The 57,671-nt window shown below is 50.2% G+C and carries 42 protein-coding genes; 2 read left to right on the forward strand and 40 right to left on the reverse strand.

Going from position 1 to position 57,671, the window contains the following annotated elements:
* The 34 genes from P9H32_RS03760 to P9H32_RS03925 all read right to left on the reverse strand — a co-directional run.
* Positions 1-3,902, reverse strand: a 3,902-nt coding sequence (locus P9H32_RS03760; protein ID WP_322607534.1) for an SUMF1/EgtB/PvdO family nonheme iron enzyme, incomplete at its 3' end; no start/stop codon positions are given.
* A gap of 26 nt (positions 3,903-3,928) precedes the next feature.
* Entirely contained in the window at positions 3,929-5,098 is a 1,170-nt protein-coding gene (locus P9H32_RS03765; protein ID WP_322607535.1) for a class I SAM-dependent methyltransferase, read from the reverse strand.
* Positions 5,095-6,141 (reverse strand): NAD-dependent epimerase/dehydratase family protein, encoded by a 1,047-nt coding sequence (locus P9H32_RS03770; protein WP_322607536.1) that lies wholly within the window; start codon positions 6,139-6,141, stop codon positions 5,095-5,097. The genes P9H32_RS03765 and P9H32_RS03770 overlap by 4 nt, the downstream gene beginning before the upstream one ends.
* An 18-nt stretch (positions 6,142-6,159) precedes the next feature.
* A complete protein-coding gene (locus P9H32_RS03775) occupies positions 6,160-7,152 on the reverse strand; it encodes a VanZ family protein (RefSeq protein WP_322607537.1) in 993 nt (330 codons plus the stop codon).
* The gene (locus tag P9H32_RS03780; RefSeq protein ID WP_322607538.1) at positions 7,152-9,899 is read right to left on the reverse strand and encodes an amino acid adenylation domain-containing protein; all 2,748 of its coding nucleotides are present in this window, start codon (positions 9,897-9,899) and stop codon (positions 7,152-7,154) included. The genes P9H32_RS03775 and P9H32_RS03780 overlap by 1 nt, the downstream gene beginning before the upstream one ends.
* Before the next feature lie 30 nt (positions 9,900-9,929).
* Positions 9,930-10,703, reverse strand: coding sequence for a glycosyltransferase family 2 protein (locus tag P9H32_RS03785; protein WP_322607539.1), 774 nt, complete (start codon positions 10,701-10,703; stop codon positions 9,930-9,932).
* A complete protein-coding gene (locus P9H32_RS03790) occupies positions 10,703-11,662 on the reverse strand; it encodes an NAD-dependent epimerase/dehydratase family protein (RefSeq protein WP_322607540.1) in 960 nt (319 codons plus the stop codon). The genes P9H32_RS03785 and P9H32_RS03790 overlap by 1 nt, the downstream gene beginning before the upstream one ends.
* A complete protein-coding gene (locus P9H32_RS03795; RefSeq protein WP_322607541.1) occupies positions 11,659-12,498 on the reverse strand; it encodes a glycosyltransferase family 2 protein in 840 nt (279 codons plus the stop codon). The genes P9H32_RS03790 and P9H32_RS03795 overlap by 4 nt, the downstream gene beginning before the upstream one ends.
* A gap of 1 nt (position 12,499) precedes the next feature.
* Positions 12,500-13,066, reverse strand: a complete 567-nt coding sequence (locus P9H32_RS03800; protein WP_322607542.1) for an LbetaH domain-containing protein — start codon at positions 13,064-13,066, stop codon at positions 12,500-12,502.
* On the reverse strand, positions 13,054-14,070 hold the full coding sequence (locus P9H32_RS03805) for a hypothetical protein (RefSeq protein WP_322607543.1): 1,017 nt from the start codon (positions 14,068-14,070) through the stop codon (positions 13,054-13,056). Before P9H32_RS03805 ends, P9H32_RS03800 begins: the two co-directional genes overlap by 13 nt.
* The gene (locus P9H32_RS03810) at positions 14,045-15,382 is read right to left on the reverse strand and encodes an MBOAT family O-acyltransferase (protein WP_322607544.1); all 1,338 of its coding nucleotides are present in this window, start codon (positions 15,380-15,382) and stop codon (positions 14,045-14,047) included. The genes P9H32_RS03805 and P9H32_RS03810 overlap by 26 nt, the downstream gene beginning before the upstream one ends.
* An 85-nt stretch (positions 15,383-15,467) precedes the next feature.
* The gene (locus tag P9H32_RS03815) at positions 15,468-16,589 is read right to left on the reverse strand and encodes a glycosyltransferase (protein ID WP_322607545.1); all 1,122 of its coding nucleotides are present in this window, start codon (positions 16,587-16,589) and stop codon (positions 15,468-15,470) included.
* The gene (locus tag P9H32_RS03820) at positions 16,586-17,716 is read right to left on the reverse strand and encodes a glycosyltransferase family 4 protein (protein WP_322607546.1); all 1,131 of its coding nucleotides are present in this window, start codon (positions 17,714-17,716) and stop codon (positions 16,586-16,588) included. Before P9H32_RS03820 ends, P9H32_RS03815 begins: the two co-directional genes overlap by 4 nt.
* Positions 17,709-18,770 carry a glycosyltransferase family protein gene (locus tag P9H32_RS03825; RefSeq protein WP_322607547.1) on the reverse strand — a complete coding sequence of 354 codons (1,062 nt, stop codon included), beginning with the start codon at positions 18,768-18,770 and terminating at the stop codon, positions 17,709-17,711. Before P9H32_RS03825 ends, P9H32_RS03820 begins: the two co-directional genes overlap by 8 nt.
* Positions 18,770-19,756, reverse strand: coding sequence for a glycosyltransferase family 4 protein (locus tag P9H32_RS03830; RefSeq protein WP_322607548.1), 987 nt, complete (start codon positions 19,754-19,756; stop codon positions 18,770-18,772). Before P9H32_RS03830 ends, P9H32_RS03825 begins: the two co-directional genes overlap by 1 nt.
* A 152-nt stretch (positions 19,757-19,908) precedes the next feature.
* The gene (locus tag P9H32_RS03835) at positions 19,909-21,000 is read right to left on the reverse strand and encodes a glycosyltransferase family 4 protein (protein ID WP_322607549.1); all 1,092 of its coding nucleotides are present in this window, start codon (positions 20,998-21,000) and stop codon (positions 19,909-19,911) included.
* 12 nt (positions 21,001-21,012) lie between these two features.
* The gene (locus P9H32_RS03840; protein ID WP_322607550.1) at positions 21,013-21,960 is read right to left on the reverse strand and encodes a sulfotransferase domain-containing protein; all 948 of its coding nucleotides are present in this window, start codon (positions 21,958-21,960) and stop codon (positions 21,013-21,015) included.
* Positions 21,942-22,910, reverse strand: a complete 969-nt coding sequence (locus P9H32_RS03845) for a glycosyltransferase family 2 protein (RefSeq protein ID WP_322607551.1) — start codon at positions 22,908-22,910, stop codon at positions 21,942-21,944. Before P9H32_RS03845 ends, P9H32_RS03840 begins: the two co-directional genes overlap by 19 nt.
* Positions 22,911-22,932: 22 nt before the next feature.
* The gene (locus tag P9H32_RS03850; protein ID WP_322607552.1) at positions 22,933-24,060 is read right to left on the reverse strand and encodes a polysaccharide pyruvyl transferase family protein; all 1,128 of its coding nucleotides are present in this window, start codon (positions 24,058-24,060) and stop codon (positions 22,933-22,935) included.
* Between the two features lie 13 nt (positions 24,061-24,073).
* Positions 24,074-25,216, reverse strand: coding sequence for a glycosyltransferase family 4 protein (locus tag P9H32_RS03855; protein WP_322607553.1), 1,143 nt, complete (start codon positions 25,214-25,216; stop codon positions 24,074-24,076).
* Between the two features lie 164 nt (positions 25,217-25,380).
* Positions 25,381-26,664 (reverse strand): hypothetical protein, encoded by a 1,284-nt coding sequence (locus P9H32_RS03860; RefSeq protein ID WP_322607554.1) that lies wholly within the window; start codon positions 26,662-26,664, stop codon positions 25,381-25,383.
* Positions 26,661-27,743, reverse strand: coding sequence for a glycosyltransferase family 4 protein (locus P9H32_RS03865; protein ID WP_322607555.1), 1,083 nt, complete (start codon positions 27,741-27,743; stop codon positions 26,661-26,663). Before P9H32_RS03865 ends, P9H32_RS03860 begins: the two co-directional genes overlap by 4 nt.
* A gap of 7 nt (positions 27,744-27,750) precedes the next feature.
* Positions 27,751-28,641, reverse strand: coding sequence for a glycosyltransferase family 8 protein (locus P9H32_RS03870; protein WP_322607556.1), 891 nt, complete (start codon positions 28,639-28,641; stop codon positions 27,751-27,753).
* Positions 28,642-28,665: 24 nt separating this feature from the next.
* Complete coding sequence (locus tag P9H32_RS03875; RefSeq protein WP_322607557.1) at positions 28,666-29,631, reverse strand: hypothetical protein; 966 nt, start codon at positions 29,629-29,631, stop codon at positions 28,666-28,668.
* 32 nt (positions 29,632-29,663) lie between these two features.
* Positions 29,664-30,617: a DUF6625 family protein gene (locus P9H32_RS03880; protein ID WP_322607558.1), complete on the reverse strand. Its 954-nt coding sequence runs from the start codon at positions 30,615-30,617 to the stop codon at positions 29,664-29,666.
* Entirely contained in the window at positions 30,614-32,161 is a 1,548-nt protein-coding gene (locus tag P9H32_RS03885; protein ID WP_322607559.1) for a lipopolysaccharide biosynthesis protein, read from the reverse strand. Before P9H32_RS03885 ends, P9H32_RS03880 begins: the two co-directional genes overlap by 4 nt.
* Before the next feature lie 107 nt (positions 32,162-32,268).
* A complete protein-coding gene (locus P9H32_RS03890) occupies positions 32,269-35,427 on the reverse strand; it encodes a glycosyl hydrolase family 28-related protein (RefSeq protein ID WP_322607560.1) in 3,159 nt (1,052 codons plus the stop codon).
* Positions 35,428-36,009: 582 nt separating this feature from the next.
* Positions 36,010-37,173, reverse strand: a complete 1,164-nt coding sequence (locus P9H32_RS03895) for a hypothetical protein (RefSeq protein WP_322607561.1) — start codon at positions 37,171-37,173, stop codon at positions 36,010-36,012.
* Positions 37,173-37,829, reverse strand: coding sequence for a polysaccharide biosynthesis/export family protein (locus tag P9H32_RS03900; RefSeq protein WP_322607562.1), 657 nt, complete (start codon positions 37,827-37,829; stop codon positions 37,173-37,175). The genes P9H32_RS03895 and P9H32_RS03900 overlap by 1 nt, the downstream gene beginning before the upstream one ends.
* A 105-nt stretch (positions 37,830-37,934) precedes the next feature.
* Positions 37,935-38,231, reverse strand: coding sequence for a hypothetical protein (locus tag P9H32_RS03905; RefSeq protein ID WP_322607563.1), 297 nt, complete (start codon positions 38,229-38,231; stop codon positions 37,935-37,937).
* Positions 38,232-38,256: 25 nt separating this feature from the next.
* On the reverse strand, positions 38,257-40,176 hold the full coding sequence (locus P9H32_RS03910) for an autotransporter outer membrane beta-barrel domain-containing protein (protein WP_322607564.1): 1,920 nt from the start codon (positions 40,174-40,176) through the stop codon (positions 38,257-38,259).
* A 637-nt stretch (positions 40,177-40,813) separates the two neighbouring features.
* Positions 40,814-41,842, reverse strand: coding sequence for a glycosyltransferase (locus P9H32_RS03915; RefSeq protein ID WP_322607565.1), 1,029 nt, complete (start codon positions 41,840-41,842; stop codon positions 40,814-40,816).
* Positions 41,842-44,079, reverse strand: a complete 2,238-nt coding sequence (locus P9H32_RS03920) for a polysaccharide biosynthesis tyrosine autokinase (RefSeq protein ID WP_322607566.1) — start codon at positions 44,077-44,079, stop codon at positions 41,842-41,844. The genes P9H32_RS03915 and P9H32_RS03920 overlap by 1 nt, the downstream gene beginning before the upstream one ends.
* Before the next feature lie 120 nt (positions 44,080-44,199).
* Positions 44,200-44,721: a hypothetical protein gene (locus P9H32_RS03925; protein ID WP_322607567.1), complete on the reverse strand. Its 522-nt coding sequence runs from the start codon at positions 44,719-44,721 to the stop codon at positions 44,200-44,202.
* A gap of 72 nt (positions 44,722-44,793) precedes the next feature.
* On the opposite strand from P9H32_RS03925, the gene P9H32_RS03930 reads away from it, so the two are divergent.
* Positions 44,794-46,179: a DUF2851 family protein gene (locus tag P9H32_RS03930; protein WP_322607568.1), complete on the forward strand. Its 1,386-nt coding sequence runs from the start codon at positions 44,794-44,796 to the stop codon at positions 46,177-46,179.
* Between the two features lie 36 nt (positions 46,180-46,215).
* Here P9H32_RS03930 and P9H32_RS03935 read toward each other — a convergent pair whose 3' ends face one another.
* Positions 46,216-47,469 (reverse strand): peptidase U32 family protein, encoded by a 1,254-nt coding sequence (locus P9H32_RS03935; protein ID WP_322607569.1) that lies wholly within the window; start codon positions 47,467-47,469, stop codon positions 46,216-46,218.
* A 186-nt stretch (positions 47,470-47,655) separates the two neighbouring features.
* Here P9H32_RS03935 and fusA point away from each other — a divergent pair, with 186 nt between their 5' ends.
* On the forward strand, positions 47,656-49,689 hold the full coding sequence (gene fusA / locus P9H32_RS03940) for an elongation factor G (protein ID WP_322607570.1): 2,034 nt from the start codon (positions 47,656-47,658) through the stop codon (positions 49,687-49,689).
* 178 nt (positions 49,690-49,867) lie between these two features.
* Here the strand turns inward: fusA and P9H32_RS03945 are convergent, their stop codons facing one another.
* The 5 genes from P9H32_RS03945 to P9H32_RS03965 form a co-directional block, all read right to left on the reverse strand.
* Entirely contained in the window at positions 49,868-52,345 is a 2,478-nt protein-coding gene (locus tag P9H32_RS03945) for a sulfatase family protein (protein ID WP_322607571.1), read from the reverse strand.
* 232 nt (positions 52,346-52,577) lie between these two features.
* Positions 52,578-53,348, reverse strand: a complete 771-nt coding sequence (locus P9H32_RS03950) for a hypothetical protein (protein WP_322607572.1) — start codon at positions 53,346-53,348, stop codon at positions 52,578-52,580.
* 19 nt (positions 53,349-53,367) lie between these two features.
* On the reverse strand, positions 53,368-54,483 hold the full coding sequence (locus P9H32_RS03955; protein ID WP_322607573.1) for a hypothetical protein: 1,116 nt from the start codon (positions 54,481-54,483) through the stop codon (positions 53,368-53,370).
* A gap of 309 nt (positions 54,484-54,792) precedes the next feature.
* Entirely contained in the window at positions 54,793-55,575 is a 783-nt protein-coding gene (locus tag P9H32_RS03960; protein ID WP_322607574.1) for a PEP-CTERM sorting domain-containing protein, read from the reverse strand.
* 142 nt (positions 55,576-55,717) lie between these two features.
* Positions 55,718-57,553: a glycoside hydrolase family 16 protein gene (locus P9H32_RS03965; protein WP_322607575.1), complete on the reverse strand. Its 1,836-nt coding sequence runs from the start codon at positions 57,551-57,553 to the stop codon at positions 55,718-55,720.
* Between the last annotated feature and the right edge of the window lie 118 nt (positions 57,554-57,671).

The following is a 57,671-nucleotide window of genomic DNA, read 5'->3' on the forward strand; positions in this document are numbered from 1 at the left end:
ACTTCCCAGCCGTCCGGAAGTCCATCCGTATCCGTGTCCGCATCGAGCGGATCCGTACCCCGAATAAATTCATCGGAGTTTGAAAGCCCGTCACCATCCAGATCCGCAGCGGAAGGGATCTGCAACGGATCAAGTCCCGCATCCAGCTCCCAGTCATCCGGAAGACCATCTGTATCCGTATCCGCCAGCTCGGGGGAAGTTCCGGCGGAAAACTCCGCGGCATTATCCAGGCCATCGCCGTCGGGGTCCGCCGTCGGCTGTGCATCGACCCCATAGAGACCATATCCGCCGGCCCACATGTCCATCGGCGTAATTTCCAGCATGTCCGTATAGACCGTTGATCCTTCTGCCGATATGGCAAGCCGCACATAAATATTTGAAAGAAAAACATCACTGAACCAGTTCGTGACGGATTCGAATCCATTCTCCAAAACGCCATATTCCTCAACCGAACCGCCGCCCTGCGACCATTCCACGAAATAATCCAGCCCCGAAGTTCCGGTATCTGAACGACGAAGGTAAACATACCCCACCCGATTCGATCCCCCCTGATCGGCGACTACAAAGAACGGAACCCAACCCGCATCGGCCGGATTGACCGGATCTCCATTCACGGCAAATTCATAAAGGTCTGTCCGACCGTCAGCATCGGCATCGCCGAGCATATTGGTCGTCAGCGGATCGAGAGCAAACTGAATCTCCCAAACATCCGGTAATACATCCCCGTCGGAATCATCATTCCAGGGATCCGTGCCATAGAGCGATACCTCCTCACCGTCGGACAGGCCGTCATCGTCACCGTCCGGATCGAACGGATCCGTGCCTGCAGCGAACTCCTCAAGACAGGTCAGCCCATCCTCATCCATATCCAGCGAGGCCTCATCAACCCATGGATCAAGACCGGTCTCCACCTCCCAGAGATCCGGGAGCTGATCGTTATCGCTGTCAGCCGAAACCGGGCTGGTTCCATAAACTTCGATTTCATCTCCGTCTGTCAGACCGTCTTCATCTGTATCCTGAATATGCGGACTGGTTCCATGTACATTAACTTCGTCACCATCCAGCAGACCATCGCCGTCTCCGTCCGGATCAAGCGGATCTGTTTTTTTCACCAGCGCAACGCTGAACTGCCGGCCCGCATCAATCGAGCATGCAAATTTAGCTCTTTCCGGCACATCAGGCAGTCCATAGAACGGATTGCCCCAGGAAATCACCTGTCCGTCATCCTGAATGGCGAGGCTGTGGTATTTCCCTGCTGCAATAGCAGTTACGTTGGTCAGTCCGGCGGGCACGCTCGACTGTCCGAAATTATCCAGTCCCCAGGCCACCACACGACCATCCTGCAAGAGAGCAAGACTGTGTCCGCCGCCTGCAGCAACAGCAACCGCATTGGAAACCGACGCCGGCCCATCACATGCTCCGTCGGCATTGTCTCCCCAGGCCACCACACGACCATTCTGCAACAGAGCAAGATTATGATTATCTCCGGCAGAAATGGCGGATACATTCTGCGCAGAAAGCGGAATTTCCAACTGACCGCATGAATTATCCCCCCAGGCCATCACAGAAAGATTTGAGGTTAATGCAAGACTATGCGCAGCCCCCCCGGCCGTAAATGTGATATTTGTTGCAGACAACGGCACATTGCATTGGCTGGAATCATTATTCCCCCACGCGGCAACGGTACCGTCCGAACACACTGCCAGACTGTGCGCCTCCCCGGCAGCAATGGAAACAATATTGGAAATGCCCGTAGGAATGGAAGACTGTCCATGTAAATCATCTCCCCATCCAGCCAAACCAGCGCCGGACAATCCGATGCCGTGCATTCCACCGGCCGCAATATCAACAACACTCTGAAAATGAGCAGGAATAACGGTCTGTCGGTAATAGTTATCACCCCAGGCGACAACATTCACCACTTCTTCATAATCGGAAAGGCCATCGGAATCGGAATCAGGATTGTTCAGATCGGTTCCCAGATTAAATTCCTGAAGGGCAGACAGCCCGTCACCATCCGCATCGCCATCCGAGACCGAAGGATCCGTTCCAAGCTTCCATTCATTGGCATTGCTCAATCCGTCACCATCGGAATCCGCTTCAGAGGCCGCATCCGCTCCGTATAAACCAAACGAACCTGCCCACACCTCCAATGCGGAAATTTCAAGAACAGAGGAAAAAACCGTATTACTGCCGCCTTCAACTGACAGCCGCACAAACAGATTGGACGAAATGAGCCGAGAGATCCGGTTGCTCACCCGTTCAAAGCCATTCCCGAGATCCATGATCCCGGACACAGACACACCGGCATTGGTCCAGACATTCCCCTCCGACCATTCCACTCTATAGCTCAGCACCTGCGCTGCGCCCACACGCCGAACATGAAGATACTCCACCCGATTTGTGCCGCTTTCATAGATAACCTGATAGTAGGGCTCCATACCGGCATCCACAGCGTTGGTGGGATCGCCCCCCATGGCGAATTCATACAGGTCCGGTGCACCATCCGCATCCGCATCCGCCAGCGCATTGGTGCTTAACGGATTAAGCTGATACGCTATTTCCCAGCCGTCCGGCATCAAATCGCCGTCCGAATCGGCAGAAAAAGGATCCGTGCCGGCCTGGTATTCCTGCATATTGGAAAGTCCGTCCAGATCCGGATCATCTCCCGCATTATCCACCATCGGATCCGTCCCGTTTACCACCTCCCACAAATCAGGCAACCCGTCTGAATCACTGTCGGGGTCTCGCGGCGACGTTCCCAGCACAAGCTCATTACTGTTAAGCAAGCCGTCCCCGTCCGCATCTATCGAAAAATGAGCCTCGATGACTTTATCTTCATCCATCACGACATTTGTAACAGCGGATTCATACCCGCCCGTCACGCTGCCGGTCCATTCCGTAAAAAGCCAGCCGGCGTCGGGAACTGCTTCCAGCACCAGATTGGTCCCGGCATCATACCAGCCATTGGTCTGATTCACAGAACCGCCGCCAGACGCAGAAACCGTTAACTGGAACTGCCCTGATAAAACGGCCGCGACCCTAAATCCCACCAAAGAATGCTCTATCTCGGGGGCAAATGCATTGTGACGGTTACCGGCGGTCATGTGGGAACTGTTGTCTTCGTAAGAACCCGCACGGATCACCCGTCCTTCGTCCATAACATCAAGCGTGCCGTCATGAGCACTCTCCATCCACTCCCAGATATTGCCGTTCATATCATAGGTTCCGTTCTGCTCCGGCGCTCCGGTCCCCCCCGGCCACATATAGTCGGGGCCCTCTTTGACGAAAAACTTATCAAAATGATTTTCTTCGGTATTCCACTGCCAATCGGCATAGTTCCAGCCGTTTGTACCTCGCGGCGGAGCAGCATCTGTTCCGCTGCTGTACTGCGTGTAGTCCCCACTGTTATCCGGGTTATAATAAGCGGCCTTATACCATTCATCCTCCGTCGGCAGCACATAGACAACCGGATAAGCAACCGCTGAACGATTGACAGCAACCAGCACCCCGTTGGTATCGAACTGATATGCACCGGAATATGCATCCCCGCTCGTCAGCCAATTGGCAAACCGGGCCGCTTCATACCAGGAGACATAACTCGCCGGAGCCCCGGAACCACAGTTCCGGACACCGTCGTTCCAATAATCTTCCCCGCCATCTGCAATGCGGGGATCGGCAGCGCAGGCATTCATAAACTGATCGACCGACACCTCGTGCAGACCGATTCGGTATTCATAATCCACCGCACCGAAACCGGAGTTATCCGCAGGATTGTTCGTCATCCCGATAACAGCAAATTCGATGGAGAACTGGTTGGTTCCCGTTCCGAATACAGCAGCAACAGCCTGCATCGCAAAAAAGACTGCGCATATCAACGCAAGTTGAAATGTGAACTTCACCGTCGATACCCCTCAAATAATCAGTCTTAAAGTCCCAGCATCTGCGGATGCAGTCCCCGACCGGCAAGATCTTTCTGAATTTCGTTCATATAGACCGAATTCATGACGATCACCACATCCGGCTTATACTCTTCCAGAAAGTCGGGACCCACATACTGTTTTCCAATGCCCGGAATAAAGTTCCCCTGCATATGCGGATTGATATCACAGACATGCTCAATCACATCAAGGTCCGCAAACTGCGTAAGGAATCCGACCGATTTAGAGCCGCCGCCCCAGACCACGACCTTTTTCCCTTCCGCTTTAAACCCGGAAAGCCGCTCGCGCCATTCACCGAGCTGAATATTGATCTGTTCAACAAAATGTTTTGTTTTTGCCTTCAGTTCCTCGATGGATTCTTCCAAGGGATGGACCTTTTCTGAAATACCGTCCGCCGCTTTTGCCTCGATAAACAGATACTGCTTATCGTATTCAAGATACATATCGAGCACTTCGAAGCCCGTCTGACGGAACAGGCGGGCCAGTGATCCCGGACTGAAATAAGTACAGTGTTCATAGAAGATATCCCAAAAGGCCTGAATATCGAGAATACGAACAATACTCGGCACCTCGAAGAATAGAACCGGATCGGCCTCTTTGATCGATGACTTCACCGTTTCCATGAACCCCTTGGTATCATGTATATGCTCCATAGTATGGCGGCATGTAATAAGGTCGGCCTGAAGATCGCCATGTTTATCAGAATAGAACTCCTTGATAAAACGAACGCCTTCGACCTCTTCCCCGCGCCCCGGAACGTAGGCCGGATCAATCCCGACACCCCGGTTGTTTCCAAGCTTGCTCAGCAGCCGGATAAAGTCCCCTTTACCGCAGCCGATCTCAATAACCTGCTTGTTGCGGATATCGTAGCGGTCAATGACCCGGTTTGTAACTTCGGTGATGAATTTTACAAACGTCGGCGAAAATCCCTGCTGATCCTCGTAGCCCTGCGTGTAGTAATCAATCGAGGTATCAAACTCGCCGTTAAAAATAAACCCGCAGGAATTGCAGAAGGTCAGCACAATATCCTTACGGGGAATTGCCAGCGCCTCTTCGCGGTTTTTGATCGTTACGAGGCTCTGCGTCGGCGCATTCGGAATCGTAAAAAATTCCTCCAGATCCTTTTTTCCGCAGTTGGGACACGCTGTATGTTTCATCGGACCCACTCCAGATTTTTATTCAGCCGCCCCTGTTCCATGTGACGCGCCAGCACCCGGAGGCGAATGAACTGGGATGTCCGGAACTCCGGATCGTTGAATTCCATGGCCTCAAGATTATCCTTCAGTTCACAGATCGTACTTTCCAGATCGCACTGCGGCTGATGATCGGGAGCAAGCTTTTTGAACAGGTCGAAGTTTACGCGATACGAACGTTTATCCGGCGGCGCATCCGGATTCGTGCTGACTCTGGCATCGGGAATCTGTACAGCCACGGCATCAGCCAGCGGCTTGATCTGATTATTCCACTCATTGGAACCGGTATTCACCGCCAGAAAGGCCCCGCCGTTTTCCGGTTCCCGGATGGCTCCCCATTCAAATGCCCTCGCCATATCCTTGGTATTGATCATCGGACGCCACGGCGTGCCGTCGCTGAGAATACCGATCTCTTTGTTGACCAGTGCTCCGGCCACAAAATCATTGAGCACCAGATCCAGACGCAACCGACTCGTAAAACCGCAGGCGGTCGCAAAACGCAGACAAGTGACCGTAAATCCGTCGCCGGCCAGCGGTTCGAGTTCTTTTTCCGCCGCCACTTTGGAGCGCGCATAGGCCGTCAGAGGATTAAGCTCATCGTCCTCTTTCTTTGCATATTCACTCGCCGCGCCATACATACTGCAACTCGAAGCATAAACAAAATTTTTCACTCCGGCCTGCTTGCACATTTTCGCCAGGCGGACCGCGGCGCGATAGTTCACATCCATGGTAACCTCTTCAAACTCGTTGCCCATGGGATCGTTTGAAATCGCGGCCAGGTCGACCACCGCATCGACACCGCTCAACAGTTCTTCGGGAAATGTACGGACATCGCCGTAAATCTGTTTATTCAACAGGGTCTCAGGAGAATAAGCCGCATTGCTCAGACTGTGCGCAAAATATCCGATATCAAAACCGATCAGTTCCGCATCCGGCAAACTCCCCCGGAATTGTTCCGCCACACTCGGACCGATATAGCCCAGATTACCCACAATAATAATTCTCATTTTTTCTCTCCTGTTTCCTTATAAAACAACTCTGTAACTGCGCATATAAATCAGCAATAAAATACAGCCGATTATAGTTCCTAACACATTATATGCCAAGTCCGTCAGACACGGCACCCGACCTTCAACAAAACGCTGGCTAAACTCAAAAAAGGCGCTGATTAGCGCCCCCGCAAACAACGGCAGAGAGAATACGGACAGGGCCCTGTGCTTTTGTATGCTTACTGGAAAAGAAAAAAAGAAAAGAAACGCCAATGGGATAAACCCCGCAATATTCGCAATAACGTCATGTCCGTTGTAAACAGAATCATGGCTAACAAACAGATTCCGATAACGCAGCGACTTCAAAGCCCGCCCTTTTTCACAGTACGCATAGACAGAACTTTCCGGAAATTCCCCGCCGATTGCATCACCGATTTCTTCAGCGGTCAGTACGCGGTTATACACCGCAACCCGGGCAACCTCCCCAGTCCACGGACGCCCTCCGGGAATCTCATCTCCGATCGCGAACATATGATTTCGTCCCCAGTTATCAAACGTGCCGCCGTTAAAGGGGGATTCGCTGTAAAACTCACCATCCACAAACAGGCGGCTAACTGCTCCGTCGTATGTCAGCACCAGGCACAGCTGTTTCCCTGCAGTAAAAATGCCGGGAACTACAAGATGAGGATTCATCCCGTTATGATCTGTTGTCGTTGTACGCAACCGGAACACCAAATCCCTCCCGGCCTGACCCACCATAAAATTCTGATGCAGTATATCGCGCGAATAAGTAACAATCCGGGCCGGACCCGCCTGCATTACGTTCCCCGGCTTGAGCTGAATCAACAGACTCAGCTCATCGACCTCTCTCAGATGCTCCCGAAACAGAACAGCAGCCCGACGATCTTCAAGCGCCGAATTGCGCGAGGAATATTGTAAGCCTGGAATCAGCCGAAACGGCTTGAAGGCAAAAAAAACAAGTCCCGAAAGATAACTTATAAGAAGGAATCTGAAAAACAGAGCCCTCATTAATCTTCACCCTGAAGAGCCTGCCTTACAATTGCGCTCATTTCCGGAATATCCAGTACATCGGTATGCCCGCCCCCGACTGCGTAGCCGCGGAATGATCCACCGCATAGCTCGCCGAAACCAAGAAATGGATCCTCCCACCAGCCGGACAGTCCGAAATACTGCGACACCACACAATCCGACCTGAAATAGAGGACATCCCCCGGAAATGGACTGCCTCGATGCCTTTTCACTGCTTTGACCATACAGTCCAGACAATACTCCGCCCGTTCCTCGTGGGGAAGAGGTCCGCCGCTGGCCAGAATGCGCGCCACCATAATACGGCGAGGAAGCTCTTTTTTCGTTTTCCGCAAAGACTTCCCCATCCGCAAAACAGAAATCAACCCTGGAATTTTCCGAATTGCCGCTCCGCGGCCGGAAGGCGGTTTAAAATCTGACTGAGGCACATTTGAACCATCAACATCCGTATCCATACGAATCTGTTTAAGGGCCTCTTTCATCCGGTTGAAATCATCAATGGTCTTTGCGCTGTCCCAAGGCTCTTCAGCCCGATAGCTGGCAGCAGCAAGATTAGGCGAATCCCAAACAAACAAGGGAGACAGCACCGTTCTGTTCTGCTCTCTCAGTATCCGGCCCATCTCCACGGCAATAAGGCCTCCAATACAATATCCCCCCAGCCGGATTCCACCTTCGGGATAAAATCGGTTCAGCTCATCCACATACAGGCGAGCCAGCCGGATCACATCTGCATCTCCACGGAATCCGTCCCATCCCGGCCACTGAAATGCGAAAACCGGCTGCTGACGGCCAAGCTGACGGGCCAGTTCATTGAAAACCAAAACATTCCCTTGGCCGCCGTGCACCAGAAACATGGGGATCTCTCCATCCACCCCTTTCTGAACCAGCGTCAACGCTCGGAAGTCCGAAAGGTCAGGCCCGTCAGCCTCGCCATCAATCAGGCGGGCCAACTCCCCGATCGTCGACGCATGCATCAGCGTCGCCAGCGGGAATTCCTGATCAAACCGCTGCTGAATTTTTAAAAACAGAGTAACAGCCCGCAGAGAATCGCCGCCGAGTTCAAAAAAGTCCGCAGAAACCGGAATACCTTTCAGGCCCAGCAGCCCCTCCCATATTTCCGCCAATTCGCGTTCCGTATCGGAGGCATAGCTGATCGTCTCCTGCGCGTAACGGCTGTTTTCTATGGACGGTTTCGGCAACGATTTTAAATCCACTTTACCGCTTGGGGTATAGGGAAGCTCATCAAGTTCGATGAGAAAAGCCGGCACCATATAATCCGGAAGCTTCGAATCCAGGTGCGCTCTCAGTTCCGCATATGAAATGGATGCACCAGCTTTTCGCGTATAATAGGAAGCCAGCCTCAAGACCCCTTCCTCATTTTTAAAGGCATGAGTCAGGCACTGCCCGACTTCATCCCGCTGGGCAATGGCATTGTTGATTTCCCCGGGCTCGATCCGGTGCCCGAGAATTTTTATCTGATGGTCCCGGCGTCCCAGAAATTCGATAGAACCGTCGGCATTATATTTTGCCAGATCTCCGCTTTTATAGAGTCTCGGGCGTTCAGGGACCTGAAACGGATTCAGAATAAAGGCTTCAGCCGTCAAATCCTCCCGACCGATATATCCGTGAGCCAGGTTTCGCCCGGCCAGATACAACTCGCCCTCTTCCCCCTCTTTAACCGGATTCATCTGTTCATCCAGAATCACCGTCCCGCAGTTTTTAACGGGTTTACCAATCGCCGGAAGATCCGGCCAGCCGGCGGGATCTTCGGTTAAAAGCTCCCCGGTAATAACATGCGTTTCGGACGGCCCATACTGATTATCCAGAGATGCCCCCGGTATCTGCGCGAAGAAATCACGGACAGACTGATCAACCCGAAGTTGCTCCCCCGCCGTTATAATCTCCTTTAAATCACCAGGATACATACCTGTTACATGCGCCGCCTCAATCATACTTCGCATCGCCACATAGGGCAGGAACAACCGGCCGATCTGCTGATCGATCAATTGGCCCAGCAGTTTTCTGGGATCCTTGCGGTCTTCATTGGAAATCAGATACAGCGTTCCGCCCGAAGCCAGCGTGGTCGCAATTTCCTGAAAAGAAACATCAAAACTGATACTGGAATACTGCAGAACATGGGTCGACGGCTTAAATGTTTCCCGCTCAAGCTGCCACTCGATCAGGTTCGCCAGCGCACGGTGCGGCATCTCAATTCCTTTAGGCCGACCGGTTGACCCCGAAGTGAAAATGATATACGCCGCCTGATCGGGCAACACCGGACGGCCGCACGGCAAAGCAGGAGCCCGCCCGACCCCCTCTTCAATCTCTTCCCAAACCAGCGGCTGATCAAAAAGATCCGCGTGTTCCTCATGCACCACCAGCCCCGACAGCTGCGCATCTTCCTGCATCATCTTTAACCGGTCTTTCGGATAAGCCGGATCAAGAGGAACATAGGCCGCTCCCGCTTTGAGGATACCGATCAGCACCGCAATAAGCTCGATGGACCGGTCCAGACAGATTCCAACCCGCCCGCCAGACGGGACCCCCTGCTCCACCAGATAGTTTGCAATGCGATTAGAAAACATATCCAGTTCGGAGCAGGACAATACCTCGCCTTCAAAAACCAGTGCAGCAGCCTCGCCTCCGGATTGAAAACCGGCATTCAGCCATGCTGCAACAGAATCATATTTCGGTGGGGTATCAGCAATAGGAAGCAGTGAATTCATCATAGATTAAAACCCTACAAAAGCAGCCGCGTATCAACGTCTGAAAAACTGCTGCAGTTTACTTAAATTTTTCCAGGCCAGCGTATGAGGCCCACCGATTTTATTCTCACGAATGACCCGCCAGTCCTCCTTGGATTTGGTAATGATATGCTTCAGACTGCGGTTGCTGATTCCTCCGACACGCATCTGCACCAGAACCATCCGCAGATAAGCCGGTTCCACTTCATACTTTCCGAGAATGCGCATCATAAAATCATAGTCCGCCGCACAGGTGTATGAGGTATCGAAATACTCTCCGTTCGAAAGCCGGGCCTGCTCATATATTTCCCGTTTTAAATACAGCGACGGATGCGGCGGCATCCAGCCCCACTTCAGTTTTCGGCGGAAATAGATCCCGCTGGTCCAGTGGCGTACAATGCCGAAACCGCCCTGCTCCAGCGGGCGTACATACTGCAGGTCACCATACACCGCATCCGCACCGGAATTCTTCTGGGCACAGCCGATATGGTATAAAATCCCAGGACCTGCAAGCATGTCGTCTGCATGCAGAAACCCGACAAAATCGCCCGTCGCCATCCGCACCCCTTTATTGAGCGCATCATAAATTCCGTTGTCCTTTTCCGAAACCCACTGGTCCGGATGAAAATCCTGCGCTTCAATCAGTTCCAACGTCCGGTCCGTTGAACCGCCGTCCACCAGAATCCATTCAATATCCTCCCGCGGAATGGTCTGTTCCCGAAGCGACTTCACCGTATCCAGGATACTCGCCTCACAATTGTAGGTCGCTGTAATCACCGAAAATTTCATCAGGATTTCTTCCAGTCCTTATACCAGCTTACAAATTTTTCCAATCCACTCTCCAGATCTGTGCAGGGATTGTAGCCCAGTTTTATTTTCGCTTTTCCGATATCCGCATAGGTAACCGGCACATCGCCCGCCTGCATCGGAAGCATTTCCATCTGCGGCTCAATATCGAGTGCTTTACCCAGATAGCGGATCATATCCATCAGCAGTTCCGGCTGATTATTCCCGAGGTTGAAAATTTCATACGGATCCAGCCCCTCGGCAAAAAGCGCTCCCGATACGCCCTGCACCACATCATCGATATAGGTAAAATCACGTTTCATGTCGCCGTGATTAAACACCTTAATCGCTCGGCCCTGCAGCATCGCATCGGTGAACAACCAATAGGCCATATCCGGCCGGCCGGCCGGCCCGTATACGGTGAAGAAACGAAGACCAATGGTTTGAAAACCGTAAAGGTCGGTATAAGCATGGCTCATTAATTCATTGGCCTTTTTGGTTGCGGCATAGAGACTCACCGGATGATCCACCGGATCGCTTTCCGAAAAAGGCACTTTTTTATTACCTCCGTACACACTGGAACTGGAGGCATAGACCAGCCGCGACACATTAAAATTACGGCAGCATTCCAACACATTCAGATGCCCGGCCAGGTTCGATTGTTCATATGCATGCGGATTTTCCAGCGAATATCGCACACCGGCCTGAGCCCCCAGATGACAGACCCGCTCAAACCGATGTTTTCCGAAAAGCTCATTCATCAGATCCAGATCAGAGAAATCACCGCGTATGCCGATATACCCTTTTCTTTTTTCCAATGCCGAATGCCGCATCTCTTTGATCGCCACCGGATAGTAATCATTAAAATTATCAATCCCGACCACCTCATGCCCCGCATCCAGCAGTGCATGCGCCACATTCGACCCGATAAACCCCGCCACACCTGTAACCAAAACTTTCAAAGTGTAGATCCTTTCCCTTCAGATTCTGTATAACGATATTCGACCACTTTCAGATCGATCATATACTCATACATCGAACGCATGATCGAATAGCGAAGCCCCGGCAGCCCGTCGAGCAGACCCAGTCGGAAAAAATAAAGATACATAAACATTAAAACCGGCCGGCCCGGCATTTTATAGGCCAGTGTTTTAAGCGCCCGTCTTTTCACTGCAGCATCTCTGGAGAAAAAATCAGCCCAATTAATTTTTTCGGCAACCTCCGTAACCAGGTCCGCCGCTTCCATCTGAGAATATTTATTATGCCGGTCAAACCAATGGCCGACGCCATGAGAAAACGGATAGTGGATAATGTGCCCATCGAGTTTTCCCGTCTCACCGGCCACTGTGGCAACCGGATTCACCAGCCGTTCATACCGGATTTTTTCCGGCCGGAATACCCGGGTAATCCAGGTTGGATAGAGCTGTGACCGTTTCAGCCAGCGCCCCATAAAATAGTCTTTCCGCCGCACTTGAAATGCTGAAAACGATTCCCCGTTTTTCTCCAGTGCCAACAGCTCATCGCGCAGTTGATCATCACAGGTTTCATCCGCGTCGGTATAGTAAACCCAGGGATGCTTGAATTTAATATTTTCCACGCCCCAGTTCTGATGGGCGGACCAGTTATCAAATTTACGCTGGATTACCCGGGCTCCAAGCTGCTCCGCTAATTCAACCGTCCGGTCATCACTGAATGAATCAAACACCACAATATCATCCGACCAGGAAACGGAACGGATACACCGCTCAATATTGATCTCTTCATTTTTTGTAAGAATAAGAACCGATACGCCAGCCATCTCAATTTACCTGTTTCAATTCGCGTGTTTTTATAAATTCCGCCGGGTTTCCAGCAACAACCGACCAGGCTTCAACATTCTTAACCGCAACCGCCCGGGCACCGACCACCGCCCCTTCACCCACCGTCACATTCGGCCCGATGAATGCATCAGCACAAACCCACACCTGTGATTCAATGGTAATAGGCGGTGTCAGCAGCGGCGTGGCCGGATCTGAAAAATCATGAGTCCCCGCACACAGATGCGCACCCTGCGATACCGTCGCCCGTTCACCGATAGTTACTTTTCCCAGATTATAAATCATCGCCCGTTCGCCAATTGATGACCAGTCCCCGATTTCAAGATTCCAGGGAAAATAGATGGTAGCCGTATTCGCAATATTTGCATGGTGTCCCACCCGGGCCCCGAAGACCCGCAGAATCATCCGGCGCGGTGCATAGAACGGACGAGGAATCAGCCTGAACACCACTTTTCCGAAGCCCCACAGCACTCGCCGAATTTGTATCACCGGCGAATACTTCTGTGCTTTTCGGTTTTCACTGATATCCAGTCCGCTCACTTGATCCACCTGCCTAATTCCTTCGATATCCGCTCTGCATCGCGATAATCCAAGTGACTGCCATCCGGACATTCGAACGGGGTCCCCATGGCGGTTTCCAAATCTGTAAAATGAATGGCCCGATCACCAAACCGCTGTTTAAACGCCGCCCAGTATTTTTCTTTGGGATATTCTCGGCATTCAACCTCGTAGACTTTTCCATACGACGGCATGCGTATTAACACCAGCTTCCCACCGCGTTTTTCCAACCGATCCGCCAATGCGGCCACATGATTAACCAGCTTCTTCAGACTTCCGTCCTTCATCGGAGCACCCGACGCGACCATATCAGCAAAGCCGTCGAGCAACGAATCGAGCTCATCACATCTGGAATAGTCGGCCGCGATATATCGACTGGGATGAAATGCGGCATAGGTTTTGTTCGGCCAGTTTCCGCGCACCAGACCATTTCCCGCCAGTTTCCACGAAAGAGTGGTGTTGTTCAGACAGAGAACAGACTGTATGCGATAGATTAAGCGTTCTTCCAGCGGAGCATAAAACGGGCGGTTTTCACGTTGCGCCAATGCGGCCTCCAACGGCTTTCTTTGCCGCTGCAGCTCATCAAATACAACACCGGGCGTTATTCCGCATAGCACCGTCCCGCGGTAATCAGTTTGGTTGACAATATACTCGAGCACCGGAACCGGCGATCCCGCCGCCCGGGCCAGCTGCACCACTTCGGAAAACCCGTGATTTTCCTTCAGCACAGCCGGATCAAGACCGAGTTGAACGCGCGAACTGCCCACGATAACCAGCGCATCGGAATTCAGTTTCGACACTTTATCGACGTGCAGCCCCCATAGATTCGCCGTATCAGATGCAACCGGATGATATCCCCGTGAGCGCCAGAGCAGCTCCAGACCGCCCCCCGCCAACAGCAGCAGAACCAGAACCGCCAGCACAAAACGCCCTCCATCCAGATGCGAAGGATGGCGGCCTACGGAAGTATTAGAATTGAAAGTATATGAAGGCACGATCACTCACCGGGGACATTATTATCATCAACACCATAAACACGACAGCCGCCGCCACCAGCAGCATCGGCATCTTTCTGCCGATGTGCTCCAACCGGTGATTTTTCATCAGGCCGTGGAATACAAACAGGACTGCGGCCAGTCCAACCACCATAAATTCACTGAACCAATGAACCGAAAGAGTTCCATGCGCAAAACCGAACATGGCCTTCAGCAGCGTAGAGCAATCCCCAAACGAGGCCGCACGAAACGGAACCCAGGCCAGCATGACCAGAAACAGCGTTCCGAACATCCAGCCGATTCTGAAAAAAAGCGATTTCGCCGCCGCTGATTCCAGTTTTTTTCGGAACGGACGTTCAATGGCCAGATAGGCCCCGTGCAGTCCTCCCCAGAAAACAAACGTCCAGTTTGCCCCGTGCCAGAGCCCCCCCAGTAACATGGTCACAAAAAGGTTGGCATACGTCCTTCTGCTCCCCTTCTTATTTCCACCCAATGGAATATAAAGATAATCACGCAACCACGATGAAAGCGAAATATGCCAGCGTTGCCAGAAATCTCCGAATCCCAGCGCCCCATAGGGCGCCCGAAAGTTGTCAGGCAGTTCAAAACCCATCAGCATCGCAATACCAATGGCACAGGTGGAATATCCGGCAAAATCAAAATAAATCTGCCCCGTAAAAGCCAGCACCCCCATCCACGCGGAGCGGAATCCCGCCTCGCCCGCGGAACTGAAGACCGAGTCGGCCACCGGTGCCATGATGGTATCGGCTAGTACAATCTTTTCAAACAGCCCGAAAACCACCAGGACAATCCCCCAGGAGACCATGAACGGCCGGATTACCGGACGCTGCCGCAGCTGAGGCAGAAATTCATTCGAACGGACAATCGGTCCGGCCACCAGCTGAGGAAAAAATGTGACGTATAACGCGAAATCGAGCATCGAATCAGAAGGCAGCTCTTTTTTGCGATATACATCCAGAGTATAGGAAAGCGTCTGAAACGTGTAAAATGAGATCCCCATCGGCAGAATAATCGACCAGCGCGGCAACACCATTTCAATGCCGACAAGACCCAGCACCCCGTTCAGAGTTTCCATCAACATCGGCGAATATTTGAAAAAGAACAGAAACCCGAGGTTTACCCCGAGACTGCAGGCCAGAAACAGCTTCCGCATGCCCTGCGATTCCGCACGGGCAATTCGTTTGGCCGCCCACCAGTCCACCCCGGTTGAAATCAGCAACAGCAAAACAAACGGCGGATTCCACGCCATATAGAACAAATAACTGGCGATCAGCAGAATAACCTTATGCACCTTCCATTTAAACGGAACCGCATAAAGCGCAAGAAATACTGCAAAAAAAACAAGGAACGTTAACGAATTAAAAATCATGGTCGACCTATATCAGCTCCAAACACTCGGGCGGATTTTTTCCCGTCAGACACCAATCGTAAACCCGTCGCATATTTCCAGCAATTTTCGACCAGGTGAATTTCTCCTCCACCAGAGAACGGCCCGCCGAGCCCATTGCCGCTCTTTCCTCATCGGACATTGTTGCCATCGTTTCCAGGCCTCGGACAATCGAATCGGCCCGAGGCTCAATCCGAACTGCGGCATCGGATTCAAATCCTTCAGGCAGGTTACAGAAATCCGTAATCACAGCCGGCAGACCGTACGACCAGGCCTCCAGCACGGACATCGGAAGTCCCTCGGAAAAAGACGGAAGAATAAACGCATCCACACTGCGCAGCAGTTCGTCCTTTTCTTCGCCGTATTTCGGTCCGATAAATTCAATATTTTTCAGCCCCAAGGTAGCCGCTTTCGCTTGAAGTCCTTCATTATGCCCTCCGTCATCCCAGCCCGCGACCAACAATTTCCAGTCGCCACGAAAGCGGCTCCAGGCCTCCAGCAGTTCCGCAATTCCTTTCTTCGGATGAATCCGGCCGAGGAACAAAATCGTTTTCCGGTCTGCAATGGGCGGCAAACGTCCCGGCTCAGGCAGTTCAACGCCATTGGGAATCAAAGCAACTGGGTTTGTCAGGCCATACGCCCGAATGGAATCCACCTCTGATCGGCATAACGCATGAATACAAGTCGCTTCCTGCAACGCTTTCTTTGCAAACAGGGCCTCCACCAGCGTTTTCTTCCAGGCGGAATTCTGCACCGCCCACGGATCCAGCATGCCGCGCGGCGAAACCACTACCGGTACATCATTTTTCCGCTGGTACTGCATCGCCGCCCATTGGTTATCCATCCAGATTCCATGCAGATGAATCAGATCTGCTCCGGATGCCTTCAGCATCCTGCGCAATTGAAGAGAAGTTTGCATCGGTCCGGCAGCCTGGTAAAGCGCCACCTTCAGCGGATCCCAAACCGGCAGATCCTCCTTTGAATATTCATCCTCCGGACTGAAAATTTCCGGAACACAGCCTTCATCCGCCAAAGCCTTTGAAAGCCAGCGGACGGAATAAAACAAACCGCCCGCCTTACGCGAGCTGGTGGTTAAAACCGAAACGTTCATTGTGCTCCCCATAGCTTCAGGCTAGTGACAAAACGCTCAGCGTTTCGAGCCGGAGTAAATTCAGCAGAAAACAGCGCTTTCGCAGCCTGTCCATGCACTTCAGCATCAGCCGGATGATTGATGTATTTGCGCAATGCATCACTCATCGATTTTGCTGACGCGGCACGGACCCGGTACCCGGTCCGGCCCTCCCGGATTAAATGCCATGATCCCCCGCACAGATCGGTTCCAATGAGTGGAACCCCCAGCGACGCCGCTTCGTTGAAAACCGTACCCCAGCCATCGAAGCGCGAAGGCAGCACAAACACATCCGCCGCACAATACACTTCAGAAATACGTTCAATCGGATAAGCCCCGAGAAAAAGCACCTGATCCTGAATACCCAGTTTCTCTGAAAGCGCCTTATAAGCGCCGTCAGCTTTGTCTAAGCCGCAGAAAACAATGCACCACTCCCGGTTGTTTTCAATTCGTGAAAATGCTTTAAGCAGCACATCAATGCCTTTGCGTTTACACAAAGCCCCGACCATAAGAAAGATCTTCCGCCCGGCGGCAAAATCCATCATCTGCCGGCACGGCTCAGCCGGCGAGAGCGGCCCCGGCGAGTAGTAAAGATCAGCGGTCTTTGCTGCCGGAACGCCCATACGCTGAAAAGCACTTTTTGCCAAATGCCCCTGCCCGAATGCCCCTAGAGCATAGTTGCGAATTCGCGCACCGTAAGAACGTTTAGCCAACAGTTGAAACGGATACAACAGGCGAAAGAGAGACATATGATATCCCAGCAGCTCCGCCAAACGAATTCCCGGCTTTTCAGACCAATGGCACCAGCGCACGTCCCTTTTACAGAAAAAATCGATCAGCGCTTCATTGAAATAGCCACAGATGATGTGCACCCGGTTAGACCAGTCCTCAACCCGTTCCACCTGTTTTTGCGGTTCTGTATTCCCTTCCGCAAAAATTTCATAGGCTTTCTGCTCATGCCCCGAATTCCAGCCTTCGGCCGCCCGATCCGATGAAGCCCCGTTAAAATACACCACGCTTAAATCGACATCATCACGGGCATCCAAAGCCTGGAAAAATGCGGATTGATAGTGCGATGGAATATTCATCCAGATACACGTTTTAATCACGACGTAACCCCTCCATCACCTTCAACATGGCATCAGCGCGATCGGCCCAGGTGATGCCTTCGATACGGCCCGGCCTGTCACCGGAAGCCAATGCACATCGCAAGCGCTCGATAAATTGCGTGTGGTTCCCGGCCGCTTGCACATGGCTTCTGAATTTTTGTACCTGATCACAGGCCTCCGTCGCAATCACCGGGGCTCCGCTCGCAAGATGATCAAACAGACGCATCGGAGAACAGAAATGATTGAACTCACTTTCGACATAAGGAACCAGTCCGACATCCAGACATTGGAACCACTGATGTATCATCTCATGCGGCTGCGCACCGACCGCCCTGCATTTCGGTTGCTCCAGCAGTTTATTCAAACCGGAAGAGGAATTACCGGTCAGCGGTCCCACCAACAGCAACGTCCCCAGCTCCGGCAACTGCGCACATGCTATAAGCAGTTCAAAATCCAGCCGTTCGTTAATCCCGCCGACAATCCCCGCAATCGGGCGTTCGAGACCTTCAAGTGGCGGCTGAGCTGGCTGCATGGGGTCATCCTGAAAAAAACGAGATTCCGTTGCATTCATGCTCACGGAAAGCTTCGAGGCTTCAACTCCATATTCGCGCTGCGCCCGATTCATCAGACCTTCCGAAACAAAAAATGAATGATCCACCCGCTGAACCAATTGCTTTTCCTGCCGCACGACGGCGTCCCATCCATCGTAGTTCCGGTAATCATCAGAAGCGTAATAGATGGTCTTTATGTCCGGAGAAATATAATCCAACATCGGAAGATAATGGGGACTGGTAACCACCAGGGTCTCTACATCCGGGCACTGTTTCTGAATCTTCCGCCAGAGCATGCGCTGCCCCAGCCAAGCCGTTCTGGAAGCCCAGCCTGGCGGTAAGACCACCGGAAAAATATCCAGTTTATTATCCGATTCCGGCCACCCGCGCTTGCGGGCAACCATCCAGTCGGCAGGAGCAACCCCCTGCACTTCGGCCCTTTCAGCCAGAGCAGCAAACGGTTTTTCCCGCCAGATTTCATTGGTATCACAAATAACAATCATCAATTCACAACATCCCGGAAAATATCCTCGAGTTTTCGAGCGGATTTCGACCAGGTAAACTGTCCGGCCTGCTCCAGCCCCCGCTCTCTCAGCTCATTCCGTGCCGAATCGGATTCAAGCAGCGACTGCAGGGCCTCAACATGTTCCCCGGGGGTATCCACGTCACAGAGCAGGGCCGCCTTTCCGGCCACTTCAGGAATCGATGCCACCTTGCTGGCCACGACCGCAGCTCCGGAAACCATTGCTTCAATGACCGGCATGCCGAACCCTTCATAACGCGAAGGAAACCATACCGCCGCTGCATCCTGATACAGAACATTCAGCAACTCATCCGACACATAGCCGGCCAATGTAATATTGTCCGCATTCAAAGCATTCAGCTGACCGAGATAGGGCTGTTCATTTTTCCCGGCAATAATCAGCCGGACTCCCGGCAAACGCTTCGCAAGAAGCGGAACTGATTTGAGGATAAGCTCCGCATTCTTTCTCAGCGATAAACCTCCGGGCACCAGAATATAGGGCTTCCCTCCGCTCAGCGTCTTCACGTCCCCCTGCAATTCCTCAGTCGTAGCCGTTCCGAACACATGATGCGGTGCATTGTAAACCACCCTAAGTTTTTTTTCCAAGGCCGGAAAAAAATGGGCAATACGCGAAGCTGAAAATTCGGAAACGGTAATGACCGCATCTGCATGCCGGGCCATACTACCGAACAAAAAACGCCATTTGCGACAATGCAGACGACGGCTGAGCGTCTGCGGATAGAGGGATTCCTCAAAGCCCGCCACATCATGTATTGTGCAGACCAGGTTCGCCTTCCGTGTCGGAACATAGGACTCTGCCGGACAATAGACCACATCGACCTCATCCCAATACTGCTCAGCAAAGGGTTTATTACGCCAGATCCAGCCAGCCTGCTGCCAGGATGTAGAACGTGAATACGGAATAAATGAGGCCTTTTTCCAGAACGTATCCAGCTTTCTGTACACATCATCGTATAACCCCCTTTCAACCAGCATACGGTGCCGGGCCGCCGGGAATTTTTCAGCATGCGTCTTCAATAACTGATCGATAACACGTCCCACACCGGAAGGGTTGGGAAGTCTATGGATATGAATGTAAGAGAGTATATTCACTATATTTAAAGTTTTCTAATTAAAGCAATTTTGTACACATCCATCACGCTCGCTACGATGGAGCCCCAAGAAAAAATTTCCAAAGCCCGGGCCCGATGTTCCAATACCTGTGCCGAACGCTCTTCCGATCGTTGCAACATCGCGGTCAGCATGTCATCCGCAGCATCGTCTTCCAGCATCAAGGCGTCGAACTCCTGGAGCAGACACACGGCTCCGCCTCCACCGGTTACGGGAAAAGCGGTGATGGGCAATCCTGATGCAACCGCCTCAAGAATGACCAAACCGAACGGTTCGTGGTAAGAGGTAAAGAGAAACTCATCAGCGGCTTTATAGTAGTTTTCCGGCATACTGCAGGAACCTGCCATAATCAAACGTCCGGCAGTAATCTCCGCACTGCAGCGCTCCAGCATCCCCGCATACTCCGGTCCATTTCCAACCACCACCAAAATCGTGTCATCCGGGAGCAACCGGGCCACACGCTCAACCCGATCTGATCCTTTCATGCTGCGATGAACGCGCCCAACCCACAGTAGAATACGTTTATGCTCCGGCAGATTCAGTTTTTTCCGCAGATCCTTCTTTTCACTTTGTGCCACAAGCTTGAAGCGTTGGAAATCCACCCCATTAGGCACATAATGAATCCGAGACGGCGGAAACCGGTCTTCCACCCAGGAATCGATCGTATGCAGGGAAATGCCGACGAGCAGTTTCGTCGTATGTTTCACCAGAAAACGTCCCAGGCCACTGTCGTTACTGCGCAACGGAAGATGCGAATGCATCACCACCGGAATACGGAACTGCATAATCGCCAGGCGCGGCCAGATGATGCCGTCATGGGAATGAATAATATCCGGATTCACCTTCCGAATCGTCGAACAGAAACTCCGAACACCACGAAAGGCCTGTTTTGAAGAATCCAGATTCAGACAAATGGCCCGGTCTTTGAACTCTTCGCATACATGAGACCGGGGACCATACAAAAAAAGCACCCAGACATCGACCCCAGCGGCCCGCTGTTCAAGGCCCAGAGCCTCTGCGACACGCAGTGATCCTCCGGAGTCCGGATCGTCCCGCTGGCATATATGGATTACCTTCATGATCTACCTTATTCAGGGGTCCAGTGTACGCTTTACCGGGCGTGCATCCGATCCATACAGGTCGACACCCACCTGGATAACAACATCCATCACCGCCTCAACCTGTTCCGGCTTCAGCTTTTTTTTCCACCCTGCCAAATCCGCCTTGCCGTTCTTCAGATTATTCGAATCTTTATACGCCGTTTTAGATGGTTTTGTAATTTTTCTTTTTACTCCGGCCGGCATCTGCATTTCCAGAAAATCAAAAATCCGGCCGAGTTCCTGCTCCGGATGGTCCACAAGATCCTCATAAAAGACTGTAATCCCTTTAAAACCCTCTTTCAAGGGCACATAGTTCTGGATCGCCCAGTCAAAGGCCAGACTCTCTTCCCGCGTATTAATTCGATCATACACATCCTGGAGATGAGGATAGCGGCTGAACAGCGACTCGTGGAAACATTTGGATTTCGAATGATCCGCCCATGCGCCATAGGAGTGCCGGAGCTGCGATGAAACAACAGCGCAGGGATGCCGGACCAGATAGATCAGTTTGATTCCAAACCGATGCGTCATCCACGGTAACAGCATATTTGCATTTACAAACTTATGAATGTAGCGCTTAAAGAAAATCACGTTCCATGGATTAAAGTACAACTGACTGCGTAAACCAGTCCCCAATACCCCGCCTTTAAGCATAAATTCAATATAGTCCGTCTCCCGAGCCCCTGCAAAATCCACCGGAAGATAACGCGGTCTTCCAAAGCCGTACTCCAGCGAGGCTGGATTTGTTGCGGAATGGAGCTGCTCCCATAAAATCAGTGATCCGGGAACCGCAGTCATCAACTGGGCCAGCCAGGTGGTCCCGCCCCGCCCCGTGCCGCTCAGAACAATAGTTCGATTCAGGTCATAGGATGAGCGCCGCATATTGCCCAGGGCTGTTAACCCTGCATTGCCCAGTCGCCTCAGACTTGTCGTGACCATGCCTGACTCCCTTCAGGAATACCACCGGGCCGCGCCCCAAATGCTTCGATTCTCTGGTGTTTCAACCTTCGGTAAATTCGATAAAAATCCCGATATCCATCCCGATAAGCGCGCTTATAGAAATTTTTTAAACAACGAAGTCCCTGCACCCGGAGTTCCTTGCGCAACATCCGGAATAAAAACTGCTGATCCTGCCTTAGCAGTTGTTTACACCGGGCCACCCGAAACTTTGTATATAAACCCTGTTGCGGGAAAAAGTAGGGTTTATCCAGCATCTCTTCAGTCAGACTTCCGCCCCACACGCCCACATAACAAAGCGTCGTATCCACAGCAACCACCCGCCGATGGATACAGGCCTCAATAAAAAGATCCCAATCGGCCGTTATGGTTTTGGCATCATAGCCGCCAAGCTCTTCAAAAAGCCGACGCGAATAGATCGTTGCCGAGGGGATGGAGCTCGCGGAAAAAGGCAGCTTCCAGATATCTGTTCCATACCCGGCATCTCGACGGACCGTAGGAAGTGTTTCCGGAAGCGATTTTTTCAATCCTTCCGGATCATTCCCCACCAGAAATTTCTCCACGCCAGCAACGACCATTGTCTCATCATCAATCAGCGGAACGGTTGCGGACAAAAAGCCGGGATGCAACAGATCATCATCACACAGCGGTTTGATAATGTCATGGGCACAATGCTCAACACAGCGGTTCAGATTTCCGGCAAATCCGGTGTTTTCACCATTCGTACAGATCCTCAGACGCGGATCATCAATTCCTTTAAGAGCCTCATGAACAGAAACCGGGCTGCAGTTATCAGACACAACCACCTCAAATTCCGGATAATCCTGTCGAAGAGCACATTCAACGGTATGGCGCAACACCGGGTATCGCTGCTCAGACGTCATATAGGTTATGACGTAAATTGAAACTGCTGCTGTATTTCCCGTATTCATACTTTAACCGTTTCTGTTCAGGTTAATTTTTTAATTCTGTCAATGCCCGGGCGAGATATTCTTTCGATTGACTACGCTCCTCCATAAGCAAAGAACGTACTGCCTCCCAATTTATCGGTGCCCGCAGCTTCTCGGTCCACAACTCGGGATCATACTGATTGAGCAACTGATTTTCCACCCCCAGTTTGGAGGCCAAATTGAGTACCCTCGTATTCCGGTTTGCAATTCCCTGTTCATCACTCAACAGACTGACAAAAGGCGTTTCAAATAAGGTGGAAAAAACCGTTCCATGAAATGAATTCGTAACAACCGCAGATGCACCCTGAAAAGCACCCAGCCATTCGGCCGGAGAGTTACATGATATAATTCTGCACCCATCAAAAACAGCTGATGGTGAATCGCTGATCACTGCCGGTATAAGCCCCAGATTCCGCGCCGTTTTCTTTAATGTATCAACTTCGGCTTCCAAAGGATGGAAGAGGTAGGCCAGCAGACACCCTTGCGCATCCACCGACCGGACAAATGGCGTATAATCTTCCAGAAGCAAAGTCGGATCTACAACCGTCTCTACCTGCTGTGTTCCGGGCAACAGCCTTTTCGCGATTTCAGCTCCGCTGCTTTCCCGCACCGCTAAATGAGAAAATTCAGAAAGCAGGATTCCGATCTCCGCATCATATTTTTGCTCATTGTTTGCAGAACCAAAGCTGCTGGCATATGAAATCCGGGCTTTAGGAGTCCCAAAGTCCAGAAAATAGGCTCTATAGAGTTCTCCGTGGAAAATCTGCGTATTCCATATCTGGTCACTGCCGGCTAAATAGATATCCGCTTCCGGAGGATTTGCCCGCAATGCCTCCAGACTGGTATACCGGTTCCGACTCAAATAACCGTGCGTTCGCAAGAATTCTTCAAACCCTTTTCGTTTCGCAGCTGGAATTCTTCTGGAAACTTTCCACCGGAAAATACGACGATAAACAGAACGGAATACATCGTTCGCAGGTAGAGGTTCCGGGATATAATCGATTAACTGCACCGGGAACCCCATCTCCGCCACCACACGGGCCAGCGCAAAGGCCTGCAAGGTTGCACCATAGTTCAGATTACCGTTAATCCATAAATGGAATGTAATAATTGCTACTGAATGATTATTCATAGGATCATCATATTTAAAGTTTTTCAACGACTTCCACAAGGCGGGACCGCCATACTTTCGGAGCAAACTCCCGCTCAAAAAAGTAACGCCCCTGAGCGCCTATTCGATCTCTGAACCCCCGGTCCACGACCATCGTTTTAATGGCGTCGGCAAGCTGAGCGGCTGAACGCGACTCCACAAGCATACCATTTTCATTCGTGATCAGATCCACACCGGACTCCCGGGTCGCTGCAACCGGGCAACCATGTGACAACGCCTCCAGAATAACTCCGGCCTGACCCTCGGCCAGCGAAGGCAGAACAAACAGATCAGCTCGCTCATACTCTTGACTCATCTTATCCATCGGAACAATCCCCAGGAATTCAAGATGATCAGCATAGGGCATCCAATCACACTCCTTACGAGTTAACCCAGCCACACGAGCCTGCAAAGACAGCCCCGAACTTTTCAACTGCGCAACCGCTTCGGCCAAATACGGAAGCCCTTTTCGCAATGCATCTCGACCGGCAAAAAGAAGTCTGCCCGGTTCCACATCGACCTGTCGCTTCGGCTCAATACTTGAACCATAGGGCACTACGCGAATCTTGTGCGCATGATCAGGCGCAAAATCCCGGACCCCGTCTGCAACCCACTCGGAAGGACAAAGCAGAATATCCGCAAGAGGAGCATACGCACCGATTCCCCGGTGCTCTGCGCGTCGGCAGTCCGCTTCCGAAAGCCCCCCCTTTTCTCCAGCCCCTTTAAACCGTTGCTGTTCAGCATATAAATTTTGATTGGCCTTAGGACTGATAAAAACATCCACAATTATCTTTGCACCATGCGCTCGAGCATATTTAAGAAAAGGAATATCCTCCCCATTCATATTGTAAACTACCGATGCGCCGCGAAGCCCCCGTTTTTCAAAAACCGTACTGAGTTTTCCCCGGTGCAAAAGCTCTCGATCCGATGAAAATATTTTATCTGCCGGTATACCCTCCGGCACACGTAAAGCCAATGCTTTCAGTTTGTGAACGCCAAGCCCTATTTTACACAGAACACCCGCCATACGCCCGACCGGACTATAAACCGTTGAATCTGTATACAGCGCCGCAAGTAACCCCGCCTCTTCCAGCATACGCGGAATCTGATAACGATGCCGCGCTCCTCTTTGTGTCACAATTACCCGACTCATATCGCCACTAAGACATCTCTCTTTTTGTACTTGTATGCATAAAATTTATTCAGAAGAAGTAATCTCAATCCCTGTTCTGACCCTGCAATGTTCGGGGAAGCAACCTGCCAAATGCGTTATTATAATAACAAAGTAATATACTTCTCTTCTTAATACTCAGCTTCAACTCTTGCCCATCGCAAAACCGGATAGCCCAGCGCAAAAAAATAAACCCATATTGAAAACAGGATCATATGAGTTCCATGCGAAATCGCATGCATCGCTTGAGACAGCACATATACATACAACAGTTGGCCTAAAAATAAACCCTGCATCGCGTGTCTGTAAAGAATTCCCATAAGTAATCCTATCACGTAAAATTTCACAAAGCCCAACCAGCCGAACGAAGCAAACGCATCCAAATATCCCGTAGCCGTTGTTCCCGTAAAAAAAACATGCCCATACATCTCATTGGCCAATTTAATTTCATTTAAGACTGGAAACATTAGCGCTTTTTTAGTGCCACGCCCTATCAACTGACCGGGAACATAATTAAAGACCAGCCCGTTCCAATGCTTAACCCCCCAATCAAATTTTCCTAAATCAACATGTACCTGACGCAGATATATATAGTTATTAAACTCTGCTCCCCCCTTCTCAATAACTTCCTCCGATTCGCGGGTGAAGTCTGCTGCAGCAATCTGTTTCAATCGGGTCAAAAAACTCTCGTCACTGTTTTTCATTATTGATCGATATATTCCGATTGAGTTAACCAGCAAAAGCCCGACGCATAATCCCGAAACAAGCAGCCACCGCGGCAGTACCATTCGCCGGACAAACCAAGGGGCCACAAATAAATACGACACCAGGTTCATCATTGCCCGTCTGCGCCCATTAATAATGGCCGCCTGAAAGAGCATCAATAATGAGGGAATTAAAAATAACAGGTATTGAACCACAATGATTCGATTCTGACTCAAATATAAAAGCCATATACTCAAAAAACCGAAAACAAATATACTCGCCAGAAAAAGATATTTAACCGCCGCACCGGACCATTGCGCTACTCCCAGCACTTCTTCCGGCAAAGACATTAGTTTATATCGGAAGTAAAAACCTCCCAGGCACAATATAGCTCCTGCAACGTATAACTTTTTACGGTCAAATTTCATATTTAGCCATACAGGACTATAATCCATCTTTTCATGGCCGGTATAAAACCCCATCCACAAAGCCACACTGCAGAAAGTCGCAAAAACAAGTCCGGAAGCATAAGCATTTCCCGGATATTGATCCGCAATACGGAACCCTCCGACACACTGAGGGAAAAACCATCCCAAAGCAATCGCTGCCGCCCAAAACGGAAATTGGTAAATCCGGTTTTTACCTAGCAGATGAAACAGGAACATAAAAATGTTCACCCCCCCATATGCTATGAGCGCGACCAGATTCATACTTTACCAACTAAATCCCGAAATATGTCCGCATACTGATTGGCTACGGTTTCTCTGTCATAATCCTCCTTATAACTTTCCAAAATAGATTCCGGAGAAATCGGCTGATTTTCCTCCAACCATTCCTGAATAACCGATACCGCCTCCTTCGAATTTCCCTGAGGGATTAATGCCCCGCGAGCGGGTGTACATAAAATATCAGGCAACGCCCCGACTGCAGTAGCAAAGAGCGGCCGGCCTCCTGCCAAAACCTCCAGCGCGACGATGCACTGCCCTTCCGATACGGACGAAATTAAAAAACAGTCATTCTCCGCGACAATGCTCGGAACATCTTTACGCTGATAGGCTCCATGAAACGAAACCGTAACCCCTTGCTGATCAGCTAAAACTTTCGCCTCTTCCAATAGCGTTCCCGATCCATATACATGAAACTCAACTCCAGTGCCGGACTGCTTTAACTGATGAAAAAGCCCCTCTACAATTTCTATCGCATAAACCGGATTTTTTTGTGGCTCAACCCTCCCCATCATCGCAATACGTAACACACCGTTTCCTTTAAAAGGCAGTGGTGAAAAAGAAATCCCCTGTGGAGGTGTATACGGCAGAACTGAAACAGAACAATTCACCCCAGCCCTGCGAAGATCTCCCTTGAATAAAGTCGCCTGCGTAAAAATATGGTCAAACCGGGAGAAAAAATCTTTCAGAATACCGGCATCCCGAAATTGCTCACCAGGACGATAGGCCGTGATATACACATGTTTCGGTTTTCTGGAAAACAGTTTGTAAAACCAGTTTTTAAATGGCTTTTGATGCACGACTACATCTGCTTTTCTCAATTGGTATAGAGCAAAAGGGAATAACACAAAATCCGGTAAATTCCATCGGCACCCCCAACAAAACGGTATCCGCTTTACCTTAACTCCAACACGCTCCATTTCATCAAGAATCGGACTTTTCAATGAAGCACACACAATGCTGACATCCATCCCATGAGCGCAAAGCACCGAAGCCAGATCTTTAGTGAACTCTTCGATGCCTCCGATGCGGGCAAAAACACCGAAATAAAATAATACCTTCATAAAACCACTACTTTTTTATAAATCTGACCAACCTGTACAGCAAAGACTGATCAGATGAAAGAAACCGTTTTTTTATAATTCCCCAGTACTTTCGACCTGCGAATGGGGTGCTAGCAAGATATTCCCAATACTCCAACCAAAAGGGATGAGCTGTATAGGTCATAGTCCATGGTTTTATGTTCGTAAAATGGCAAATGTATGGATCACATTTTGCTGCGAATAATTCTTCAGTACTATTAATGGCAGCATTCCTCTCCTGCTCGAATATGTGACTCATAGCATTCCACTTCGGCGGAATTATCTTTTTTTCCGCATCAAACATTATATTGATCCAGTCTTGATCGGGAAATTCCGGATTCGGCAAGCGCATACCGGCATCTTTCAGTTTTCTCTCATAATCTCCACTGCGAATACGGTCGAGATTCCAGAGCATAACACCCGAATTAAGGTATTCATTCTCCAGTTGCACACCATACTGTGCCAACCGCTTTTTATGACCGAACCCGTCGTCCGGAACGCCGGCAATGGAAGACTCCTTCATCGGAAGGTTCCACAGCTCATCGAGTGACTTTCTAACAATCGTATCGCAATCCAGATAAATAATTCGCGAATCCGATTCACATAACGAAGGCAGCAATAAACGATAATATACGGCCACCGGCCACCGGCACTCAGCATCAATTTCCATATGCTCGTGTACCAGCTCGGCAGCATTTATCACCCGTACTCCATACGAACGGCTTAAGCTTATTCCATTCAGACAGTCTGGATGAATACTTCCATCTGTAAGCACAGTAAACTCCAATGGCTCCTCGGGATTAGAGTTTATGATTACGGATGCCATCGTGACAATGAGGTGTTGCAGGTAGTTCGCATCGGCCGCCAAACAAATTTTCATAAGAGTTATAATCCTGTATTCTGACTAACAGCCGAGGCCTCGCATTCGGTGATACCATTTATCCATAGCATATAGCCGTTTTTTAATTCCCTGCGATATACTCCGCTCATGAATGTTCCAATGATTAAAGGCAGGAACAACATTCTCTTCAATAAAGTTAATCCAGCGGTATGTAGTAGACTCAGCAGTAAAATGCTCTCCACGCTTCAACCCTGATTCTACGATACGATTATACAATTCCGAATTTTTCTTAAGTTGTGAAACCGCATCTAATAATTCCGGATAAGTCGAGACTCTAAGAAAATCGATTTCCGGACGCCCTACCTGTTCATAAGCGGAATCATAGCCCCCAATAAAGGGTATCCTGGACTGCCAGGCATTAAACAATTTCGTCGGCGGCTTACTATGGTATTTTCTTTTCGATAAAGAACGAATACCCAACAGCACATCAACCTCTCGCATGTCCTGCCACTCACCGCAGTCCCGAAACACCAGCTTGCACCCTAATTTTTCCAGATCCTTACCTAACCGATCTTTATCAATGCAAAAATTGTTCGGCTGTCCACTGAAACATACATTTTCAACTCGAGTCCTATCTTTCATTCGCGGCAACAAACCGGGTTGCGGATAATGCGGCATGTAAATTCTTCGAGATCCCGCAGCACAATGCTTATTCTGAACGATTTCAAACCTCCCGAATGGAAAACTCCGATAATCAGCACGAATGATAACCACAAAATATTTGTTCAACTCACTGGGACTCAAAATAACCCTCGCCACCTGAGCATGTACAAAATTGACCGCATCTGCTTGCAATTCATAACTGAATGAAACAGGCAATCCTTTCATCTTGAGCTGACAATACAGAGGCCACACCCAGGCATGCCGAGCACACATAACAGTCCCCTCATCCCAAGAGAGCTGACACAACTCGTTAAGATCATCCCCGCTATCTGGATTGCCGACAAAATTATACATCAACATCTTCATCACAAATTGCCTTTAATCTGACATTGAGCCTACTAAGTGATTTTTGTGGCATTATAGTCTGTCCGTCCTAATGGGTTACTCAACTTCCTGCCAACGCGCTTTAACCACCGTGTTTTATATTGATTAAAGCGATAACCGAGATCCAACCCATGCTTACCAAATACGCCGTAACAATTAATCCAGTAGCTCTCAGGCACCTGACTCCAATGCCATTTGGGATAGGTATAAACCGAGCGGCCTTTATTGTGCAGGTGATGATAGTGAATATAGGATTGTCCATTCATCAGAACCCGCCCGTTATCCACCGATACCGTCCCCTTGAACCCCTTGGGAGGCTCCAGCGAAAGGTTCTTAAAATGGGCCGAAACCTCTCCTCTGTTCTGCGCCTTTACAATAACCTCCGTCATACTCTCAATTTCAGTATCCACCTCAAGAATAGACTGGCCTGCAAGAAGCCTCGACCAAGCGAATGAACATTCATCAAAGCAATAGTGTTTCTCAGAGCTCATAACTTTTTCAACATCTTTGCTCATGGAATACAACTTGTTGATTCGCTCTGTATTTCTGAAAAAAAACAACGGTCCACTTAGATATTCCCTGCTGGTACTGAAGATGTCATACGATTCCAGATCCCCCAGAAATGACATCACATCCCCCAGCACAATATCGGTATCGCAAAACCCCCAATAATCAAACCCGGAAAGCTCTCGCCCAAAAATTTCTCCAAGAACCGGCTTATAATCACACAATTTATACGGTGATGAAAACCCGGGCATAATACCCGTGGCCTTATAAGCCCGTTCCTTAAATTCATCCAGCCCGATCCCAAGTACGCGACAATTTTCCGGAACATCTCCATCAAGAGTCAACCAGGCATCACCCAATAACAGAAAATCGATTGCAGGATTACTTGCACATGAAGATAGAAACAATGGAACAAAAGGCGGGAGATTTCCGAAATAAACAACGAATATGGAGATATTCATTTTTTTGCTCCTATCGGCAAGTTATTCTGAACTGCTTTTGTAAAGGCCTGTTTTTCATTATTGGTTGACATAAGTATGATAAGAGCAAGAAGAGCCAGTCCACTTAGAGGCATTACATAACCCAGTTGCCATATCGACATCTCGACAGGCTTTGAAATCAGAAGCTGGCTCACCAGAATAACCAACACACATCCGGCTCCAGCACGAAGGTAAATTAATAAAAACCGCCAAAACGGAATTCCAACTTCTTTGGATATCCAAAACGGGAAAAGAATATTTTCTTTTAAGACCAGAGCGGCCATTGACGCGTAAATAACACCCAGAGCACCATAACCGAAATGTACCAGCAATAATGAGAAGGATATATTCAACACTCCCGGAATAAGATTGCCCAATCCCATGTATTTTGTTTCTCCGATTGTTACAAAAATCCTCCAAAAAACTGAACCGCTGATCGTAAAAACCAACAAGCCCAGCAAAAGGCGAATCCATAACGCATACTGAATAAAGCTCTCATCAAGCCACAGTCTGATCAATCCCGGAGCCAATGCAATGAATATTCCACACAACAATGATGCTGCATAGGCCACGAACTGAGCGGAAACCATCAGACTATCGACCATACGTTCATTTCGCCCATGTGCGAAATCAATCGTAAAGACCGGTGCCACCAATCCCCCCAATACAGACCCCACCTGCTTGATAAGATTAGGCCACACCAATAATGCGGCATACACCCCTGCCATCTCCTTACTCACAAACCGATTGATAATCCACACATCAGTTTTCACAAACAACGAAAACCCGAGCATTGAAACCAAAGACCAGCCAGCCATCGATAAAATAGGCTTTACCCACTTGGTTGTAATATATTCCCGCTTGAAAATAAGGTTTTCCTGTACAAGCTTGTGGTATATGGATACTCCGATTAAAAACACACAAATTGAAAGGCTCAGATCAACTGCCCCGACAATCCACAGCCTTGCACCACAGCACTTGATTAAACCAAACAGAAGCACCATTCTGGCAATCTGCGATCCAATCATGAATTTTTCACTGATATCTAAACGGTTTGCAGCCTGAATGGGAGTAAACAGTACTCCCTTCATAATGTTTAAGAAAAACAGCAGAATATTACACGCGACCAGAATACGGAAATCACTTGCGAGCTCCTCGGGGAAATCAATTAACCAATCTAATTTCCACACCCCTAAGGCAAACAAAGGAAGTTGCAATAAGATAAACCCGGCATTCGCTACAATAGCCGTTGTAAAGATTTCATTGGCCTGTTTCCAATCATTGCTATTAAGAGCTATATTTAAATAGCGGGCAACTGCCGTGCCCACACAACTGGAAATCATGCCGATATACTGAGTAAGGAATCCTCCAAGGGCAAGCAGTCCATAAGAACCACTACCGAATTCTTTTACCAAAAAAGGGATAAATAGAATTCCGGAAATGGCATATATACCGAATCGACTAACCGTATAAACACCATTACTCAGAATCCGTCTCAAGCTGCTGTCAGACTTAAATTCAGGCATCTGCTACAAATTTTCCTTGCGCTATATTATATCTTTAATTTTTGTGAGTAGGAAAATTGAAGACACTACCTTTGATACAATTCAATTTAATAGACAATCAGTATGAGTTATTTTCTCGGACAGAACCAGAACTCGGCATGCGCTTTTTTCCACATCCCCGTTTTCTCTTCATACTCCTCCAATAAAACTTTGTACCACCGCCCGTTTACCAGGTGATCTATCTGAAGCTCGACTGGAGATTTTTTTGCCCAAAGTATTTCCCACTCTTCCGCGACCTCATCCCACACACTGGCCCTGATCAGTTTCCCCTCAAACCCTCGTAAAGGATAGGTGATACTATCAGTCAATATGGTCGTTTCTGGTTCATAAATCAGTGTTATAATTATCGTCTCCCCATCTTCAGACTGAAGCTTTATCTGTGCCTCTGTCCCTTCTTCGGGAACATTTACAATTTCAAAATTTACCTGTGCATCCTCCTCTGCAGACAGCACCCCCCGGGCAGCTTCGAGAGAAATCCAACCCGCCTGCGAAATTGCACTCCATGAAAGCTCCGCTGATCCCGCATTAAAAATATTAAAGTTTTTAGCCGACTCATTAATCAGAATAACCCGGTGCGGCACAACTAAAACACTCCGCTTAACCACCAAATTCTCGTACGGAACTAATGAACTCCATTGATTTCCATATAGAACCGGAACATTGTCAACCTCAATATTTATTTCACCCTCTTCAACATTCTGATGAACGCTTCTGTTATTAACAATTACACTGCTCCTGTTCCCTTGGCCTTGAGCAAGGAACGCCCCACAATTAACAGCTACGTTTCCATCGTATATATTCAGATGGATTGACGGATCAGAGAATGTAGATCCGGAACGGAATACTGTGGAAACGATATTACTAAATATATTTCTTCTCCACAGATTGCCTAAAACGCCGATATCTCCACCCTGAATCGGCAAGTTGCTTTTCGGACAATAAAGAGAGTTTGGAGCCCCGAAAAAGCACGTTTCGACTAAATTGGATTCAAAAACATTGAAATAATTCGGGGCTACAGTGCTATGGATCCCGTCAAACTCAAAAGATCCATATCCAAAATTATTGAAACCACTCTCCAGCTCAGTAAAAACATTACCATACACGATAAAATCGGATGCCCCACCATAGGCCTGCGCTCCCGTTGATGCTGTTTTATCAGTTGTTGCTCCATATGGTCTTCCGTCCAGCGCATTGCCATAGACAACAACCCGGCTTAAATAATTCCCTACCGTCAAAACACTCTCTGTATCAGGAATAACATTCCACGGTTCTTCTAAAATTACCTCTCCTGTTGTTTCGTCCAGAGACATGATTCTACGAGACTGACCAACTCCTTTTCCCTGAACAACAGAAACCATCCGCGGACCGTTACTGACGGATAAACGATCAAACCGGACCTTATAATCCGATACTTCAACTGGATTCCCCCGAAATCTGGTTACCAACCCCTCAAACATAATTTGCTCACCCGAGTTCTGATCAACCGTATCGCGCAACTCGACTTTACAGTTTAAATCGGAAGGCTTTTTTGAAACCCAATCCTCAACAGCGAGAATCAGTTCTCCAGTAGAAGTATCAATTCTCTCTTTTATTTCATAACTTCTAAGAAGATCACCATCAGGACTCTCTGTGATATGCAAACGCCCTTTTCTTCCATTTGCAACTTCTGGCAGATTGTCGAATCTCCAAATCTGCTGTCCCAAACGATCATCAACCTTCTCATAAGCCCCAATATATGAAGGAGAAATACCTTCAACATAAGGAGTTGACTGTCTCGGGAGCATATTTTCCGTTTGATTTAGCCCGAAATAACAATCTTTAGATGGACCGGCACCGGTTAACCATCGTCCCTTGCACCACCCAAAGCTGCCGGAGGCATCTGTTTCATCATAATTCCCTGCAAAACATTCGCTGAAATCAATATATTGCGACCCTTTCAGAGTAACCATCTGATTGCAGTCTTCAGTCCCTAAAAAAGTACATCCGCGAAATCTAGCCTGCGTAGCTCCTGTTAAATTCACATCATTAACTTGAATAAATCGACATTCTGTAATCGTTGTATAAATGGACCCTGTAATATCAAGTATTGACCGGCGCTCCTCGTCACGCAACGCAGAAAACTCCACCCTGAGAAAAGAGGTGCCGCTCCCCCCTACGGTAACTGCGTCCGCCCCGTCCAAAACAGCAGTACATTCAATAGTCAGATCCCGTATAACAGCATTATCCTTTGCAGCAAGCACGGGTTTCCACGCCGGAAATGCTCCGGCGGATCGAATCACACTTTTCCCCATTCCATCACCGCAAACAATTTTATCACTTCTACATTCTACAACAGAATCTACCAAATATATTCCTTCGGGAAAATAGACCGTAGACCCCGGAACTTTTTCAGCTGCAGACAGAGCTTTCCCTATAGCTTCACTATCTGAAAATGAATCACCACCATCAGCCCCGAAATCTATTACATTGAAAATCTTCGAGCTCCATTCTTTGGCAGGTTCAACCTCTATACTGGCTTCAGCCGACCAACCGAATGCTCGACCATGACCATTGTGCAACCAGATCCGGCGGCTACCTTCCTCCAATTCTTCAGGAACAACAAAAGTTGCTTTAAACGGGTTTGCAGAAACACTCTCAATCCATCCATAGTTCTCCACAAAGAGGTAACTTTTTCCACCTCCTAGAGAAACATTTCTCCCGTAAACAGAAAAATAATCTCCCGCAACGACTTTATCAAAACCAACCCACCACAGCTCAGCCTTATTAATAGCCACAGGGCGACCATAACCTTCAGCATTACACGGCCACATTAGATACATGTCGTTCTTCGGAAGCGTTTCGGGTAGCATTATAGAACAAAGCCTCCCATCCAATCGAAGAATGGAAGCATCAATTAGAGACTCATCACCTGCATAAACTGTAAAGCAAGTCTTCCCCCCCTCTTCACCAGCTGCTTTTAAACTGAAATTTTCCCCCGTCAAAGCCAAAGTATCACCAGGCTGATTGGCCCGTATCCACTCAGCAATCTGGGGGGCTCCATCGGGAATCACATAGTCCGCATCGACAGGAGGGTTAAACGCTGCAAATTCTTTAGGGAACTGGTCGGTTGGACCAGATACCTGCATATCTGGATATCCCCCGACAGCACAGACCGTCCTCGTAAGAACAGCAGTTAGTGTAAAAAGGAAACTCAACTTTAAAAAATTATACTGCACTGTATTCATCATACATGCTCCATTGTATCACACACTAAGCCGGGCACTGATCAATCCTGTAGTATCAGGTTCATCCCCGTTACCTCGGTGTAAGCTTTTCTGTTACAGACATTTTAGCAACAGCTATGCCATAAGCAGAAGGAAAAAAATCACAGCGGCAAAACTCCGCCAATCCGCGTCAGGAATTCAATACCTTAAGTCTCTCAACACGCTGCCGCCATTGGTCACTCTCAACCCCGCCCGGGAAGAAACCAGCAATAGTATTTTTAATCGATTTGTAATTTTTGCCGCTCATGCAACAAGAATGCGTTACAGAAGCGAAATTGCGCAAAGAACACAACCTCCGACTCAACAAAACAAGGGAGGCTTAATGTAAAAAGCTCCTTTAATGCATAACAACATATCTGCAATATTTTCAGCCGGAAACATGCCACCCTACAAAAGCTGTGCAAAGGAATACGAAAGCTCATCGGGAGAACACCAACCAACACCCAATAATTTTCTCGAATTGCAGAATCCGGAAGTTTTCCTGCATAAAAACGGAAACCAATCATGATTTTCCTAAACAAACCAAAGACGATATTTTCGCCGGTGTTAATACATATAAAGTAGCCGTAGCGATACGGTAGAACGGGAAACCGGCTCCTGGTCATTAGCATAATTCACAATCAGAGCAAGGTTCAGCCTGCGCGTCAGATCATATCCGCATTGCAGCGTGAAAAAATGCTGAACACTGCCATAGATGGAATCATCATCTCCATTAATGCCATCCTCATAATTGTGTAATACTGATCCTCCGATGCTGAACCTGCTCGTCGGCAGCCAACTTGCACCGTATCCCACACGATAAAGCATGCGGGCTTCACCGCCTCCGTAACCGGGCTCGTACGTATTTCCACCGGAAACATAGAGAGCAAGTTTGGGAGTCGCCTGCCAGTTCATCTGAAGATCAATCAGCCCTGATGTATCCGATCCGGACAGATCATAATCCGCATATCCAACACCGCCCCGCAGACTGGCCGATGTTTTGTCGGTGATCCGGGTATCAAACCCTCCACCGAGCACAGCAATCGACCCATCTTCGTCATCATTGACCTGCATGGAATAATAGCCGCCAATGTTAATGATCGTGTTTTGCGATACCCCATAGGTTGAAATGAGTGAGACCTGATGCGTCTGCCACTCCGCCGTATCCGAGCCCTCAAATTCCTGATAGTAGTGCTGCACCGAATATGAGGGAACGAAAGCTGTTTTTTCGGATATCTGCGCGGTATAATCGAGATTTCCATTGAGAGTCCACTGCGTATTGACTTCATCCGATATAATGGATCCGGAATTATTAACTGCTTCATTTTCCAAATTCCACGTATATCCAAGCATTTTGGCTACGTCCGTCGCCAGTCTCCAGCGTAATGCATAAGCATCGGAACCGATCTCACCGCCGGCATTGTAGAAATCATCATTATTTTCTACATAGTCATCATAATAGCGATAACCGTAGTTTGCTCGGACAGAAACATTAACCTGAGCATCCTGATTGGAAAGCTCTCCGCCGGCAGTCGTTTCTGCATAGACGTCGTGTGTTGCGCTATCGGTCGCTTCATTATACTCAAGCCGGTCATCGTATACCAACGAGCCGGACACCGACGGTCGGAGCACAAAACCGCCCAGATTAATTCCCGTTTGAGCCTCTTCCTGAGCAAGTACTCCTACAGAAAGGAAGCCATATAGAGCAAAGAAACTACAAATTCGTTTCATTAGAAAATCCGTTGGGGAACATACACAATATCGCCTTGAAACAGGCTGATATCCGAATCGGCGTCACCGTCCTGCCCAATATCATTATAATTAATGGTTACTCGTATTTTTCGTCCGTCTTCCACCTTTCGGGTGATGCGGATATCGGATTTCTTCGCACTGGGCGCAAACCCTCCGGAACGGCTGATCACAGCGGTCAGCTTGATACCCTGCGCAGAAGGAATACTCACCCGGCCGGGCTGCGCCACGGCTCCGGTGACCGTGACAAATCCCCATTCGGTACTGGCCAGGTCATTCACCCGGTTAATAATGATCACAGGCCGGCTGACAAAATATTTCCCGTAGGCCGCAGTGATTCCCGAGCGAGCCTCCTCCACACTCAAACCGGAAATCGCTACATCACCGACCAGCGGCAGGGTGACCCGGCCGGTCGAACTGATCTCAGTCTGATAGGCCGCCACTTCCATGTTGCCGTCAACCTCCACCGAAATCTCCAGAGCATCACCGGCGACCAAATCAGGAATCTGCTCCGACCCGGCCGAACCGGGTACAGGTTTAAAGTCCTTTGCAGAAACCTCTTTTGTATCCGGGGAGACACAGCCCGATAACATGCACGCGGTTAATAGAACTGCAGCAACTGTAAATTTACCAAACATAACTTCACGACTCCGCTTACAAACAAAGAACAGCCGGATTTAAGACTGTTCTCGCAAGAATACAATCCATTCACCACTGAACAAGCGGTTTCATCTATGAAAGAATTAATCCGTCAGGAAATGACCAACCCATTTCCCGTAGACATATTCGCCTTTCGAGGAATCCCAGAGGCCGATCCAGTACCATTTGCCCCACTCCGGAACCTGAAATTCGTAAACTCCAGCATGATCATAGGTCTCAAAACTGCCCATCCAGTTCTGGGCCGCATCATCCCAGACACAGACCAGATGTGTACCGCTGACAGCCGGCAGTGCCAATCTCTCGGTCGGCAGACCGATTTCTCCCGTGAACGCCTGCAGACAGAAAAATGCTGCAATCCATGTTATCCATATTTTTTTCATTGCGTACTCCTTAATCATTAAACGGTTATAAGTGCATCCAGCCGGCCTGTATCTCGGTTGATTCACCGCTGACGGTGTTGGTTTCATAGATCGAAATCCAATACCACTGCGTCGGATCTTTACGTTCGAAGATAATTTCCTCTTCAAAAGGCCCCACAGTATACCACTGATCTGCAGTCTGTTCATACACCGTAGCCATCACCGTCTTTCCCTCAAGATCAATCAGCGGGTAAGTGATCGTGGTATCGACATAGCGCACATTCATCTCATGCCCGGCCTGGAAACCGGCGTACGATGCCGTAACAGAGAGCAGCGAGTCCTCTTCAACATTCCCTGCAGACAGAATGCCGGATGAAATCGAGGCATTGCCCGAAGCCACCGACCACGAGGCAGAAACCGTATTCGTCGTGCCATCAGAGAATGAAGCCATGCAGATAAGTTCTGCATCGTCGAGCTCCCACATCGTATTCGTACCCTCAATCCATATTCCCGTGACCACAACCGGCGGTGGGACAAATTTTATGCTCACAGCGATAGAATCGGAAAGATTCCCGACATTTGCCGTCACAATGATGCCCTCATCCTCCAAAACATTGCCCGCCGTCAGCCAACCGTCAGCACCGATCACCGCATTTGAAGAATTCACACTCCAGACCGGAACTACCGTGCCGGATGTCCCATCGGCGTAGTATCCGATACAGGTATAGCGGGTGGAAACGCCTTCATCCACAATGACCGCCCCGGACACCACAATGGACTCCAGATCGGGCTCAACATAAAGTACCGATATATTCAGCTGCGCGGTTTTTCCTCCGTAGGATGCGGAAAGTCGGGCACTGCGATCTTCCGTTACATCTCCCGTACTGACCAACCCGCCGCCGCTGACCGAAATATAGGATGACGATTCCTTCCAGGAAGGCGAAACTGTTTTCTGCGTACCGTCTGAATAATAAGCCGTGCAAGCGTATTGAGCAGACGACTCCTCGAATATGGAGGTCGGGCCGGCAATTGAAATGCTTTCGAGCGCAGGTGCCACATACGTGATCAAAACGGAATGCGTATCCGCAAAACCTCCATAGCTGGCCCCAACCGTTACCGCCTGATCGCTTAGCACATTTCCGCCGGTTAGAACGCCGGTGGATGATAACGACGCATAGGGAGAATTAACACTCCAGACCGGCTCCACAATGCTCGAACTACCATCCGAAAACTGAGCCACACAACTCAGATCAATAGAAGACCCTTCGGATACCGATACACCGCCGGCAATCATGATACCGACCAATTCCGGCGGAATATATTTAATGGTTAACGCCACATTAGCTGATTTTCCACCAAATGCGGCATAGACCAGCATCTGCGAATCGGAACTCACATCGCCGGCGGTCAACCGTCCGGCGGAATCAATCACGGCAGCCGAAGATGAAACACTCCAGTCCGCATCCACCGTCCGGGAACTGCCGTCTGAATAGGAGCCATTACAGGTGAATGTCGCGTTGGCCTGCTCATAAATCTGGGCCGGTCCCTGAATGGTTAATCCGGTAAGGGTAGGCACAGAGTCAATGACGGTGATTTCGAGACTCGCTGTTTCGCCATCATATATTGCGGTTACAGTGACCGTTTGATCTTCAATAAGATCATCAGAAGTCAGGGTGCCGCTACTATTGATGGCTGCGAAATCGGCATCCACAGACCAAACGGGTGTTATTATTGCGCTGCTGAGATCGGAGTATTTTGCCGTACAACTGAACTCGGCGGCTCCATCCTCATCCATCGAAGCAGGTCCGGAGATTTCAATTCCTGTAAGCACCGGCGCAGGCGGACCACCCGCTGGCGGAGACGGAATATCGATCGCCCACGCTTCAGTGCCCAGAATAAAAACCGATAGCGTGAGTAATCTGACGGCACCAGCCCCGAACCGCCCTTTCATTATCTTTTTATACATCGAATTCTTCCTATATTGATGTTCACACGTATTCCACTCTGCCCCAAGAGTCTCGACGGGACGGTTTGGTTGCCCGCCGAAGAAATACGTATGACTTCTACAGCATTCACTATGCCAATCTAGTCGGGGTATGTGTGCTGCGGAGGAAGAATTCAGTCGTTCTCAGATCAGGCTCTAAAATACACCTGCAGATATACCCTACAGCGGATCGCGTTCTGATCCGGCGGCTTCGCTATCTTAACAACTTCTAAATAATCTATTGAATGTCAGCAAATTTTTGTTTTGGCAAATATGAGAAAAATTAGTGTACGCCAAAAAACCTATAATACGTCATGTTTATACGCCCAAAAACCTGCGCACAAACTCTTTAAAACACCGTAAACTTGTTCCATTCTCCCTTAATCCATAAGGACTTACGCGTAAACAGACATACCCCAGTCTGTTAAGCGGATGTGTTTACTAAACCGTCCACTACACGTCAATTTTTAAAATCGATTAGTTGCCGGTCCCCTCTCATACTCGGCATAAAAAGGCTCTCAATCCTTCTTCCGAACCCGTTCAGAGAATCCAGAATCCATCATATGCAAGCTGTACGGATGCTGTTCGCATACGAAAAAAGATGGAAGAACTGATATTATTACAGCCTCAAATGATTCCGGATATATCTCATCTGGAACAGCACAGCAACAACAGGGCGGAACAGCGCACTCCGGTTGATCCTGAAAAGCAACTTTTCAACCCCTTCAAATGCGTTGCTGTGCGAAGCATGCAGCTTTTCCAGCTCATGGATATCTCCACTAAGCATGGCGTATCGATTGGAGTTTTTAACCTTATAGGCCATCAACTCCCGATTGGGCAGGTTATAGCGGCTGATCAGCCTGAGCCCCAGATCGGCAGTATCATTAACAAATTCAAATTTTTTTAACGCTGACAACGAATTAGAGGTCGATTCCTTGGTAATTCTGTAAAGAGCCAGCGCTTCGTCCATATAATGGAACCTGCCCCGCCGCAACAACTCACACCATGTTTGGGTATCCCCCATCGGGTAAGTAAGAAAAAGCTCTTCACTTGAATCAAAAATATCCAGAACATCTGACGTGCGGGCCACCACAGAACTGGCGGCAATTGCATAGCGACACAACAAAAGGTCAATGATCGCCTTCTCTTTCTCCTGTTTTACGCAGGGTTTTATCCCGCGCTTTGAATTAAATCCATGAATCTGCTTCCCTGTAACCTCATTTGACTTATCAAAATCTGAATGAACGAGCGATACACCGGGATCCGCCGCCAAAAGATCAACCTGCTTCTGCAGCTTTTTCTTGCAGATCCAAGCATCATCCCCATCGCAAAAGGCAACATATGTTCCGCAGCACTCCCGGGTGGTTTCAATGTAGTTATACACCCCCTGGGATTTAAAACGCTCCCGTCCTGCATCCTCTTGTGTCCGGAGAAACAAACGGATTTTTTCCGGATGGCGCTCCGCGTATTCAATACAGATTTCCCGCGTCCCATCCGTCGATCCGTCCTCTCCAAGACAGATTTCATACGAAAAATCGGTCTCCTGATCCAGAATACTGTCCAGACATTCACGAATGTACGGGCCGTTGTTATATGTAATAACCGAAACACTGACTTCCGGTTTATCTGTACGAATATCAAAATTCATCACTCTGCAGTGTCACTCACATAACTTTTATAGCTGTGGCCATAACCGTATCCCTCTGCACCGGAAAATTTTCCGGCCAACGAATAGGGCACATCATTGGCAATACAGCCCAGGATCAGCACATCAACTTCCAGCAGACGCGACAGCATCGACTTCAGACTCCTCATATTGGTTTTTCCTACACGGGACACCACAATAACAGAATCCACATACGAAGCCAGAACCACACCATCCCCCACCGGTCCAATCGGAGGTGTATCAATGATCACCCGGTCATATTCACTCCGTGCCCATTCAACCAGCTCCGCCAACTCTTTGCGCCCCAGCATTTCTGCCGGATTTACATTTTTCAAAGGCCGACTGGTAATCACATCCAGATTTTCAATCATATTGTGTGAAACCAACTGACGGTGCTCCATTCCCTCGTGGCGGGAAGAGAGCCACTCCAGCAAAGAAGGATGCTCTGAAGGAATCTCAAATATATTTCCCACCTGAGGACGCCGCAAATCCGCATCAATCAACAGTGTTTTCAACCCATTGCGGGCCAGACTGATCGCCAGATTACACGAAGAAATAGTCTTCCCCTCGCCGGGGCCCGCACTGCTGACCATCAAAACCTCTGACTGTTCTTTAAATTTTTCAGAAAGAATATAGCCATTAATTCCAACAAATACTTCAACCATGGCCCCGAAGCTGTCCACAATACCCGATTTCGCAATATCCGCACGGGTCATATATTTACTTTCACGGGGAAGAATACCCAGCACATGCAGCCCAAGATCCTTCAAATCGGTCACACTGCCGACCCGGTTCATCAAGAACTCCATCGCTACCGCCAGCCCTGCACCCAGCACACCGAACAGAAAAACGGTGATGATCACAATTTTCTTTTTATCCGGAGCAATCGGAATACGCGGCACCGCCGCTTCCCGCAATACCTTCACAAACGCAGTATCCTGCTCTGCCGCCAACCGGGTATTTTCCGTACGTTGCAGCACCGAGCGGTACGATGCCTCTGCAGTATCCCGCTTGCGCTCCAGCTTCAGCAATTTCCGCTTCCCGTCGGCAATCTTTTTATCCAGGTCACGCAATTCCGTTTCAATTTTCACCACCCGGCCTTGCATCTGACCGATTTTTGTTTTCAGCAGCGTCAATTCATTCTGAATCGCCTTCCAGGACACTTCAATAAACTGATCCAGTCTCGCAAGTGCCCGCTCCTCCGCTCTTTTCGCCTCCTGATACCGCGGATGTTTCTGTGTATATTTTTCAGAAACACGCTGAAATTCATCCAATGCCGTCTGCCAGGTTCCGAGCAATTCGTAGAGTTGCTGCTCTTTCGGAAGTCCCGTCGGCAACGTTTCAATACTGCGGCCCGACTCCTCCCATTCGGAAAGGTAATTATATTCCGTCTGCCTTAAAGCCAGCTGGTTTTCAAGTCCCGCTTTCTGCGCTTCCAAATCGGCCAGAATTGCCCCCAGACTCTCCCGCCGCTGCTCCAGCGTCGTAATCTGAAAAGCCTGCCGTTTATCCGCCAGCTCCAGTTCGACGCCCTCCAACTCCTTACGAAGCACCTCCGTCTGATCCACCAGCCATTTCACGGCGCCGTCAGAAAGTTCTTTATTATCCCGCTCCATCAAAAGACCGGCCGACTCAATCATCACATTCACCAGTTGTGCGGCAAATTCGGGATCCGGGCAGCGGAATGAAACATGCACAATATTGGCATTGCCCTGCTTATACCAGCCGACCTGACGCACCCAATACGCCAAATCCTGAACCCCGCTCCACGCAGTACGCTGCAAATACTCTTCTTTAGAATATTTGCTGAAATAAACCTCCGAAGCGATCTCCTCCATAGCCGGTGACCCGAACTTGGCAAAACGTGTATTGAAAATCACATCTTCACTCAGCGTGCCCCCGCCCTCTTCCAGGTTCACCTCCGTCTGAATGAACTGCGGCCGCTGAATACTCATTTCAATCTCAGCCTTCGCCTGATAGACGGGAACCGCAAATATCGCCCGGATGATACCAACCAGGATGCCGAGCACGCCGAAAATCACAGGGACATACCAGCGGCGCAATACCATAAAGAGCAAGCGCATCGGCTTTAACCCGCCGCTTCCTTTCAGATTTAACGGTGCAGGTTGATGCGGAGCTCCATAGGGCCCGGCCGGGTCCCCCGGCGGCGGAGTGTGCGGCGCCCCATAGGCCGGAGGCGGCTCATTTCCAGAAAACATAAATTATCACCTTATTCATCGACTCAATCCCTAAACAAAAAATATGTGCAAAATGCTCAAGTAAACGGTCCCAAAAAACAACATTAAAGCAACATCTTTGCCAAATCAAAAAAACGAGCATTATTCAACCAGTTCCGACAACATCCGCTCCACATGCCGTTTCAACTTCACCGGCGGCTTATCCATCAGCACAAAAACGCCCTCGGCATTCATCCGGGCATACGATTTCCACCCGTTGGAAGTCCGCCACGGCATCGTAACATTCTCCAAAGCAAGCCCTGCACACTCCTCACCCAGCCCCAGCTGTCCGCAGGTCCAAATGCATTTTTCCTGCGTCATACCGATCCGCTGCACACACTCAAACGCAAAATATTCCGATGCCTGCTCATCCATCACCTTTTTCGGATTCAAATAAGGATTCCTCGGCGGCGGCAGTCCCGCCGGCTTCATATTTTCATGCGCATACCTGTAAAAACCCCTCATCAACTGAATCGCCCGGTCAATCACTTCCGATTTTTCAACCAGCAGATCGGGCTCCATACCCGCCCGTTGAGCAATCACCTCGTAATCCGTCACCCCATCCATTACCGCCTTCAACACACGGTCCGCCTGCACACTCTTCATAAAATTCATTCTAATCATCAAAGGCTCCGAATCAACGCTTTTACCATTAAACCCATTGCCAGCTTTATAAGTTTTATTTATTCTGCGCAAATGAGTCTAAGCCTCCAGACATTGGAAACCGTATTCCCCCGGTCGGCACTTTACCGAAACGGGAATACCGCCGATGCCGTACACGAATCCTCCCTTCCCTTCGGCCGCTTTCCCTGGCGCGAACGCCACCTCCAATGCCTCTGGGCCGACTCCCGGAACCGCCCCGCCAAACTCACAACCTCCGATGGTGAGCCGGTTACCATCGAACACCCCGGCCACTGGAATCTCGAACCCGGTCCCGACTTTCTCAACGCGGTCCTGCTCATCGGCCAGGAAAAACGCCGCATCACCGGTGACCTCGAAATTCACATCCACCCCAACGGCTGGAAACAGCACGGCCACGCCCACGATCCAAATTTCGATCAGGTCCGCTTCCACATCGTCTACTTCCAGGGCCTGGAAATTCCCGGCCTTATCCAGATTCCCCTACAGGAAACCCTCGCCGCCAACCCACACTTCTCCTTCGAAAACATCGACACCGCCGCCTTCCCCTACTCCATTCCCGCCGGCGACTTCCCCCTGCACGGCATCGACCCCGACCGGAAAACCGAATTTCTCGAAGCCGCCGGCGAAGAACGCCTCCTACTCAAAGCCGAACGCCTCGCTCTCGCCATGCAATCCCGCGATCCCGAACAGGTCCTCTGGGAAGAACTCATGGCCAGCCTCGGCTATAAAAACAACAAAGCCCCTTTCCGCAAACTCGCCGCCCTCCTGCCTCCCGCCCGTCTGCAATCCCTCGCCGAAACCCCCGACCAGGCCTATGCCCTGCTCCTCGGACTCTCCGGCCTCCTGCCCAAAAACCCCGACCCGCAATGGACCCCCGCTTCCAGAACCTTCATACGCTCCGTCTGGGATTTCTGGTGGAAACAAGCCGACGAACTTCATGAACGCACCCTGAATAAATCCGACTGGACCCTCGCCGGTATCCGCCCCGCCAACCATCCCGTCAGAAGATTAATGGCCGCCGCCCACTACGCATTTAACATCGCTGACTTTAAAGACAATTTTAAAAAACTGACTCCGTCAGCCTCCAACCATTGGAACACCCACATCAGCTGGAAAACCCCATGCAAACCCACCGCACTCGTCGGCCAGGCCCGCGCCAACGCCATCATCACGAATATTCTCATCCCTTTCCGGGCCGCCACGGAAAATTCCTTCGACCTCAATCAACTCCCGCCCGAACCCGGCAACAGCATCATCCGCCAAACCGCCTACACCCTCTTCGGCCCCGACCACACCGCAAAAGTCTATAAGTCCGCCCTCGCCCGCCAGGGCCTCATCCAGATCTTCCACGATTACATAATCACCCACCGCCTTGATGAACTGAAAATGCTGTTTAGAGAAACGCAGCCCTCCATGCCTGATCAACCGCAGGGAGAATGACCCCCTCAGCTTTCAATACCTTAAGCTCCGCTGAGCTCAAGCCACAACCGGCTGCAACAGAAAGACCTTATCATTGCGGCGGACTTTTTCAGGAACCCTGAACGTCACCATGTCATTTTTCACAGCACGGTCCGCCGGCTTTCCATCGACGCGCAGCTCATTCAAATTAAACTGCACAGCCCCGGTGGTGGGTCCTTCGATCAGAATTTCACACCCCGGCTTCAGCTCGTGCTGCCAAAGCCTGAATTCCGCAATGCCGATTTTCGCAAAGTAATTGGTGACCAGCCCCTGCTCAACGCGCTTGTGCGTCGCCTGCGAATGGCCGCTCGCCGCCCACTCGCCCATTTTTTCACCGCAATAATAGCCGCCGTCCCAGAAGCCGCGATTGAACACCTCGGCCAGACCTGCTTCCAAAGGTTGGAAATGTTCGGGCTCAAACGTTCCGTCTTCGACCGCATCCAGACCGCGGCGGTACGCCTTGGTCACTGTGCTCACATACTGCGCCGTACGCGCACGCCCTTCCAGCTTGAACACCGTCACGCCGGCCTCCGCCAGTTTGTCGAGATGCGGCAGGGTGCACAGGTCCTTCGGCGACATAATATATCGGTTCTGCACTTCCAGCTCATCGCCCGTATCCACATCCACCAGCCGGTAGGCCCGCCGGCAGTTCTGAAAACAGGAGCCGCGGTTGGCCGATTGGTTGTAGCAGCCCAGACTCATATAACACTTGCCGGAAATCGCCACGCACAGCGCCCCGTGCGCAAACAGCTCAAGCTGTACCGGCTCGCCGCCGGGCCCGCGGACATCATCCTTGATAATCCCGTTCCGGATCGCCGCAATCTGCGCAAGCGTCAGTTCACGCGCCAGCACCATCACGTCGGCATAGCGTGCAAAAAACTTCACCGCACCGATATTCGAAATATTCGCCTGCACCGAAATATGAACTTCCAGCCCGATCGAATGCGCATACTCAATGGCCGATATATCGGACGCGATAATCGCCGACAGGTTCGCCGCTTTCGCCGCGTCGCAGAGGGTCCGCATGATCTCAAGCTCTTCGTCATAAACGATCACATTCAGCGCGAGGTACGACTTCACTCCGCACCACCGGCAGATGCGCGCGATACGCCTGAGATCGTCCAGCGTGAACGGGCTCGCCGCGCGCGAACGCATATTAAGCTGGTCCACCCCGAAATAGACCGAGTCCGCCCCGCCGCGGATCGCCGCCGCCAGCGAAGCATACGACCCCGCCGGCGCCATCAGTTCAAATCTGGAATTCTTTTTATTCATGGGCGGGACACCATAGAAGCTGCCCGCGTTTCATTGCAACTCATCTGAACATTGAAAAGGCATCAGGTCATACGGGATTTGATTTGATTAAAATGTACACTTCGGTATTTTTTGAAGCATCCCGCTTCAGAAGCCGCGGGGGCGGCTAGGAGGACCGGGGAGGCAAACACCAACCGGAGAGGAAATATGAAAAATATTCCCATTGATAACGTCCGCAACTTCGCTCTAATGGGCCACACGGGTAGCGGGAAAACCTCACTGATCGACAGCATCCTGTTCAAGCTCGGTCAGGTTGATCGGGTGGGTTCTCCGGAAAACGGTACCAGTGTGGCAGATTGGACCGAGGAAGAAAAAACACATGGTATGACCATCTGGGCCAAACCCTTCGATGGCGTCTACACCGCAGCATCCCGAAAAATCCGCCGGCTCGTCATGATCGACACGCCCGGCTTTGCCGACTTTATCGGCCATAAAATCTGCGCCGCCGAAATTACTGATGCGGCACTCATCACCATCGATGCCGCCGCCGGCATCCAGGTCGGCACACAGCGCGCATGGAAATCTGCAGAAAAACGAAACCTGCCCCGCGGCATTGCCATTACCTGCCTCGATAAAGACGACACCAGTTTTGATGATATGCTGATGGAAATCAAAGAGCGCTGGGGCGATGAGCGCTGCATTCCGATGGTGCTGCCCACGTCCGACGGCAAAGCCGTTGATATTCTCAACACCCCGTTCAGCGAAATCCCCGACGAACTCAAAGAACGCGTAAAATCGATTAAAGACCACCTCATCGAACTCGCCGCCGAAACCGACGATGCTCTCATCGAAAAATATTTCAACGGCGAAGAACTCAGTGCCGACGAATTTTCCGAAGGTCTGCGCAAATCCGTTCACGACGCGCATCTTATTCCGGTATTCGCCACTTCCGTTAAAGCCGATATGGGCGTAAAGGAAACCATGGATTCCATCAGCCGCCTCTTCCCCTCCCCGCACGACTATCCCGTCAGCTGTGCCGAGGGCAATGAAATTTCGGCCGACGAAGACCAGCCCTTCTCCGCCCAGATCTGGCGTTGCTTCAACGATCCATTCGTGGGTCAGATGACCTTCATCCGCATCTATTCCGGTGTGCTGAAACCCGGCATGGAAGTCTACAATCCCGTTAAAGATCAGAAGGAAAAAATCAGCGCCATTCTGTACGTCGACGGCAAAAAAACAACCGAAGCGCAGGAGGCCAAGGCCGGCGATATTGTAGCCCTCACCAAATTGAAGAACACCTTTCTCAATGATTCCCTCTGTGCAGTTGGCTCCAGTATTAAATTCGAACCGATTGTCTTCCCCTCGCCTGTCACCGCCTACGCAGTGGAACCGAAAAACAAAGCCGACGCCGACAAAATCGGCCAGGCCCTGCACCGTGCGACCGACGAAGATCCCTCCATCCGTCTCGAGCATAATACCGAAACGCACGAACTGGTACTCTGGGGTATGGGCGATATGCATCTTGAGGTCACGCTCGAGCACATTAAAAACCGTTCCAATGTGGACATGACGCACCACACCCCGAAAGTCGCCTATAAGGAAACCATTACGGGTTCCGGCGAGGGCCATTACAAACACAAGAAACAGTCCGGCGGCCGCGGCCAGTATGGAGAATGCTATATCCGCATCCGCCCTAAATCCGAAGAGGAGCCCAAATGGTTTCTCAATAAAATCGTCGGCGGTGCCATCCCCGGCGGTTTTATTCCCGCCTGCGAAAAAGGCTTTGTGGAAGGTCTCCAAAACGGCCCGCTGGTTGGTTCAAAAGTGATTAATGTACAGGTCGAACTCTACGACGGCTCCTACCACGACGTCGATTCCTCCGAAGTCGCATTTAAAATTGCCGGCTCAAAAGCGTTACACGAAGCGATTGAAAAATCATCGCCGGTTCTGCTAGAACCGATCATGACCGTAAAAGTAGTTGTGCCCGATCAATTCATGGGTGACATCTCAGGACTTTTGAACACGAAACGCGGCCGTATTCTCGGAATGGGTCCCGAGGACGGATTGCAGGTCATCAATGCAGATGTCCCGCAGGCTGAAATGTTCAGATTCTGCTCGGAACTCCGCTCGCTTACGAGCGGACAGGGCTCGTTCGAAATGGACTTCGCCCGCTACGAGCAGGTACCGGCTCACTTGGCCTCGAAAGTCATCAGTGACGCAAAGGCCGCCAAAGAGGAGTGAGTTTGGAAAGAGGAGAAAGAGAAGAAAAAGTAAAAGAGGAAAACTGAAACAAACGTTCCGAATGGAACACCCCGCGGGCGCCCCGGATTATCCGGGGCGCCCGCCTTTTTGCCGCATTGCAAATTCCCAATGTATGGAATCCGGCAACAGGCCACTCTCGGAACGACATATGAACGCGTTACGGCAGGACGAATACCGTTTCGTAATGCGGCATACTGTTGTTCTTCCAGTCCGTTTCCTGCGATGGATTATTCCACCACAGCGGCTGCACATGAGAGGAACTCCAGCTTGCACCTTCAGAAACCAGATTGCTGAGCACCGCGGAATTGGCTCCACTGACATCGACGGTTTCGCTGATATCACTGGCTACGTCATAAAGGGCCCAACTGCTGTTACCGATCCTGAGCGCTTTCCATTGATCCTGCCGGATACCGACACTGGCGGCCGTTGTACTATAGGTTACCGTATAAATCGGCTCGCCGGGCCGGGAATGTTCAGCCGCCATCAGCGTATCCCACAGATCTTTCCCCGCCACCTCCTGACCCACGGGAATCTCCGTTCCCGCAAGACGGGCAAAGGTGGGATAAAAATCCAGCGCCGTTACCGGATAATCATACGTCACACCGGAAGGAATCATATTCGGCCAATGCATAAACATCGGCACGCGAAACCCGCCCTCGGTTACGTCACCTTTCCGACCGCGCAGTACGCCGTTATCGCCCCAGCCGCCAACCTCGTCCGAACGGCCTCCGTTATCACTGAGAAAAATAATCAGCGTATTCTCATACTGCCCGGTATCCTTCAACGCCTGTACCAGCTGCCCGACACCGCGGTCCATGCCTCGGATCAGCCCGAGCAGATTTCTTCTATAGCGATCCGGCACGTCGGCAAAAACCGCAAGATCTTCCGCTTTGGCCTGATCACGATCATTGCGTCCATCCACCATAATGGAGTGCGGTGCATTATAGGACATGAACAGAAAGAAAGGATCCGCCGTAGCAACCGCCTGTTCGATAAAATCAATCCCCTTATCGGTCAGCACATCGGTAATGTGATCCTCCGATCCAAGTGAAGTGTCCGCCACTCCGTTATACTGAGGATAACGCAGGTAATCCCAGCCACTGGCCTGGTAGGGGCCCCAATAGAGAATACCGCCTCCGAGAAAACCGTAGAACGCATCAAATCCGCGATTGTTCGGGTGAAATTCGGGTTCCTGACCGAGGTGCCATTTTCCCATCAGTCCGGTGTAATAGCCCGCATCCTGCAACATACTGCTGAGCAGCACCTCATTCGTGCTGATACCCTGGGTGGTGTAATTACCGGAACTGTCATCCGGCAGATTGAACGGTCCGCCAAAATCATGTGGATAGCGACCGGAAAGGAGGCCCATGCGGCTCGGCCCGCAAAACGGATGCACGACATACGCCGACGTGAAGATGGTGCCGTTATCAGCCAGTCGATCAAGTTCGGGTGTGGAAACCTGTGCCGTCCCATTATAGGCATTGTTTTGATTCGGCCCCGAATAGGGATGGTTGAAACCGACATCCGCATAGCCTAGATCATCGGCCAGAATGAGCAGTATATTCGGTCTCGATGATGGCGGAAACACCCGGTTCCGGAAAAAGCCCCCTTCTTCCATCCCGCCGTTTTTCTGATAGACCACTTGATTATAGTTCGGTGTATCGGAAGATTCACGGTTGGTCGCCGCCCAGATCCGCTGCCATTTCCCGGTTATCAGATTATCGGTCCATTCCGCGGTGTAGTGGATACCTGTATTCGTACCGGCAACTTCCAGACTGAAAAAATCCACAGCGGCATGACTTACCGCGAGCTCGGGAAGCTGCCCCGCATCCGCCGGATTAGTCGGATTTCCTCCGTGCGCAAACTCCATACGGTCCGAAACCCCGTCCTTATCAGCATCCGCAAGGTAATACCCGCTCAGCCCATACTGCTCAACATATACATCCCAATCGGTTTTCCCTGCTTCGATTGGAGGATTCGCAACCCCGCCTTCAACGGTTAGCATTATATTTTCCACCCGGGGATTTCCTGTGCCCGACCCGTCATCCACAAACACCAAGGCAAGATACACGGTTTTCCCGATATCCGCCGCAGTGCTGGTATAAAGAGCACTGTTCGTATGATAAGTCCACTGGCCGTTCAACGCCCGGTTTATGGAATAATCATCCGTTTCACCAATCTGCGTCATGCTCCCCGAAGTCAGCGAAGCGTCCACCGGCGCATCCGTGGTAAACAGATAGGCCCGCAGAAAATCATTGCCGCTTTCCCAGTTCGATTCTCCGCCGCCGGCACCGAACTGATACGACAGCGAAAACGTCTCACCTGCAGCCGCAATCGTGTACCCCATATCATTCACCGTCAGCCGATTATGAAAGGTATAGGCTCCGCCCGATGAAGAGTCGTCACTGCCGATCATCCCCGACGTAAAAACAAAATTCCAGGATTCATCGCCCGCCGCATGATGCCAATGCGGCGTTTCTGCATAGGTCAGTGTAATCCCGGAACCGGCCGACGCACCGTTACCGTTGAAATTTCCATTACCCCGCGTTCCACCGATAATCGTAGTTTGGGCCCATGAAGCACTGCCGGCCAACATAGCCAGACCGACCCCGGATAACTTTATAAAATCAAGCATTCCCTCCTCCTTTTTCTCGGGCTTCGCTCTATCTGACACCGCCCAATTTCACATATCAACACACATCCGATAACCGAGATTTTTGTAATTCATGTATCACCCATTACACTCCTCGCAGAACTCCTGTGCAAAAAAAACTTCCAACCATCGGATTTCTCCAATGGCTGGAAGCTGTTGCTGAGATGAGAATGTCTACCCGTCCGGAATCGCGGTCTCCCGCTGGATAAAACCTCTATTTGAACAACCAGGGATTGCCCCTATCAATGACCTCTTTCGGCCGTGAGGCCGCCACACGCACCCCTTCGTCATTGAACCGGTTCGGGTAGTGAAGCTTTTTTATATTTTCAATGTGGGCGAAAAATATTTTTTTCGACGCTTCGTACTGAATGATTTCTCCGCGCTCATCTCTTAAAATAACTACATACCCCTCATACTCAGTCCCGCGGAGTGAAGCCTGATCGGTGAGCGCCTTGGTTTGAGTCCGTACCGGATCATCGGCCCGAAAGGAATAGATGCCCTGATTTTCTTTGGTCGGCGTAAAACTGCTTTTTTCCTTACTCAGAAAAACATAATGATCGCCGCCGACTTCTTTTCCCATAGCATAGTATTCAATGAAAATTTGATGTCCGTAGTCAAATTTTGCGTCTTTCTGTTTCACCCTCACTCCAAAGGTCCAGTCAAAACTGCGACTGGGAAATACCAGATCCACAAATGGAGTCGGAGGCGGTTCGGGAACTTTTTCACTGATACGGATAAATTCGATATCAAACTCCGGCGGTTGCTCCAGCTGGATATACGCTCTGTCTTCTTCGGACAACCCGCTCAAAGGAACTTTAGCCTGTTTCCCTTTTGCTGTTTTTAAAACAATCGTAGGTCCAAGACGGTGAACATATTCCGCTTCAAAGGTCTTTCCCTCCGATGTGGTCCACATACGGACCTCCGCATAAACAGAACCGGAAAACAGCGCAGCACTCAGAACCAATAATGTACGTTTATATTTCATCACGAATGCACCCTATCGATTAATAATCTTTAAAAACGGGTCCGTTGGTTACCGAAGCATCGCCTTCGGCCAGCATAAAGTGAATGGAGTCCACCATGTCCTGACTCAACTCTTCGGTTTTAAAAATCGGCAGCGTCGGTCCCAGCATGAAAGGATTGTTTGGATATTCTTCACCCTCAACCTCCACACAGAGCATGGCGGTGAACAAACCGCCGCCGCCCTCACCGATCAACACCTCCATATCCAGCGGCTCTCCGGCCTTCAGGTCAATCCAATCTCCAACCACCGAAAGGTTATTGCCCATGGCATATTTACGGTTATCCACAGAGTCAGAATCCCACAGTGAAATCAGATAGGGCTCCGGACCTTGCGGCCAGGTTGCAAGCAGGACAACCTCCCCGTCAACCCGAACAATCATATAGTCATCCCCCTGCCCCCAGAAACGGATACGGATATCTTCAGGATAAACCAATTGCCCTTTGTAGTGGGCCAGCCAGCACCAGGAAGCTCCCCCTTCCTGACCGAAAGCGGCAGGACCTAACGTGGAGAGTTCGGTCGGAACACAGAAATGCGTGGTAAACAACCTCTTCGGAGCTTGGTAATATCTGGAAAAAACACTGCTTTTCCAGCCTTTGATCAGAAAGTTTTTCACAATATTGGCCATGGTATCGGGATCCATCGGGACCGCTCTTCCACTACGGTCACGATTCATATCATAATACGTACCGACAAAGTCATTCCCGATCGAATGCTCCGATCCGAAGAAGCTGACCTCTTCCAGATCCGGAGCCATATCAAACCCCCCGATATCTCCGGCCAGACCTTCCCCGATACCACTCATTTCCGGCAATTGAATGTCCGGCATACTCGCTTTCTGCACTTTAGTGACAATACGGGTAGTGGATTTCGGCTTGGTGCTTTTCTTCACCTTCACTTTCGGCTTTTTCAGCTTCATTTTCGGACGGTCGACCGGCTTGGGAGGTATAAACTTCTTCTCCTCTTTCTTCACAACGTTGAACACCACCAGCATACCGGCCAGCGCGAAGGCTGCCGCATGAATCGCAATACTGATTACAAATCCACTCGGGGCACCTTTCACCACCCCATTCCCTTTTTTGACGTTGCTCTTTTTCATGTTCCCTCTCACCTCTCAGAGTTTCCCTTCTCTCACAACATCTTGAATATGACCCGGATCTGAAAGGGGGCACATAGTCATTCCTGCAATAGAATCCGCTTTAATTGCACTTCTTTTTGCCTGAACTGCACTGCGGAGAAGGAGGACGCCGGAGCATTGGCCGATGGCCACGGTGTCCTGCCCTTACCGACGATCCGGCTCAACAGAGTATTCCCGAACTGCGCCGTCACAAAACGAGTATAAAAAAGGCCTCCGGAGATTGGAAATTTCCAACCTCTGGAGGCCTGCGTGTGATGATGAAAAAACGGATTACATGGTGAAACGGCGGCGAATGAAGAGTACCGCTCCGCCAAAGGCCGCCACCAGTCCCAAAGTGGCCGGTTCCGGAATGGCGTGCACTTCAAAATTATCCACCTGTACGACCCCTTGAGCAACATCGACAGTATCACCGCGTACCCACAGCGTCAGATAATCCACGGCCGAGTTATCGGCAGCCGTAAAATTGCTTCCGCCGGCTTCAAGCGAACCATCAATGTAGATTGCATAACTGCCTGCAGAAATCGTCCCGCCCACACTCGGAGCGTCCGCATCGGAGGTACTGTTATTGATGACATATTCTATGGTGTGTACCGTATCAAATGACACATCCCCCGCACTGATATCAAACCGTGCGGTATCATCGGTACCGGTACCGGCATAAGATGCATCACGACCCCGCAACCGAAACTGGCCATTCGTAAACGTTGCCGAATTCATGCGAAAGTCGAATTTGAATGTGGTTACCGCATTCCAGCCAGGATTCGGAGTCACCCCGTCGCCGCCGTCAAACAGAGCAAATCCATAACTTCCATTATCGCTTCGTGACGAAATCTCCAAATGCTGTGAGGCAAAATTTGCATTGCCAGCCACCACATTGGCATCCGCTCCAGGGCCGCCGACATCGCCGAAAGCCGAAACCCCCGCTCCGACTGCACCCACATTGCCCAGGGCCTCAGTATCGAAGTTATTGGAATATATAAGCTCCGCCGAAACCGACTGCACCAGTAACATGCAAACGGCAACCGACGGTATAATCATTCTTCTCTTCTTCATCTCTTCTCCTTATTTCGCCGGCGATTCCACTTCCACCGGTATTGTCATTGAAAATGAACTTTCACGCCGACAGCGAACACCGTGATTCCCGCAATAAAGAAGGCCGTCATTGCACTGCACTTCGCAGTCAAGCCCAACCGACTTAATCGATTTCCAACTTCACAAATAGATTTTTGCCGTCCGTTCCGAACGTATGAGCGTAGGAATTGAGCATTCCATTTGTTGCAGACACCCATACCGTATTATTCGTAATCCACGGACCCTGTTTCAGATCGGTTGTACTGACGATCCGGGCAACCACCGAGTCATCCCCAATCAGACTGAAACTATACTCACCGGTATCCACATCAAATGACGGCAGAACACCGAAATCATCCCCGTTGGTGGGATTTCCCCCGAATACATATTCCCCCCAGTCATTCAACCGGTCAGAATCGGAGTGATTGGTTTTCACCCCGCTCAGCAGATATTTCTCTGCAAAATTATGCCATGCAGTCGGAGTGCCTTTTTCCCAGACCCGGATATATTCAACCTCGAATTCCGCCGGCAGACTGGATGGATCCGGGGTACCCCACCACGGAAAGATCTCTGCATCCGCCCAGATATGCTGACTGCCCGGCAAAGGCCACTGGGTTGAATGAATGCCATTGGTTTCCACCCAGCTGCGGGTCGTTGAATGAATGAGCTGTCCGTCGGCATAGATTTTCAGGTTCTCTTCGTCCCACTCCGCGGCATAGGTGTGAAAGCCGTCTTTGAAGTTAAAAGGAAGCTCTGTGGTTTCAGTCCACGGCGAGTTGGGGATCGGTTTCGACCAGTCATGAAGTGATGACCACATTTTATTGGTTCGGGAATAATTGGATGACGGGCTTCCAATGGCTTCAAAAACATCAATCTCACAGGCCGGACCTTCAGGCCCGGCTGTCGTCCAGAATGCCGCAACCGTACTCGCATCCGGATGTTTGCATCGGATTTCCATATATCCGGTTTCGCCGGAGAGCGCCTTCGACCACATCCCGCCCGTGGTGAATTCGTTATATCCATACGGATCGTTCACCCAGTTAAAAGAGGGATCGTATTCCGTTCTGATCTTCAGCATTCCATTGGTCACCTGCAGGTTATCCGGACTGTATTCCCAACCGGTATCCCAGTTATCGCCATTCGTCGTGGAATATGAGCGGCCTGAAAACTGATTATTCCAGTAAACGCCATCCCGACCGCAGATCTGCCATTTGGTTTCGTCGAGATGAGTGCCTTCAAATTCATCACTGACGGCTTCGAGCAAAACCCAGTTCCCCGTATTCTCCGGATCGGTATGAGGATAATACGCCGGAGCAGGTTTCTCATAAACATAGGCTTCATCACGAACCGTCACATTATCGATGTAAACCGCGGAAGAAGCACTGCCTGCGTTCATCCACATTCCAATATCTGAAATCACCGTGTTCGTTTCCGATCCGCTCTGATCCATGGCATCCTGAAGCACCCGGGTTCCATCGATCCATACAGCAAATTCATCGTGTGCCAGACTGCTTCCATCATAGGTCACCGGCGATCCGCTCATATTCATGACCACATCAACGTGCTGAACGGTATCCAGCGCAAATTCACTGCCTTTACGCATGTCCCAGCTTTTCCCCCAGTCCAACCGGTTCAAAACACCGTAGTTTCCCTTCATATTCATCCGAAGATAACCGTCCCCGAAGGCCGCACTCCCGAAATAGGCATCGAATGAAAGCGTCATTACCGCCGCATCCGGCGGATTCAGCGCTCCAAAAGACCAGGCGGTATCGGACTTCATCTCCAGCCACCTGGTACCCAGCGGAACACCTTCCGCAATATTCATTCCCTCTGTGTTCGTCCACTCCACAGCTGACGGAATCGCCCCCACGGCATCTCCTTCAAACGTATCCTCAAACACAATCCCGGCTGAGGCCGAATATACCGTCAGAGCTGACACGGCAATAAACAATCCCTTCATTTTCCCTCCTTTGAAACACCTGATAAACTACCTGAAATTTTCTGCATTGGATCAATATGCCGCGTTCCCCTGCATTACAACATGGTCAATACAGCACAAAGCTGATCTCTGGTTGACC

The sequence above is a fragment of the Pontiella agarivorans genome (assembly GCF_034531395.1).
In the GTDB taxonomy this organism is placed as follows: domain Bacteria; phylum Verrucomicrobiota; class Kiritimatiellia; order Kiritimatiellales; family Pontiellaceae; genus Pontiella; species Pontiella agarivorans.

Bases quoted from the DNA above. Each gene is read 5' to 3' on its own strand.
- P9H32_RS03770 (WP_322607536.1), bottom strand. From the start codon at position 6,141: ATGAGAATTATTATTGTGGGTAATCTGGGCTATATCGGTCCGAGTGTG.
- P9H32_RS03785 (WP_322607539.1), bottom strand. From the start codon at position 10,703: ATGAAATTTTCGGTGATTACAGCGACCTACAATTGTGAGGCGAGTATC.
- fusA (WP_322607570.1), top strand. From the start codon at position 47,656: ATGAAAAATATTCCCATTGATAACGTCCGCAACTTCGCTCTAATGGGC.
- P9H32_RS03865 (WP_322607555.1), bottom strand. From the start codon at position 27,743: ATGAAGGTATTATTTTATTTCGGTGTTTTTGCCCGCATCGGAGGCATC.
- P9H32_RS03780 (WP_322607538.1), bottom strand. From the start codon at position 9,899: ATGATGAATTCACTGCTTCCTATTGCTGATACCCCACCGAAATATGAT.
- P9H32_RS03890 (WP_322607560.1), bottom strand. From the start codon at position 35,427: ATGATGAATACAGTGCAGTATAATTTTTTAAAGTTGAGTTTCCTTTTT.
- P9H32_RS03885 (WP_322607559.1), bottom strand. From the start codon at position 32,161: ATGCCTGAATTTAAGTCTGACAGCAGCTTGAGACGGATTCTGAGTAAT.
- P9H32_RS03945 (WP_322607571.1), bottom strand. From the start codon at position 52,345: ATGCTTGATTTTATAAAGTTATCCGGGGTCGGTCTGGCTATGTTGGCC.
- P9H32_RS03915 (WP_322607565.1), bottom strand. From the start codon at position 41,842: ATGAATTTTGATATTCGTACAGATAAACCGGAAGTCAGTGTTTCGGTT.
- P9H32_RS03765 (WP_322607535.1), bottom strand. From the start codon at position 5,098: ATGAAACATACAGCGTGTCCCAACTGCGGAAAAAAGGATCTGGAGGAA.
- P9H32_RS03895 (WP_322607561.1), bottom strand. From the start codon at position 37,173: ATGAAACGAATTTGTAGTTTCTTTGCTCTATATGGCTTCCTTTCTGTA.
- P9H32_RS03775 (WP_322607537.1), bottom strand. From the start codon at position 7,152: ATGAGGGCTCTGTTTTTCAGATTCCTTCTTATAAGTTATCTTTCGGGA.
- P9H32_RS03910 (WP_322607564.1), bottom strand. From the start codon at position 40,176: ATGTATAAAAAGATAATGAAAGGGCGGTTCGGGGCTGGTGCCGTCAGA.
- P9H32_RS03795 (WP_322607541.1), bottom strand. From the start codon at position 12,498: ATGGCTGGCGTATCGGTTCTTATTCTTACAAAAAATGAAGAGATCAAT.
- P9H32_RS03860 (WP_322607554.1), bottom strand. From the start codon at position 26,664: ATGAATCTGGTCGCGCTCATAGCATATGGGGGGGTGAACATTTTTATG.
- P9H32_RS03920 (WP_322607566.1), bottom strand. From the start codon at position 44,079: ATGTTTTCTGGAAATGAGCCGCCTCCGGCCTATGGGGCGCCGCACACT.
- P9H32_RS03880 (WP_322607558.1), bottom strand. From the start codon at position 30,617: ATGAATATCTCCATATTCGTTGTTTATTTCGGAAATCTCCCGCCTTTT.
- P9H32_RS03850 (WP_322607552.1), bottom strand. From the start codon at position 24,060: ATGAATAATCATTCAGTAGCAATTATTACATTCCATTTATGGATTAAC.
- P9H32_RS03950 (WP_322607572.1), bottom strand. From the start codon at position 53,348: ATGAAATATAAACGTACATTATTGGTTCTGAGTGCTGCGCTGTTTTCC.
- P9H32_RS03965 (WP_322607575.1), bottom strand. From the start codon at position 57,553: ATGAAGGGATTGTTTATTGCCGTGTCAGCTCTGACGGTATATTCGGCC.
- P9H32_RS03955 (WP_322607573.1), bottom strand. From the start codon at position 54,483: ATGAAAAAGAGCAACGTCAAAAAAGGGAATGGGGTGGTGAAAGGTGCC.
- P9H32_RS03825 (WP_322607547.1), bottom strand. From the start codon at position 18,770: ATGATTGTTATTTGTGATACCAATGAAATCTGGCGGGAAAAACCGTTT.
- P9H32_RS03815 (WP_322607545.1), bottom strand. From the start codon at position 16,589: ATGAACGTTTCGGTTTTAACCACCAGCTCGCGTAAGGCGGGCGGTTTG.
- P9H32_RS03930 (WP_322607568.1), top strand. From the start codon at position 44,794: ATGAGTCTAAGCCTCCAGACATTGGAAACCGTATTCCCCCGGTCGGCA.
- P9H32_RS03870 (WP_322607556.1), bottom strand. From the start codon at position 28,641: ATGAAAATTTGTTTGGCGGCCGATGCGAACTACCTGCAACACCTCATT.
- P9H32_RS03875 (WP_322607557.1), bottom strand. From the start codon at position 29,631: ATGAAGATGTTGATGTATAATTTTGTCGGCAATCCAGATAGCGGGGAT.
- P9H32_RS03845 (WP_322607551.1), bottom strand. From the start codon at position 22,910: ATGAATACGGGAAATACAGCAGCAGTTTCAATTTACGTCATAACCTAT.
- P9H32_RS03925 (WP_322607567.1), bottom strand. From the start codon at position 44,721: ATGATTAGAATGAATTTTATGAAGAGTGTGCAGGCGGACCGTGTGTTG.
- P9H32_RS03960 (WP_322607574.1), bottom strand. From the start codon at position 55,575: ATGAAGAAGAGAAGAATGATTATACCGTCGGTTGCCGTTTGCATGTTA.
- P9H32_RS03900 (WP_322607562.1), bottom strand. From the start codon at position 37,829: ATGTTTGGTAAATTTACAGTTGCTGCAGTTCTATTAACCGCGTGCATG.
- P9H32_RS03905 (WP_322607563.1), bottom strand. From the start codon at position 38,231: ATGAAAAAAATATGGATAACATGGATTGCAGCATTTTTCTGTCTGCAG.
- P9H32_RS03840 (WP_322607550.1), bottom strand. From the start codon at position 21,960: ATGGTCACGACAAGTCTGAGGCGACTGGGCAATGCAGGGTTAACAGCC.
- P9H32_RS03935 (WP_322607569.1), bottom strand. From the start codon at position 47,469: ATGAATAAAAAGAATTCCAGATTTGAACTGATGGCGCCGGCGGGGTCG.
- P9H32_RS03835 (WP_322607549.1), bottom strand. From the start codon at position 21,000: ATGAAGGTAATCCATATATGCCAGCGGGACGATCCGGACTCCGGAGGA.